The sequence below is a fragment of the Capnocytophaga leadbetteri genome, assembly GCF_003054025.1.
Lineage (GTDB): Bacteria > Bacteroidota > Bacteroidia > Flavobacteriales > Flavobacteriaceae > Capnocytophaga > Capnocytophaga leadbetteri.
In genome coordinates, this window is record NZ_QBKG01000001.1 from 173,015 (window position 1) to 228,950 (window position 55,936).

Below are 55,936 nucleotides of genomic sequence, written 5' to 3' on the forward strand. Positions count from 1 at the left end.
GATGAACCGCATTAATGCTGCTGAACGCGAAAAAGTAGCGGCTCAGTACGAAGGTGATGCGCAACGCATCTTGATAGTAGAAAAAGCAAAAGCAGAAGCTGAAAGCAAACGCCTACAAGGACAAGGTATTGCTGACCAGCGCCGTGAGATAGCCCGAGGACTGGTAGAGAGTGTAGATGTACTACAGAAAGTAGGGGTGAGCTCGCAAGAAGCCTCTGCGCTGATAGTCATCACTCAGCACTACGACACGCTACAAGCAGTAGGACAACAAACCAACAGCAACCTTATTTTGTTGCCTAATTCGCCTGAAGCAGGTAGCGAGATGCTCAACAATATGATTACCTCATTTACGGCATCGGCACAAGTAGCTAAGCTTACTAACAACGAAGCAAATTAAGTGGTAAATAAGCAGATTAGTAAATTAGCAAATTTGTCAGTTTGCTAATTTACTAATTTTTTGTACTTTTGCACGCTGAAAAATAATAAAGATATGGCAAGAGAGATACAACCTACCCCAGTGCTTGAAGGGCAAGAAGCCCTTGATTTTTTGAATAAATTAGATAATTATAAAGATTATCTAAAAGAGAAAGGTATTGTGCTTGACCGTGAGAAGATACAAGAAAGTGCAAGATTTTTAAAATCAATATTTAAAGAAAGTAGTAAATAGATAATTAAGAAAGAAAATGTTTAAAGATTTATCTTTTTTATTGCTTACAGAAGACCACACCATAAAACCTTTTGATTGTGAAGATGAAGATTTGAATGACTTCTTATTTAAAGAAGCTATTCTTTATCAAAAACAAATGTTGGCTACTACATTTATTATAGAAAATGAAGAGCGTACTTTAGGTTTTTATAGTGTGCTAAGCGATAGTTTGCAGATAAGGGAGGAACTTTTCCCTTCTAAAAGTCAGTATAAGAAGTTTGTGCAAAACTTAATACCTCATAGAAAAAGACATTTGAAGAATATACCCTCGCTAAAAATAGGTCGTTTGGGAATTGATAAGACCTATAAAGGGAAAGGATTAGGGAGTATCCTGCTTGAGGGTATCATAAATGAGGCTATAGAACTAAATAAGAGACAGGCTTGCAGACTGATAACAGTAGATGCTTATAAGCAAGCATTGCCTTTTTATGAAAGATTTGGTTTTCAGTATATAACCAATAAAGATGAACAAGAAGAGGTAAGGCAAATGTTTCTTGATTTGATGTTGATATGACAATAAAATTTGCTGATATACAAATTTATTAATTGAAAAAAGAACTATATGAAAATATCGTATAACTGGTTAAAACAGTATTTGAAATTAGACCTTGCTGCAGAAGAAACCGGCGTAATCCTTACTGATTTGGGTTTGGAGGTAGAAGGTATCGAACCTTTTGAAAGTGTAAAAGGCGGACTGAAAGGTGTGGTAGTGGGATTGGTATTAGAGTGCGAAAAACACCCTAATGCTGACAAACTGAAAATTACCAAAGTAGATGTAGGTCAAGAGGCTCCACTACAGATAGTATGTGGCGCTCCTAATGTGGCTAAAGGACAAAAAGTGCCTGTAGCTACTATAGGAACAGTACTGTACGACCACGAAGGGAAGCCTTTTGAAATAAAAAAAGGAAAAATACGCGGAGAGGAAAGTTACGGTATGATTTGCGCTGAAGACGAGTTGGGCTTAGGCGAAAGTCACGAAGGAATAATGGTACTCGATGATAAATATGCCGTTGGTACCCCTTGTGCTGAGGTTTTTCAGGTAGAAACTGATGAAGTGTTTGAAATAGGACTGACCCCTAACCGCGCCGATGCGATGAGTCACTATGGTGTAGCTCGCGACCTGCGTGCGGGACTTATACAAAAAGGTGTGTCACTTGAGCTTATTACCCCTTCGGTTACCAAATTTCACGTAGATAACCGTTCGGTAAAAGTAGACGTAGAGATAACAAACAAAAAACTTGTGCCACGCTATACGGGGGTTGCCATCTCGAACGTACGAGTAGGCGAGTCGCCCGCTTGGTTGCAAAACAGGCTAAAAGCTATTGGCATCACTCCTAAGAATAATGTAGTAGATGCTACTAACTATGTGCTACACGGATTAGGACAGCCCTTGCACGCTTTTGATGCTGACCATATAGTAGGGCGAAAACTCATCGTGAAAACAGCAGAGGCGGGTACCGTCTTTACTACCCTTGATGGTGTAAAACGCACTCTTGACGCTGAAGATTTAATGATTTACGATGCTGAAAAACCACTTTGCATAGCAGGGGTATTAGGCGGGCAAGATTCAGGTGTAACTCACTCTACTCGGAATGTATTTTTAGAGAGTGCTTATTTTGACCCTGTGTCAGTGCGCAAGACTGCTAAAAGGCATAGCATTAGTACCGACGCTTCTTATCGTTTTGAGCGTGGTATCAATATAGAAGATTGTAAATACGCGCTGATGTATGCTGCTGTATTGATAGAAAATATAGCGGGTGGGGTTATCTCATCGGATGTGATAGATTTCTATCCTAAGAAGAAAGACGATTTTCAGGTATTTCTTGCCTTTGAGAATGTAGATAAGCTCATCGGGCAGAAGATACCACGCGATACTATCAAATCGATTTTGCACTCGCTTGATATAAAGGTAAGTTCGCTAACCGAACGTGGGTTAGGTCTGCTAATACCTTCTTATAGGGTAGATGTACAGCGCGAGGCTGATGTGATAGAAGAGATATTGCGTATTTACGGTTATAACAACATCAGTTTTTCTGAGAAAATAAACGCCTCGATGTCGCATTCGTCTAAGTATGACGATTTGAATATGCAGAATGTAGTAGCGGCACAGCTCATCGGGCAGGGGTATTATGAGATAATGACTAATAGTTTGGTGTCAGAAAAAGAAATTACCAGCTATGAGGCTGCTCCTGAAGAGGCTGTGAAACTACTCAATCCGCTCAGTAGCGATTTGGGCTATATGCGCACCAATTTGCTATTTTCGGGTTTAGAGGTGGTGAGTTATAATATCAACCGCAAGCGCTCAGACCTCAGATTGTTTGAGTTTGGCAAAAACTACCGTGTGAGGGATGGTAAGTACGACGAACAGAAACACCTATTATTATATCTGACAGGTAACCAATTGCCTCAGAGCTGGACTACTACGTCACGCCCTGTGAGTTTCTTTGAGCTAAAAGGTAGTGTAGAAGCCCTTTTTGAGCGTTTAGGACTTAAGGAGATTACCACCCTTCCGTTAGAGCCTACTGACAATGTAGCCGCTGAAGGATTCCGTTGGATGTATGGCGAAACACTATTGGGAACAATGGGGGTAGTGAAGCACAAAATACTTAAGGATTTTGATATTAAGCAAGAGGTGCTTTATGCTGACCTGCATTGGGATACCCTACTTGAGCAAGTGAGAGGTCATAAGGTAGTTTATAAAGAGATATCAAAATATCCTGAAGTGCGCCGCGATTTAGCACTACTACTTGACGATAAGGTAAGTTTTGCTGACCTATATCGTGTGGCGTTTGCGACCGAGAAAAGCATCTTGAAACAAATCAATTTATTTGATGTGTATCAGGGTGATAAATTGGCGGCGGGCAAGAAGAGTTATGCGGTAAGTTTTATCTTGCAAGAAGAAAACAAAACGCTGACCGATAAGCAAATCGATAAAACGATGCAGAAACTGCAAGCCGCTTTTGAGCAAAGTTTAGGAGCAACCCTAAGAGAGTAAAAAAGTTAAACTTTGTCAATTATTTGTTTTTTTGATTTTTGTTGTATAAGTTTGCATTGTAATTCTAAAATAAACGCCTTATGAAACAAGTTCTTAGAAACAATTTGATAGTCGTAGCGCTTTATATTTTAGCAGGGATAATCTTTGATGGTTATCACCCCTATATGCTATGTACGTTCTTGATACTGTCGGCAACAGTCTCTTTCTTTTTGTTCAGAACCAAAAGTAAAGAAGAAACACGCAAGGGGTTATTACTTATGTTTGCTCCTTTCTTATTAGTTTTAGCAGTAGCTCCTTTGTTGCTTAGCGATAGCAGTGTAAGGACAACATTGCCTTATTTGCTTTTTGTGCCTGCTGTTGTATACTTAGTGTATTGCGCGCTGTTTTCAACGAGAAAAGCTTTATTTTTTGTAGGGATTATTGCCCTATCAGTTATTGGTACCCTTACCTACAACGAAATTTCAGGAACGAATGTGATATTCGAAAGCCATTCTTTGAGATTATTAATTACACAGGAATAAAATGAAGACCCCCCGATTTTAGAAATTACTGTTGGGGGTTCTCATTCTTTCAATAAAAAATATAAATTATTTTGTTATATTTGTAACAAAATAGGAAAATGTAAGAACTTGTAATACAGCAATTTCTGACAGAGGATAAATTGTATATATCTGATAATCAATATTTTTCTGAATTTGAGACGTTGAATGACGGCTTATTTTCAGGAGAGGGCTTGGTATTTTTGATAAAAGGAAATATTGTGTATTACAAATAAATGTAGTACTTTTGCAGCCAACTCTTAGAAAAATAGTGGCTGATTGCTGCTGATTACTAATAAGATAGCTAAACAAGCAAACAATTAAATAATTATATATAGTATTGTAAATTATGCCAACAATTTCACAATTAGTACGAAAAGGAAGGACCAGAATTACCAAGAAGAGTAAATCGGTGGCTTTGGATTCGTGCCCACAACGCAGAGGTGTATGTACACGTGTGTACACCACAACGCCTAAGAAACCGAACTCAGCAATGCGTAAAGTAGCGCGTGTTCGTTTAACTAATGGCAACGAGGTGAACGCTTACATCCCAGGTGAAGGACACAACCTCCAAGAGCACTCGATAGTATTGGTACGAGGCGGACGGGTAAAAGATTTACCAGGTGTTAGATACCACATAGTGCGCGGGGCGCTTGATACGGCTGGAGTAGCCGGCAGAACCCAACGCCGCTCTAAATACGGTGCTAAACGCCCTAAACCAGGACAAGCCGCTGCAGCACCAGCTAAAGGTAAGAAAAAGTAATTTAACACACAAAATCTTTTAACTGAAAAGAAATGAGAAAAAGACAGGCTAAAAAGCGCCCACTTTTACCAGACCCTAAGTTTAACGACCAATTGGTGACACGCTTTGTGAACAACCTAATGTGGGACGGTAAAAAATCAGTGGCTTTTAAGGTGTTCTACGACGCTATTGACATAGTAGAACAAAAGAAAAATAATGACGAAAAAACGGCATTAGAAGTTTGGAAAGACGCACTTACTAATGTGATGCCTCACGTAGAAGTACGCTCACGCCGTGTAGGGGGAGCTACCTTCCAAATTCCGATGCAAATTCGCCCAGACCGCAAAGTGTCTATGGCTATGAAATGGCTTATCGGGTATGCTCGTAAACGCAACGAGAAATCTATGGCACAAAAATTAGCAGCTGAAATTATCGCCGCTTCAAAAGAAGAAGGTGCAGCTGTGAAGAAAAAAATGGATACGCACCGTATGGCTGAAGCTAACAAAGCGTTCTCACACTTTAGATTTTAATTAAACCGATGAGTAGAGATTTAAAATATACAAGAAACATAGGTATTGCCGCTCACATTGATGCGGGCAAAACCACCACTACTGAACGTATTCTATTCTATACAGGTAAAACCCACAAAATTGGTGAAGTACACGATGGAGCTTCAACAATGGACTGGATGGAGCAAGAAGCTGAACGCGGTATCACTATCCAATCAGCTGCTACTACTTGTAAATGGAATTTCCCTACCGAAAATGGTAAACCTACTGCCGATGCTAAAGAGTATCACTTCAACATTATTGATACTCCCGGTCACGTGGACTTTACAGTGGAAGTAAACCGCTCACTACGTGTGTTAGACGGATTAGTATTCCTTTTCTCGGCTGTAGACGGAGTAGAGCCTCAGTCAGAAACTAACTGGCGTTTGGCTGATAACTACAAAGTGCCACGTATTGGTTTCGTAAACAAAATGGACCGCCAAGGAGCTAACTTCCTAAATGTTTGCAACCAAGTGAAAGATATGCTTAAATCAAACGCAGTGCCTATCGTATTGCCTATTGGTGATGAAGCAGACTTTAAAGGGGTAGTAGATTTGATTAAAAACCGTGCTATCGTATGGCACGAAGAAAACTCAGGTTCTACTTTTGACATAGTAGAGATACCTGCAGAAATGAAAGAAGACGTAACTAAATACCGCGCACAACTTATTGAAGAAGTAGCAGGTTATGACGAAGGTCTTCTTGAGAAATTTATGGAAGATGAAAGCTCTATCACCGAAGAGGAAATACACAAAGCACTACGTGCTGCCGTAATGGATATGGCTATTATCCCAATGGTGTGCGGTTCATCATTCAAAAACAAAGGGGTGCAATTTATGCTTGATGCGGTATGCCGCTACTTGCCTTCACCTCTTGACAAAGAAGCTATCGAGGGTACTAACCCTGAAACTGGCGAACCAGCTCTACGCAAACCAGCCGTTGATGCTCCTTTCTCAGCTTTAGCGTTTAAAATTGCTACTGACCCTTATGTAGGACGTTTAGCATTCTTCCGCGCTTACTCAGGTCACCTAGATGCAGGTTCTTACGTATTGAACACCCGTTCAGGTAACAAAGAGCGTATCTCTCGTATCTACCAAATGCACGCTAACAAGCAAAACCCTATCGAATACATCGAAGCAGGTGATATAGGGGCAGCAGTAGGATTTAAAGATATCAAAACAGGTGATACCCTTTGCGATGAGAAATATCCTATCGTACTTGAAAGTATGGTATTCCCTGACCCTGTGATTGGTATTGCAGTAGAACCTAAAACAAAAGCTGACGTTGATAAATTAGGTATGGCATTGGCTAAATTAGCTGAAGAAGACCCAACCTTCCAAGTGAAGACAGACCAAGCTTCTGGACAAACTATCATCTCAGGAATGGGTGAGTTACACTTAGATATCATCGTAGACCGCTTGAAACGCGAGTTTAAAGTAGAAGTAAACCAAGGTCAGCCACAAGTAGAGTACAAAGAGGCTATCACAGGCGTTGCTAACCACCGCGAAGTGTACAAGAAACAAACAGGTGGACGTGGTAAATTTGCTGATATCGTGTTCCGTATGGAGCCAGCTGAAGAAGGCAAAATGGGTCTTGAATTTGTGAACGAAATCAAAGGTGGTAACATTCCTAAAGAATATATACCATCAGTAGAAAAAGGTTTCAAAGAAGCAATGAAGAGCGGACCTTTAGCAGGCTTTGAAATGGATGCGATGAAGATAGTTCTTATCGATGGTTCATTCCACCCTGTAGACTCTGATTCACTTTCATTTGAGTTAGCTGCTAAGTTAGGATACAAAGAAGCAGCACGTGCAGCGAAAGCCGTACTTATGGAGCCTATTATGAAATTGGAGGTTATTACTCCAGAAGAAAATATGGGTGATATAGTAGGTGACCTAAACCGCCGCCGTGGACAAGTGAACAATATGGACGACCGTAACGGTGCTAAGGTAATCAAAGCATTTGTGCCACTATCAGAAATGTTTGGCTACGTAACGTCATTGCGTACACTATCATCAGGACGTGCTACCTCTACTATGGAGTTCTCTCACTACGCAGAAACCCCATCAAACATAGCAGATGAAGTAATTAAAAACGCCAGAGGCAACTAAATTATTGATAAAATGAGTAATCAACAGAAAATAAGAATAAAGTTAAAATCATACGATCATAACTTGGTAGATAAATCGGCTGAGAAAATCGTAAAGACAGTAAAAGCTGCTGGAGCTGTGGTAGTAGGTCCTATTCCACTACCAACTCATAAAAAGATATTTACTGTATTGCGTTCGCCACACGTAAATAAGAAAGCGCGTGAGCAGTTTCAATTGAGCTCTCACAAACGTCTTCTCGAAATTTACAGCGCTTCATCAAAAACAGTAGATGCTTTGATGAAATTAGAATTGCCAAGTGGTGTAGATATCGTGATAAAAGTGTGATAGACGCTTTAGCAAGATTAAAATGTCCCGAAACTGTGGGTTAGGGAAAAACGGATAAAAATGATTCAGGGTTAAAAAGCCTAGGGCATTTTTTGACCCTGAACTATTTTGGTGATTAGCAAGCCTTGGGAGGGCTAATAATCAAATTAAAATGTAATAACTTAATAACAAATATTTAATTTTATGTCTGGGTTAATTGGAAAAAAAATTGGCATGACCAGCATATTTGATGAGAACGGTAAGAATATACCTTGTACCATCATAGAAGCAGGTCCTTGCGTAGTTACCCAAGTCAGAACCAAAGAGGTGGATGGCTATGATGCGCTTCAATTAGGTTTCGATGACAAAGCAGAAAAACGTGCTACCAAAGCAGAGCTTGGTCACTTTAAGAAAGCAGGTTCTTCAGTAAAGAAGAAGGTCATTGAATTCCAAGGATTTGAAGACAATTACAAATTGGGTGATACAATCACCGTTGATTTCTTTGCCGAAGGAGAGTTTGTGGACGTCTCTGGTATTTCAAAAGGTAAAGGGTTTCAAGGGGTAGTGCGCCGACATGGTTTCGGTGGGGTAGGACAAACTACTCACGGTCAGCACAACCGACTAAGAGCTCCGGGTTCTGTGGGTGCTTCATCATACCCTTCACGCGTATTCAAAGGTATGCGTATGGCGGGCAGAATGGGTGCCGAGAAAGTAACAGTACAAAACTTGAAAGTATTAAAAGTGGTAGCTGAGAAGAATCTTTTAGTAGTAAAAGGATGTATTCCAGGACACAAAAATGCTTACGTAACTATTCACAAATAATGGAAGTAGCAGTATTAAACATACAAGGAAAAGAAACAGGCAGAAAAGTAACCCTTTCTGATGCTGTGTTCGGGATAGAGCCTAACAATCACGTGGTGTATTTAGACGTAAAGCGTTATTTAGCTAACAAGCGCCAAGGTACTCACAAGGCTAAAGAGAGAAACGAAGTGGCTGGAAGTACAAGAAAGATTAAAAAACAAAAAGGTACTGGTACAGCACGTGCAGGTAGTGTAAAATCGCCTGTGTTTGTAGGTGGAGGTCGTATATTTGGTCCTCGTCCAAAAGATTACACACAAAAACTTACTAAGAACGTAAAACGTTTGGCACGCCGCTCAGCTCTTAGTGCTAAAGCTCAAAGTCAATCATTGGTAGTTCTTGAAGATTTCAATTTTGAAGCTCCTAAAACTAAAGACTTTACTGCAGTAGTAAAATCATTGGGCTTAGAAAATAAAAAATCGCTTTTTGTGTTGCCAAATGTAAATAATAACGTATATTTGTCCTCTCGCAACGTAGCTAACTCAAGTGTAGTAACTGCTTCAGAGCTAAATACTTACCAAGTAGTATATGCTAACAACATCGTACTAACCGAGAGTGCAGTAGAAGTTATAGAGTCAATTTTAACAAAATAAGAAGAAAAAATGAGCGTATTAATAAGACCTGTAAATACAGAAAAAGCAAACGAAGGCAGCGAACTAAAGAACTGCTATACGTTTGAAGTAGCTAAGGACGCTAACAAAATTCAAATCAAAAATGAGGTTGAAGCTACTTATGGCGTTAAAGTGAAAGAAGTACGTACCCTTAATTACGGCCCTAAGCGCGCCACTCGCTACACTAAAACAGGTGTACAAGTAGGCAAGACTAACGCAGTGAAAAAGGCATTAGTACAGTTAGAAGAAGGAACTATAGATTTTTATAGTAATATATAAGTGTTTAACAAATAGACAAAAATGTCAGTTAGAAAATTAAAACCGATCACCCCTGGTCAGCGTTTTAGAGTAGTAAACGAATTTGACACCATTACTACTGATAAGCCGGAAAAGAGCTTGCTCATTCCGTTGAAAAAGACCGGAGGTAGAAACAATCAAGGAAAGATGACCATGCGTTACATTGGTGGTGGTCACAAAAAGAAGTATCGTATTGTGGACTTCAAGAGAAACAAATTTGGTGTAGAAGCTAAAGTAGTTTCGATTGAGTATGACCCAAACAGAACAGCCTTTATCGCTTTGGTGCAATACACCGACGGAGAAAAACGATATATTATCGCTCCTGCTGGATTGAAAGTTGACCAAACAATCGTTTCAGGGCAAGAAAATGTAGCTCCTGAAATTGGTAATGCGATGCCGCTTTCTCAAATTCCACTAGGTACCGTAATTTCTTGTATTGAATTGCGACCCGGACAAGGAGCTAACATAGCTCGTTCAGCGGGAACTTTTGCTCAGTTAATGGCAAAAGATGGAAGGTATGCGACTGTGAAATTACCATCAGGCGAAACCAGAATGATTTTGCTTACTTGTTTAGCAACAATAGGTGCAGTATCGAACTCAGACCATCAGTTGGTATTATCAGGTAAGGCAGGACGCTCACGCTGGTTAGGACGCAGACCAAGAACACGTGCAGTAGTTATGAACCCTGTTGATCACCCAATGGGTGGTGGTGAAGGACGTGCTACTGGTGGACACCCACGCTCACGTAAAGGTATCCCAGCTAAGGGTTATAGAACACGTTCTAAGACCAAGGCATCTAATAAGTATATTGTAGAACGCAGAAAAAAATAAGAATCTAAGAAATGGCACGTTCATTAAAAAAAGGACCCTACGTTCACTATAGCTTGGAGAAAAAAATCCAACAGAATATAGAATCAGGTAAGAAAAATGTAATTAAAACTTGGTCTCGCGCCTCAATGATTACTCCTGATTTTGTTGGCCAGACTATTGCAGTGCACAACGGTCGTCAGTTTGTACCCGTATATATCACAGAGAATATGGTGGGACATAAATTAGGAGAATTTTCGCCAACGCGTTCGTTTAGAGGACACGCAGGTGCAAAAAATAAAGGTAAAAAATAATAAAAGGCTATGGGAGTTAGAAAAAAATTAAGAGCAGACGAAATAAAAGAAGCTAAAAAGAGCTTGGCTTTTGCAAAGTTGAATAACTGCCCTACTTCGCCACGCAAAATGCGCTTAGTAGCAGATTTGGTACGTGGACAACAAGTAGACAAAGCCTTGGCTATTTTGAAATTCAACCAAAAAGAGGCAGCAGCACGTTTGGAAAAATTGCTTTTATCAGCTATACATAACTGGAGAGCTAAAAACGAAAATGCTAACGAGGAAGAAGCAGGACTTTATGTACAAGAAATCCGTGTAGACGGAGGAGCCATATTGAAACGCCTACGCCCAGCGCCTCAAGGTAGAGCACACAGAATTAGAAAACGCTCAAACCACGTAACCGTAGTGGTAGGGGCTAAAAATTTTAACACAGAAAGCTAAGATAAACTATGGGACAAAAAACAAATCCAATCGGGAATCGCTTAGGAATTATCAGAGGATGGGAGTCTAACTGGTATGGAGGCAATGATTACGGAGATAAACTTGCTGAAGATGACAAGATTAGAAAGTATGTTCAGACGCGTTTATCAAAAGCTAGTGTGGCTCACGTGATTATCGAGCGTACTTTTAACCTTGTAACCGTTACTATTACCACTGCAAGACCTGGTATCATCATCGGGAAAGGTGGTCAGGAAGTAGACAAGCTAAAAGAAGAGCTAAAGAAAATCACTGGTAAGGATATTCAGATTAACATATTTGAAATCAAACGCCCAGAGCTTGACGCTGCTCTTGTAGCTGCAAGTATCGCTAACCAAATAGAAGGGCGTGTGTCTTATAAACGCGCTATTAAGATGGCTATGGCCTCAGCAATGAGAATGAGCGCAGAAGGAATCAAGATAATGATTTCTGGTCGTCTTAACGGAGCAGAAATGGCACGTTCAGAAAGTTTCAAAGAAGGACGAATTCCTCTTTCAACTTTTAGAGCAGATATTGATTACGCTATTGACGAAGCTCACACCACCTACGGACGTATGGGTATAAAAGTGTGGATTATGAAAGGCGAAATCTATGGTAAAAGAGAGTTATCACCTTTAGTAGGAATGACAAAGAAAACTTCAGGAGGTAATTTTTCGTCAAAATCAAACGACAAGCCTGCGGGAGCCCCTAAAAAAGCGCGTAGGAAAAAGTAATTTAAAAAAGAACAAGAAAGATGTTACAGCCAAAAAGAACGAAATATCGTAAGCAACAGAAAGGCAGAATGAAAGGAGTTGCCCACAGAGGAGCTCTTCTTTCAAATGGTATGTTCGGTATAAAATCTTTAGACTCAGCTTTTATTACATCGCGCCAGATAGAGTCAGCCCGTGTGGCAGCGACCCGTTATATGAAACGTGAGGGACAGCTTTGGATAAAGATATTCCCAGATAAGCCAATCACTAAGAAGCCTTTGGAAGTACGTATGGGTAAAGGTAAAGGTGCGGTAGAGTACTGGGCAGCAGTAGTAAAACCAGGACGTATAATGTTTGAGGTGGGCGGCGTGCCATTAGACGTAGCAAAAGAAGCGCTACGATTGGCGGCACAAAAGCTACCTGTAAAAACAAAATTCGTGGTAGCAAGAGATTATCAAAATTAATTAAAGAACAATGAAACAGTCTGAAATTAAAGAATTGACAATAACTGAGCTACAGGATAAGCTTGGTGAGTATAAGAAATCGTATGCAGATTTGAAAATGGCACACGCAATTTCGTCATTAGAAAAACCCATTCAATTACGTAACGTAAGAAGAACGATTGCGAGATTGGCGAGTGAGCTAACAAAACGTGAATTACAATAATTCGAACCTGCCTTATGGAAAAAAGAAATTTAAGAAAAGAAAGAATAGGGGTTGTTACAAGCAACAAGATGGATAAATCAATAGTAGTTTCAGAAGTGAAACGCGTAAAACACCCTATGTATGGTAAGTTCGTGTTGCGCACAAAGAAATATGTAGCGCATGACGAGAAAAACGATTGCAATATTGGCGATACAGTGCGCATAATGGAAACACGCCCACTTAGTAAAACCAAATGTTGGAGATTAGTTGAAATCATTGAAAGAGCTAAGTAATTATGGTACAACAGGAATCAAGATTAAAAGTAGCCGACAATACTGGGGCGAAAGAAGTACTAACTATACGTGTGTTAGGAGGTACTAAACGCCGTTACGCATCAGTAGGCGATAAGATTGTAGTTACCGTGAAAGATGCTACCCCTAACGGAAACGTGAAAAAAGGACAAGTATCGACTGCGGTGGTAGTAAGAACTAAAAAAGAAGTACGCCGTGCCGATGGTTCTTATATCCGATTTGACGAGAATGCTTGCGTTCTTCTGAACGCGGCTGGTGAGATGAGAGGTACCCGTGTATTCGGGCCTGTAGCAAGAGAGCTTCGTGATAAACAATTTATGAAGATTGTCTCATTAGCACCAGAAGTGCTTTAATTTCTAAAAAGTAATTTGATGAAAGTAAAAATTAAAACAGGAGATACTGTAAAAGTAATAGCAGGTAACCACAAAGGCGATCAGGGGAAGGTGTTACGCATCGACCGTGAGAAAAACAGAGCTATAGTGGAGGGCGTAAATGAGGTGTCTAAACACACTAAACCAAGCGCTAAAAATCCTCAAGGCGGTATCGTAAAAAAAGAAGATTATATCCACATTTCTAACCTTTCACTTATAGATCCTAAGACGAAAGAAACTACACGTGTAGGTTACGAAGTGAGAGATGGTAAAAAAGTGCGAGTTTCTAAAAAATCTAATGTAGTAATATAATATGGCTTACGTACCTAGATTAAAACAAGAATACAGAGAGCGTGTAATAGCGGCTCTAAAAGAAGAATTTGGCTATAAGAACGTGATGCAGGTTCCTAAACTTGAAAAAATAGTCGTGAGCCGTGGCGTAGGTTCAGCAGTAGCTGATAAAAAGCAAATAGATTATGCTATCGATGAGCTTACTAAAATCACAGGACAGAAAGCAATTGCCACTTACTCTAAAAAAGACGTAGCGTCATTTAAACTACGTAAGGGTATGGCGATAGGCGCTAAAGTGACTTTGCGTGGCGAAAGAATGTATGAGTTCTTAGACCGTCTTATCACTACTGCCCTTCCACGAGTAAGAGATTTTCAAGGAATTAAAGCTACTGGTTTTGACGGTAGAGGTAACTATAATTTGGGAATTACTGAACAAATTATTTTCCCTGAAATTGATATTGACAAAATCAATAAAATAGCAGGGATGGATATTACCTTTGTTACATCGGCACATACCGATAAAGAAGCTAAATCATTATTAAGCGAATTAGGATTACCTTTTAAAAAGAACTAAGAATATGGCTAAAGAATCAATGAAAGCCCGCGAGGTGAAAAGACAAAAGTTAGTAGCAAAATATGCTGCTAAACGTAAAGCACTAAAAGAAGCTGGTGACTATGACGCCCTTCAGCTTCTTCCTAAGAATGCATCGCCTGTACGTTTGCACAATCGTTGCAAACTAACAGGACGCCCTAAAGGATATATGCGCACTTTTGGAATTTCACGTGTCTTATTCCGCGAAATGGCTAATAAAGGATTAATTCCTGGCGTTAAAAAAGCAAGTTGGTAATAATTAAAAGGACAAAATTATGTACACAGATCCTATCGCAGATTATTTAACAAGAATTAGAAATGCTAATAATGCAAGGCATAGAATAGTAGAAATACCTGCTTCAAAACTTAAAAAAGAAATTACTAAAATTCTTTTTGATCAGGGTTTTATTTTGAGCTATAAATTTGAAGAAGGTACTGTACAAGGTACTATCAAAATAGCTTTGAAATATGACAAAGTTACTAAAGAGCCAATTATTAGGCATATAGAAAGAGCTAGCCGCCCAGGACTTAGAAAGTACGCAGGCGCTGATAACCTACCCCGTGTGTTGAACGGCTTAGGCATAGCTATCATCTCTACTTCGCAAGGAGTGATGACTGGCAAAAAAGCGAGAGAGCTAAACATAGGTGGTGAGGTGATTTGTTACGTTTACTAATCAATTAAAAAAAAGACAATAAACAATGTCAAGAATAGGTAAAGCACCCATCAATATTCCTGCAGGAGTTACCGTTACTATAAAAGATAGCGTAGTGACTGTAAAAGGGAAATTAGGCGAATTAACCCAAGAGGTTAAAGACATTGCTGTAAAGCAAGAGGATGGACATTTAGTGTTTGAACCCACTGATAACACCAAAGAACAAAATGCTAAGCACGGTTTATACCGTGCCTTAGTACACAATATGGTGGTAGGTGTATCAGAGGGTTTCACTAAAGAATTAGAGTTAGTCGGGGTAGGGTATCGTGCTACCAACCAAGGTCAGAAATTAGATTTGGCTTTAGGTTTTTCGCACAACATACTTCTTGAATTGCCTCAAGAAATTAAACTTGAGACAGTGAACGAGAAAGGTAAGAACCCTATCATTAAATTAACTTCTCACGACAAGCAACTCTTAGGACAGGTAGCTGCTAAAATACGTAGCTTCCGTAAACCAGAGCCTTACAAAGGTAAAGGTGTGAAGTTCGTAGGAGAAGTATTGAGAAGAAAAGCAGGTAAATCAGCTTAATAGTTAGAACTATGGCATTATCAAAAATACAAAGAAGACAACGTATCAAGAGCAGAATCAGGAAAGTAGTCAGAGGAACTGCAGAGCAACCTCGATTGGCTGTTTTCAGGAGCAATAATGAGATCTATGTACAAATCATAGATGATACCAAAGGGACTACCCTATTAGCGGCATCGTCACGCGATAAAGAATTAAGTGCTGTAAGCGGTACGAAAATTGAAAAAGCAGCTATGGTGGGTAAGGCTATTGCTGAGAAAGCCCTCAAGCAAGGTATTGAGAAAGTATCATTTGATAGAGGGGGCTACCTCTACCATGGACGTGTAAAATCATTAGCAGACGGTGCTAGAGAAGGCGGACTAAAATTCTAATAAACTATGTATCAGAAATATAAAAATGTAGAATATGTGAAACCAAGCGGTTTGGAACTAAAAGACCGCTTGGTAGGGGTACAACGCGTTACCAAAGTAACGAAGGGTGGCCGCGCTTTTGGATTCTCTGCTATCGTAGTAGTAGGTGATGAAAACGGTGTAGTAGGACACGGATTAGGAAAATCAAAAGAAGTATCGGAAGCTATTGCAAAAGCTGTAGAAGATGCAAAGAAAAACCTTGTACGCATTCCGCTAAACGGCACTACTTTGCCTCACGAGCAAAAAGGTAAGTTTGGTGGTGCTCGAGTTTTCTTGCAACCTGCTACAGAAGGTACTGGAGTAATAGCTGGTGGTACAGTACGTGCAGTATTGGAATCAGTAGGTATCCATAACGTACTATCAAAATCGCAAGGTTCTTCAAACCCTCACAACGTGGTAAAGGCTACTTTTGATGCTTTGTTGCAATTGCGTAGTGCAAAAACAGTTGCAGAACAACGAGGAATTTCTTTAGAAAAATTGTTTAAAGGTTAATATTTGTAGCAATGGCAAAAATCAGAGTAACACAAATTAAGAGTAGCATCAAACGTCCTAAAAACCAAAAACTTACTTTGGAAGCATTAGGGCTAAAACGCATCGGCTTTACGGCTGAGCATGAGGCTACCCCGTCCATTCTTGGAATGATAAATAAAGTAAAACACTTAATTTCTGTAGAAGAAGTTAAATAATATTTTTGTACAAAGTTATGAACTTGAGTAATTTACAACCCGCTGAGGGTTCAGTACACAGAGAAGGGAAGCGCGTAGGTCGCGGACAAGGTTCAGGAAAAGGAGGAACCTCTACCCGTGGTCATAAAGGTGCTAAATCACGCTCAGGCTTTTCGCATAAGATTGGTTTTGAGGGTGGACAAATGCCTTTGCAAAGACGCGTACCAAAATTCGGTTTCAAGAACTTTAACCGCAAAGAATACGTAGGTATCAATCTTTCAAAACTACAAGAATTAGTAGATGCTGGAAGAATTGCGGATAAAGTAGATGTAGAAACCTTAGTTCAACTACACATCGTAAAGAAAAACGACTTAGTAAAAATCTTGGGTGGTGGTGAGCTAAAAGCCAAACTAAAAATATCTGTTCATAAGTTTACAGCTGGCGCCAAAGCAGCCATTGAAGCCGTAGGCGGGGAAGCCGTAACCTTGTAAAATCTAATTTATGAAGAAGTTTATCGAGAATCTGACCAACATTTGGAAAATAGAGGAGTTAAAAAATAGAATTATTTTGACCCTCGGAATCCTGTTAGTTTATCGTTTTGGGGCTCATATAGTACTCCCAGGAATTGACTCGGCTCAGTTACACGAGCTAGCAAACAGAACCTCAGGGGGTGGGCTACTTGACATCTTGAATGCCTTTACTGGTGGGGCGTTTTCTAACGCTTCGGTATTTGCACTTGGGATTATGCCTTACATCTCGGCTTCTATCGTAGTGCAATTGATGGGTATTGCGATTCCTTACCTTCAAAAGCTACAGAAAGAGGGCGAGAGTGGGCGAAGAAAGATAAACCAAATCACTCGATGGCTTACGATTGCAATATGTATTGTGCAAGCACCTGTTTATTTATACGGTATCAACCGCTTAGGGGTGCCAGATTCGGCATTCTTGCTTGGCAAAGGTCTCAACTTTATCATACCAGCGGTAACTATATTAGTAACAGGTACTATTTTTGCAATGTGGTTAGGTGAGAAAATCACTGACAAAGGAATTGGCAATGGTATATCACTACTCATTATGGTAGGTATCATAGCACGTTTGCCACAAGCATTTGCTTCAGAAGTTGCTTCGCGATTGACAGCTTCAAACGGAGGACTAATGCTTATCCTAATAGAAGTAATTCTTTGGTTTGTAATTATATTGCTTTGTATATTTCTTATCAAAGCAGTACGACAAATACCAGTGCAATACGCACGAAGAACTGCTGATGGAGGTAGTGCTGCTGTAGAGAAGAATATCTTTGGAGCACGCCAATATATACCTTTGAAACTGAATGCGGCAGGGGTTATGCCTATTATCTTTGCGCAAGCGTTGATGTTTATCCCTGCAACAGTAGCCGGACTATCGCAGTCGGAATTTGCAAAAAGTGTTCAAGCAGCCTTTTCTGATATATTCGGATTTTGGTATAACCTGCTATTTGCAGCTATGATTATACTTTTTACGTATTTTTATACTGCGATAACAGTACCTACTAATAAGATGGCTGATGATCTGAAGAGAAGCGGAGGCTTTATACCAGGGATACGCCCAGGAAAAGAAACAGGAGATTATCTCGACAAAATAATGTCGCTTATCACCTTGCCTGGTTCAATTTGTATCGCTTTGGTGGCTATTTTCCCTTCACTGCTTAAGATTATTGGTATGCAAGATAAATGGGCGTTATTCTACGGAGGTACCTCATTGCTTATCTTGGTAGGGGTTGCGATTGATACAATGCAACAAGTAAACTCATATCTGCTAAATCGCCATTATGACGGTTTGATGAAAACAGGTAAAAACAGAAAAGTAGTATCTTAATTAATTATATGGCTAAACAAGCAGCAATAGAACAAGACGGAACCATTGTAGAAGCCCTTTCGAATGCGATGTTCAGAGTAGAACTAGATAATGGGCACGTAGTGATAGCACACATCTCAGGAAAAATGCGTATGCACTACATCAAACTACTACCGGGAGATAAAGTGAAGCTGGAGATGAGTCCGTACGACTTAAGTAAAGCACGTATCACTTACCGTTACTAAGGTATTAATTAAGAGAATTCTTCAATGATTTTGATGATTAATTTCTCACAGATTTTAAGTGAAAGCTAAAATCTGTGAGGAATTATAATCATAAAATAGAATTTTTATTTGCGACCTTTTTTAAGGGTGAATTATCTGATAATCAGAATATTAATTAGGATAAAACACCTTTAGGGAAGAATGTGCCTAACTAATTGATTGTATTTTTTATAGTGAAAAATATCGCTATTACAAAAAAAAATCGTAGTTTTGCACACTCATATTGATATAAACAAAACGAAATGAAAGTTAGAGCATCAATTAAAAAAAGAAGTTCTGAGTGCATTATAGTACGCAGAAAAGGACGATTGTACGTAATTAATAAAAAAAATCCTAAATTTAAACAACGACAAGGATAATTATGGCACGAATTGCAGGTATTGACTTACCAAAAAACAAGAGAGGGGTTATTGGTTTAACCTACATTTTTGGTATCGGAAAGAGTAGAGCTAAAGAAATTTTAGGCAGAGCTCAAGTAAACGAAGACACTAAAGTAAGCGAGTGGAATGATGACGAAATCAGTCGTATTCGCGAGGTAGTTGCGTCTTATAAAATTGAGGGAGAGTTGCGCTCGGAAGTACAACTAAACATCAAACGTTTGATGGATATTGGTTGCTACCGTGGTATTCGCCACCGTAATGGTTTGCCACTACGTGGACAGAAAACAAAGAATAACTCTCGCACAAGGAAAGGTAAAAGGAAAACTGTGGCTAATAAGAAAAAAGCAACTAAATAATAAGTAGTTAAGTATGGCAAAACAAAATGCAAAACAAAATGCAAAGGTCTCTAAGAAGAGAAAAGTAATCGTAGAGACAGTAGGCGAGGCACACGTTTCAGCTACTTTTAACAATGTGATTGTTTCTCTTACAAATAAGAAAGGAGACGTTATCGCTTGGTCATCAGCTGGTAAGATGGGCTTTAGAGGCTCAAAGAAGAACACGCCTTATGCAGCCCAAGTAGCAGCAGAAGATGCTGCAAAAGTAGCTTTCGATGCGGGTCTTAAGAAAGTAAAAGTATATGTGAAAGGACCTGGTAATGGTAGAGAATCTGCTATCAGAACTATTCATAATGCAGGTATAGAAGTAACAGAAATTATAGATGTTACTCCACTTCCACACAACGGATGCCGCCCACCAAAGAAACGTAGAGTATAATTTCGTTTTTAACACTAATAACAAACAAAGAAAGGTTATTAATTATCGAAGGAATGCCTTAATTCATAATCACCTTTCAGTTAAATAATAAAAAATGGCAAGATATACAGGACCAAAGACAAAAATAGCTCGTAAATTTGGCGAAGCTATCTTTAAAGAAGATAAATCTTTTGAAAGGAAAAATTATCCTCCTGGACAGCACGGTGTAGCACGCCGCAGAGCAAAACGCTCAGAATATGCTATCCAGCTTCAAGAAAAGCAAAAAGCAAAATATACTTATGGAATTCTTGAAAAACAATTCCATAACTTATATGAAAAAGCGAAGAGGAGTAGACACGTAACAGGTGAAGTGCTTTTGCAACTATGTGAATCACGCCTTGATAACGTAGTATATCGTATGGGTATCGCTCCTACTCGTAGCGCGGCACGCCAGTTGGTATCGCACAGACACATAACCCTAAACGGAGAGATTGTAAATATTCCGTCATATTCACTTAAACCAGGGGATGTAGTAGGCGTACGCGAAAAATCAAAATCTTTAACAGTAATTGAGAATTCATTGGCTGCATCAAGTAAAGTATATGAATGGCTTACTTGGAACCCAGAGAAATTAGAAGGTACTTTTGTAGCCGTACCACAAAGAATTCAGATTCCTGAAAATATTAAAGAACAGTTAATCGTAGAGTTGTACTCTAAATAATAAATAAAAGACAGCAGTCAAATTATGGCATTATTTAACTTTCAAAAACCAGATAAAGTTATAATGATTGAATCATCGGATTTCGAGGGGCGATTTGAGTTTCGCCCTTTGGAACCCGGATATGGTTTAACTATTGGTAACGCATTACGCAGGGTGATGCTTTCTTCATTAGAAGGTTTCGCTATTACTTCTGTGAAATTTGATAAAGTAGAACACGAATTTTCTACTATATCAGGTGTCAGGGAAGATGTTACTGAAATCATTCTGAACTTGAAACAAGTGCGTTTCAAACGTCAAGTGGAAGATGTAGAAGAAGAAACCGCTACTATTAGCGTTTCTGGTAAAAAACAATTGACTGCCGGTGATTTTCAAAAGACCCTTTCAGGTTTTCAAATTCTGAATCCAGACCTTGTGATTTGCAATATGGAAACGACTGCTTCTTTCTCAATGACAATTACCATAGAAAAAGGTCGTGGTTATGTGTCAGCAGAGGAGAATGCGAAACCTAACGCAGCTATAGGAGTTATCGCTACAGATTCGATATTTACTCCTGTAAAGAACGTTAAATATTCTATTGAAAATTATCGTGTTGAACAAAAAACAGACTACGAGAAATTAGTCTTTGAAATAAAAACAGATGGTTCAATCCATCCAAAATTTGCTCTTACTGAAGCAGCTAAGACTCTGATACATCACTTTATGTTGTTCTCTGATGAGAGAATAACCTTAGAAGCCGATGAGGTAGCTCAAACAGATGCATACGATGAAGAGTCGCTACATATGAGACAGCTATTGAAAACGAAGCTAATAGATATGGATTTATCTGTTAGGGCACTTAACTGCTTGAAGGCAGCTGAAGTAGAAACTCTTGGAGACTTAGTTTCGTTTAACAAAGCAGACCTTATGAAGTTTAGAAACTTCGGTAAAAAATCTTTGATAGAATTAGATGAATTAGTAGCTAACAAAGGTTTAGTATTTGGTATGGATATATCAAAATATAAATTAGATAAAGATTAACTCGCTCTTGAATTATTTTAATTAAGGAAAAATGAGACACGGAAATAAAATTAATCATTTAGGAAGAAAAACTGCTCATAGAACATCAATGCTTGCTAATATGGCTTGCTCATTGATTGAGCATAAACGCATCAACACTACGTTGGCTAAGGCAAAAGCTCTTAAGATATTTGTAGAGCCTCTTGTGACAAAATCAAAAAATGATACCACTCACAACCGCCGTGTAGCTTTTAGTAAGCTACATAACAAATACGCTGTAACAGAGCTTTTTAAAGAAGTAGCTACTAAAGTAGGCAATCGTCCAGGAGGGTATACCCGTATTATCAAATTGGGTAACCGTTTGGGGGATAATGCTGAAATGGCATTGATTGAGTTTGTAGATTATAACACTACTTATAATACAGCAAAAGTAGCTAAGAAGAAAACTACTCGTCGTGGTAGAAAGAAAGCTGCCACTGAAGAAGTTGCTCAGCCTGCACAGGCTACAGAAGCTGCTGCTGAATAATATAAAGTTGCTAATAAAAGAAAAGGCTGCCTTGATAAAAGGTAGCTTTTTTATTACTAATTGTTTTGTTTTTTCAGATTATGGACAAAGTTGTAGCAGTATGAAACAACTATTTGTGGGATATTAATTTTCGCAATATCTTTGCATCACAAATTTATGAAGGATCTCTTAGATTATCCGATAATAGTACCTGCAATAGTTGCTGATAGCAATGATGCTAAGGTGCCGCCTAAAACTGCTTTTAGGCCGAATTCTGAAAGGGTTTTGCGTTGGTTAGGGGCGAGGGCTCCAATGCCTCCTATTTGAATGCCTATAGAGGCAAAGTTAGCAAATCCGCAGAGCATATAGGTAGCAATCATCACTGATTTATTGTATAACAAATGAGGTTCACTAGTTAGGTCTTTTAGAACCCCTAATTGTGTATAAGCTACAAACTCAGAAGAAGCGAGTTTAATACCAAGTAGTTGCCCCATTAGCATTACGTCTTCTTTACCAATACCTATCAGCCACATTACGGGAGAGAAGATAGTGCCGAGTATCATTTCGAGAGATAATCCACTTTGATAAGGAGTATTGGCTGCAATTATATCATTAAGAGTGGTTAAATTGCCAATCCAGTTGAAAATGCAGTTTATCATCGCGATAAGTGCTACGAATACAAGTAACATAGCCCCTACGTTGGCAGCTAATTTTAGTCCGTCAGTGGTGCCATTAGCTATAGCATCGAGTATGTTAGAACCTACATTCTCCATTGATACGTGAGAGTCATTAGAGAACTGCTCTGTTTGTGGGCATAATATTTTAGAAATAACAATAGCACCAGGCGCGGCCATTACTGAAGCTGCTAATAGATGTCGAGCAAAAAGCAATCGCATCTGTGGGTCATCACCTCCTAGATATTGTATGTATGAAGCCATTACACCTCCTGCTACAGTAGCCATTCCACCAATCATCACAAGGAGGATTTCAGAGCGGGTCATTTTGGGTAGGTAGGCTTTAATCATCAGAGGGGCTTCGGTTTGTCCTAAAAATATATTGCCAGTTACAGATAGACTTTCTGCTCCGGAGATGTTTAGTAGCTTAGAAAGTGCCCATGCCATTGCTTTTACAACTATTTGTATTACCCCTAAGTAGAAAAGTAGAGAGGTAAGGGCGGAGAAAAAGATGATAGTAGGCAATACTTGAAAGACAAATATGTAGCCGAAAGATTGAGTGTCGAGTAGATTGCCTAATAAGAATTGGCTACCAGCACGGGTGAAATCGAGGATTAGTACGAATATACTCCCCACAGCATCAAAACCTTTCTGTATAAAATTGACTTTTAAGATACCTACAGCGATACATAACTGTAATAATAAGCCAATACCTACAGTGCGCCAATTCACAGCACGGCGGTTATTGCTAAAGAGATAAGCTATGAGGAGAATGGCTACCATTCCTAATGCACCACGCCATAAGCCTTCTATTGTGAATCCTTGGCTTTCAATAAAATTGGCGGGTTGAGCGTTACTTATCGCTGGAGAGAGGAAGAAGAGACTTCCTAAAGTAATTGTTAGTTCTTTCATCTATAATATAATTGTTTAAAAAGTACTGTTTCGTTTAGAAATTTCGTCACGGATGTGAGCGGCAATCTCATAATCTTCGTTCTCAATACAATCATTAAGCATCTTTTTAAGCTCTGTTAGTGAGTATTTAGAATAACGATTTCTGGTGCCATCGTTTTCCTCTTCTATATCATCTAAAGAGGGGCTCACAGGGTTTTGATTTTCCTCATTGAGGAGGGGAATGTAGATGCCGGCTTTTTGCACAATATCTTTATAGGTATAGATAGGGGCATTAAATCGGAGTGCGAGAGCAATAGCATCGCTGGTGCGGGCATCAATAGTACGCTCTTCACCATTCTGAATACATAGCATATTAGAATAGAAAATTCCTTCCTCTAACTTGTAAATTACGACTCTTTTCACTTTGATATGAAAAGCATCGGCGAATATTTTGAAGAGGTCGTGAGTAAGAGGTCGAGGAGGAATAATATTCTTTTCAAGCTCTAACGCAATTGACTGGGCTTCAAAGGCACCTATTACAATAGGAAGTTTTAAATCAGACTCTAATTCGTGCATTATCAGTACAAAGGCATCGTTTTGAGATTGATTGTATGAAATTCTTTTAATAAAAAGCCGTACTAAATCCATTGGTATATTGCCAGTCTAAAGTTGGAATTGGGCTGTAAAGATACTACAAAAAAAGATAACTACCAAAGATTTTGAATGTTATTTTCATAAGAAAGTACGAAGAGGTTGTTAAAAAAGTTAATTCTAAAAGTTTGGAGATAGTATATTCTTAGGCAAAAAGTGAGATTTTTATAATATGTATGTATTAGAAAATGAGGTAGTTATGATAATGAAAGTAGAATATAAAAAAGCTGCTCCCTCAAAGAAGGAGCAGCCTTGTGCTAACGAAGCTCTATTGCTGTTGTATTTGCTTAGTAAGGGTGTATTGAGCAGCCATTTCAGGCTCTTTGCCGTCTTCGCCCACTAATATAATGCTACTGTCAGACTTCAGAAGGAAATAAGATTTTTCACCGCTTTCAGAAGTAAGGGTAAGGATATTTTCATTCTTAGTTACTTTACCTTCTTCTTTAGCACGAAAGTCCTTAGAGGCACACTCTTCTTGTTTCACATAAGTGTCATCAGCGTAGAGATGAATAACAGTAGCCATTCCACCACAATCAGCAGCTGGAAGTGTTCCTACATAAGTAGTTATTACTTCAGGGATTTGTTTCTCATCAGCAGGGGTGGTCATCATAGCGCTTTCAGTGGTGTTGGTCATCGTATTGTTTTGAGACCCATTGTTTTGGCAAGCAGCAAATAATAAAGCGATTGCTCCTAATGTTAAAATGTTTTTCTTCATAAATATAATGTTTTTATGTTTGATTCGTTCTCAAAAAATGTGCCAATACAGCTGTAAATTCGCTTCCTTTTCCCACTTCAGAAGTAAAAGAGATAGTACCTCCATACGAAAGAATGATATTTTTTACCATTGCTAAGCCTAAACCACTGCCGCTAGTTTTGGTGGTAAAACGAGGTTCAAAAATTTTATCTCGGTCAGTTTCGCTTATACCTATGCCATTGTCTTTTACTTTTAAGGTAATGCAGTCATTGTCTTTGTACAGCGACACTTCTATACGCGGCATTGGGGTATTTTCAGTAGCTTGCATAGCATTTTTCACTAAGTTGGTAACCACACGCCCTAGTTGGTCACGGTCAAAAACAGCTGTGATATCGCTGTCAGAATACGTAAAATGGATATAATCAGTATTAAAAATATCTAAAGTGCGCTTGATAACGGGTACAAAGTTGAAGTTTTCGTCATTTTTAGCAGGCATATTAGTAAGGGCTGAAAAAGCGGTTGAAATATTGCTAAGAATGTCGATTTGCTGAATAAGTGATTCACAAAATTCGTTAGTGAGCTCACTTGATTGGGTTTCTCTGTTGGCTTTTCGCTGGAAACTTTGCACCGATAGACGCATAGGTGTTAGCGGATTTTTGATTTCGTGGGCTACTTGTTTTGCCATCTCTCGCCACGCCTGTTCACGCTCCGACTGCGCTAAGAGAGCCTTGCTATTCTCAATCTCATCAATCATAGCATTATAGGCACTTACTAATTCAGAAATTTCGGCAGGAGCAGACTTAAGGGTTATTTTCTCATTACGTGATAGTAGGCGAGTTTTATCTAACCGTTGTTCAATGGTTTTTAATGACTTAGTGATATATTTAGAGATGAAATAAGCCACTATAAGGGCTACAATAAGCAGTGAAAAATAGACAATAGCAAGGTTGTATAACGAACCTTCTAAAGCGCGCTCATTGAAAGTATCATTCTCAAAATAAGGAATGCTAAGGATAGCAATGGGCTTAAATTGTAGATCAGTAATATAGCTATAAGAAGTTTGGTAGCCTCTGCCTGCCACCTCGTGATGCTCTGCAATACGTTTATTTAGGGTAGAAGAGAGCTGCTGAAGCACTGAGGGAGGAATGAAAAAAGCATCTTGGTCAGGTGAAAGGGATGCTTTAGAACTTTTTAGCAAGATACCGTCGAGGTCGTAGAGAGCAAAGTTTAGGTTTTGGATATTGGCAATAGTGTATATGTCCTCTCTGAAAATGAGAGGAATATAAGGGGTCTCGACAGGGAAAGTTGTTTGAGAGAATACGTATTGTATCTGCATCTTTATTTGGTTCTCCTTGTCAATCAGACGCTCATCGTGGTACTCAAGTGCTTGCTGACGGTATTGCCCTACTAACACGAATGCTAAAAGAGCAAATGACACCAACACTAAGAGTGTCATACTCAAGAAAATCTGGAAGCGCAGTGAATTCTTCTTAAACATAATATTCCCCTCTTATAAAGAAGCTTATTTTAACCCTACTACAAAAGCTGCTGGGTAAGTCTTTTTGATTTCAAAAAGGTTTTTTTCTGCTTCCAAACGGGTGCGGAAGCTCCCTACACGTACTTTGTAATTAGGTGATTCAAATGATAGAAGCACAGGGTACTGCTTAAAGGTATTTTTAGCTTCTAAAAGGGTTTTGTTGGCTTCAGTGATATTGCCGTTGTAAATCTGCACTTGAAAAGCACTTTCATTTCGGGCTACTTCTTTTTTTAGTTCCATTGCTTCAGCAATGTTTGCTTCTTGATTGATAGTTACTTGTGCATAGCCGCCAGCAACGCATAGTGTAAATAAGGTAGTAGCAATCAAAAGATTTAGTTTCATAGATAATTGAATTTTTTAAAGGTTATTTCGTTTTTTTTATTTTCCAATATAGTTTGTTAAACACAAAGCCTGCCATAAATAACAGAAAGAAAAAGAGAAAAGTATTTCCTAATATCTTAAAGTTGATAGGCTCTGATTGTGGCACATAGATAATTTGCCCGTTAGCAGTACTCACTAATCCTAAAAGGGTAATGAGTAGGCTGACTAAGAAATGGAGCTCCAAACGCAGGTCTTTTTCAGGTAATAGCTTACGGATACCAAAGGCTCCTAAGATGATAAACACAAGTGAAATCACGCCTACTCCTATAGCTATTTGTTCAAAGGATACTCCTGTATAGTAAAAAATGCATTGGGTGAGTATGTAGAACAAAGCAGGGAAAATAAGCAAGTTAGGGTACCATTGCAGTATTTTATTCCATCGACTTTCTTTTCCTTTAAAAATACTGCGCAATGAGGTAAAGCAAAACGCCATACATACTGCAGTCTCTATGGTGAGTAGTACCGTTATATTGCTCAATACACGAGGGTTGTTGAGCATAGCCTCTAAGGTTACTTGCGATTGTTCAGAAGCAAAATCTGTAGAGAGCCATACAAATAGGAAGATAATACTACCAAACAAGGCTGTTTGCCACACTTTCCAGAAGCTGAGCTTTAGCACCAGATTGATAACTATAAAGGCGGTGAGTATTGCTATTACCATAATAATCTGCTATTTATCAATTACATATACAGCGTCTTCTCCTTCTTTTTCTTTCCAATGTACCACTACCCGTTCTTGGTTGATAGCATCTACTTGCTTACCGCTGTAGTCAGGCTGTATGGGCAGGTGCCTACTGAAGCGTCTGTCAATAAGCACTAATAGTTCTATTTCGGCAGGTCTACCAAACGATTGAATAGCTGATAGGGCAGCCCTAATACTTCTTCCGGTGTATAACACATCGTCTATAAACACTACTTTCTTATCTTCTACAATAAAATCAATAGCGGTAGAGTTTGCTTCTAAGGGGCGTGCATTACGCCTAAAATCATCGCGGAAAAAGGTAATGTCGAGTATCCCAAAAGGAATATTCGTTATTCCGTATTCTGTGGTGAGTAGTTGCAGCAAACGCTTAGCTAATGAGGTACCACGTGGCTGGATACCGATAAAAACAGTATTAGCAAAATCGCTATGGTTTTCTATCAGTTCACACGCTAAGCGGTGCAGCATTATCTTTATCTCATTCTCTGTGAGTATTTGTTTCTTATAGGTGTTCATTTTCTAAAAAGTAAGCGAATTTAGGTTCTTTTGGGCGTCAGCATTCCCTTCGCTAGCAGCTTTCTGAAAGAAAACTTTAGCGTTGTTTTTATCGCCTATCATATAGTAGCACGAAGCGCGATAGTTATTGAGAACAGGGTCTATAGGGTTACCTAAGCTCTCCATCTGGTTGATGTCAGCAATTACTTTTTGGTACTGCTGTAGGTTGTAATAGCTATAAGCACGTAGGCGATACGCATCAGCATGGGCAGGTACTTTTTCTAAAAACTTAGTAAAGGCTTCTACCGCTTCAGGATAACGCTTGTTGTTGTATAAATTTACAGCTTCTACGTATAGAGGAGTAAACTGCTCTACTTGCAAGCGCGAAGTTAGTTTGATGCGATTATTTACAATATCTTGGTTGTTAGGTAGATATACGTAAGCGCTATCTAAGGTAGCCTTAGCATCAGCTATTAGGTTGTTCTTCTCTTGTAGGTAAGCCAAAGCATTCCACGCCTGTGCCTCCGTGCGCTTGTTAGCTAACGCCTCACGATCTACATCTATATGAAATTTCTTCAGTGTATTTTTCCATTTAGGAGTTACAACAGTAGTATCTTTCTCTAATCCTAAAAACTGCTTCAATAGTTTTATTGATTCTTGCTCTTTGCCCATATTGTTGAGGGCAAAAGTTTCCAAGTTAAGACTTCCAAAGAAGTTCGGCTTAATCATACGGGCTTTATGAGCGTATTTGTAGATACTATCATTGTTCTTCTCAGGCTCCATAAAGTAAGACACCGCCATAAAATACTCAGGACGTGCATCGTATGGGTGGTAGTGTATCGAGCGCAATATCTTGCGAGCCTCTTCAAACTTCTGCTCGTCTATCAAGTAGCGTGCTTTTTCTACATCTACAGGTTCAGCTACTGCTGTCAGGTTAGGAATGCGCGGATACTCGCGTATCAGATATTCAGCAGGTGATTTGGTCGGACGTACGTTTTGCTGTTCTTCTTTTACCATACGTTGCATCTTCGATGAGTCAAAGTACATACGCTCTACTACTACGTTCATTACGGCTACTACTGCCGCTACCATACCTATAAAGCCAATGGCTGTCAAAGGCAATTTCTTCTCTTCTTTGTTATTTTTCTTGTAATACAATACAGCTAAGCCCACAGCAGTTCCCACGTAAATACTAAAGAGCGCTTGTATTTCAGGGCGGTCTTGAGGGAAGTTAAAAAAAGCATCAAACGAGTAGGCAAAAAGCCCAAACAGAGGCAAGAAGAACCATTGTTCTTTCTTACTGTCTTTCTCTTTATAAGTACCCCACAAGAAGTAGTAAGCGGCTAAAAAGAATATAGTGATGAAAGCTAAGCCCGCAAAAATACCTGCTTCAGCAGTAAGCTCCAAAAAGTCATTGTGGTTTTTGTACATATAGATATAGTGCGGACTATATGAATTCTCATATTGCAAGAAGCGTACCTTCCAGTTGCCTATCCCTACCCCTAATATTGGGTTATTAGGTATCATATCAGTAGCGGTGATAACCCAAGCAGTTTTACGCAGGTTGTTACTTGAGTTTTCTTGGTTAGCCACCTCTGCCAAACGAGCCCCAAAGCTAGTACTTTGGCGTATCTGTTGTGGATACATAAAGTTTTGTACAAAAGTAAATATTCCAAAAGCTAGCACCACTAAACCTACGTGTATGAGTACTTTACCTCCTGTTTCTCGTTTTTTTCTAATGAAGTAATCAATAATGCCATAAATAGCAAATATCACCACGGTGAGTATCGTAGCCAAGTAGAAAGCACGTGTACTCATAAAGAAGATGGCCAACGTACCTACAAGTATTCCTATTCCCCCTAATAATCTGTAGAGTGTCTTTTTGTTGAAGTAAAACAACCAAATAGCAAAAGGTATTTTGATAAACATAGCCGATGCCAAGATGTTTTTGTTAGAGTAACCACCTTTGATGTTGTAGTCGCTACTGATACCTCTAATAATGTCTTTTACCCCTCCCATCGTGACTAAGAAATCGTAAAAAAGCAGCAAAGTCATCGCTACAGCCAAGGGGGCTAAGCTCTTTTTGTTGTAAATCACTAAGGCTGATACCATCCAAGCAGCGGTAAAGGTAACGAATATCTTAGAGTAATGCAGTATCGCCTCTTCTATATCGATAGCTTTAGTGAAAGATAACAGCGCAAATACCATTATAATACTATAGGCTATTCCTATTTTATTGTTGAAAAAGCCAAATAACACTTGGGTACGCTCTCTAAAGTCTTTTATCAGAAAAACCATTGCCACTACTACTAAGTTTAGAATAGCAAAGGTGTAGAATTTAGAAGCGTTAGAGTCAAAAGCCATCCAGTTAGGCGTGATAACAGTCACATAGCCGTAAGCTATTAGCAGCAAACTAGTCAATAGGTTCAGTGCCGAATTATCACTATTAGTAGCTACGGTAGTTTTAGCTGTGGTGGTGTGTGGTGCTTGTTTCTGAGTTGTTGCTTTTTTGTTGCTCATTTCTTATTATGATTTGTTAGTAGGGTTCAAAGGTTAAAATAGTATCATTTGGTAAGGCAGCCCCGTCATTTTTACAACCTCTTCTGTCCGTTGCGAATGCGTATCAGTAATGAATAACTGCCCAAAATGGTTCTGCGTCACTAATTGTACTAATTGTGCTACTCGTGTGTCGTCCAATTTGTCAAAAATATCGTCCAATAGTACTATAGGAGTAATGCCTAAAGTGCGCTTCAGTAGTTCAAACTGCGATAGCTTCAGCGCTATGAGCAGCGACTTTTGCTGTCCTTGGCTGCCGTATTTCTTTATTGGGTAGCCCTGTATCTCTAACCGTAGGTCATCTTTGTGAATGCCCGCAGTGGTATATTGCGCCTGTAGGTCTCGTTGTTGGTGCTGAGCGAGTAGCGCCTCTTGGGTCTGCTCGTGTAGCATACTTTCGTACACTACTTTCACCTCCTCCTGCCCTCCAGCAATGTAAGCGTACTGATAGCTAAAAATAGGAGCGAATCCCTCCATAAACTGCCGCCGTTTTTCGTAGATGAACTGCCCTAAAGGTGCTAATTGAGCGTCATATACCTGTAGAGTGTCAAAAGCACTAATGCCGCTTTCAGCCATCTGTTTTAGCAGCGTATTGCGTTGTAGCAGCACACGATTATAGCGTATCAGCAACTCCAAATATTCACGATCAGTCTGCGCGATAACACTATCCAAAAACTTACGACGCGTCTCACTACCTTCTACTATCAGGTCGCGGTCAGCAGGCGAGATGATGACCATCGGATATTTCCCTATATGGTCTGACAAACGCTCATAAGCCTTGCCATTGTGCTTCATCATCTTCTTTTGTCCTTTCTTCAGACTGCAAACTATCTGTTCTTCTCGGCTGCCCGACTCAAAAAAGCCATCTATCAAGTAAAATTCCTCATCGTGACGTATGTTTTGCACTGCTGACGGACTAAAATAGCTCTTTCCCATCCCCAAATGATAGATAGCATCTAACAAATTGGTCTTTCCAGCCCCGTTATTACCTACAAAACAGTTGATAGTAGCGCTAAACTCAAGTGTTTTAGAGCTGATATTTTTATAATTAACTACGGTTACTTTCTTTAAAAACATAATTAGCGATGCAAAAATACGAAAAAAAGAAATACCAACAAGCAAAAAAGAAGAATTTTTTTATTTAGTATGTTTTTGAACAAGGCTATAAAAAACATATCATTATTTAGCTTGTTTATAAATAATTTGCTATATTTGCCCCCGAATTTAGTAATAAAGATGAAAAAACTCCTATATATCAGCCTTTTAGCTCCTTTGGCAGCTATAGCACAACAGCCTAAAGACTCTATAACTCAATTAGAAGAAGTAGTAGTTAAAGCCGAAGCACCTATCAAAAGAATACAAAAAGCAGCCTATAACGTAGTGGCTATCGAAGCTAAACAACTGCGTACGCTCAATAGCAATGCTGCCGATATACTCGCACGTGTATCGGGCGTAAAAATGCGCGAAACAGGAGGGGTAGGGGCAGAGGCTCATATCAATCTCAATGGCTTTACAGGCCGACACGTGTGTGTCTTTATTGATGGCGTACCGATGAACGAAGCTAATGCTTCTTTCCGCATTAATAATATCCCTGCCGAAATGATTGAGCGCATCGAAATTTACAAAGGCGTGGTGCCTATCACCTTTGGTGCCGATGCCCTCGGGGGTGCTATTAATGTGATAACGCGAAAAAGCAGATACAACTACGGCAATCTGTCGTATGCTTTTGGCTCATTTAATACTCATAAGAGTACCTTAAACATCGGGCAATACCTTACCGATAATATCAATATAGAGCTAAATGCTTACCAAAATTACTCTGATAATAGTTATAAAGTATTTACCGAATACCTCGACCTACAAACGGCTACTTACTCTAAAGAAAAACGCTGGTTTAAGCGTTTCCACGACCGTTATCACAACGAGGCTATTATAGGGCACGTAAATATATTCAATGAACAATGGGCTGATAAACTCTCTTTCGGTCTTAATTACAGTCAAGAAGATAAACAACTCCAGAACGCCAACCTGATGCAAAAAGTGTTCGGAGGCAAGTATCGCAAATCTCATAACTATACTTCTTCAGTAGAATATGAGAAAAGAAACATTCTCAAAAACCTTTCTTTTTTTCTCGCTGCACGTTATGATTTTACCACTACACATAATGTAGATGAAGAAGCGCGCCGCTATAGCTGGACGGGTGAGTACGAACCAATGGTAGCTCGTGGTGAATCGCAACTTCAAAACACTATTTTTGAAGGTAAAACGGGCTACATCACTTCTCACTTAAACTATCAGCTTTCTGACAAACATCTATTGCAACTCACGCATACTTTTAGCAATTATAACAGGCGCAATAAAAATATGCTCATTACCAACTACACCCTCGATTCTGACTTTATGAGGCGTGTTAATGAAAAAAACATCACAGGTTTATCCTATAAGTTCACGCCTTCAGAGTACTGGAATATATTAGTTTTTGGTAAGTATTACAACACTGCTGTAACAGGACCTGTAACAATAAGTGGATTTGGAAGTCGTGCTGTATATAAAGAAGAAACTCACTACACCGATGTTTGGGGCTATGGTGCTGCCACAACCTATCAGTTACTAAAAACTCTACAAGCTAAACTTTCTTGTGAAAAGAGCTTCCGCCTACCTACCGATACCGAACTCTTTGGCGATGGTGATTTAGAGATTGGTAATTATAACCTCAAACCTGAAAATAGCGACAACCTAAATGTAAACTTATCTTATCAACCTACATTCAAAGCGCATTCTCTTTTAGTAGAAACAGGGTTTGCCTATCGTTATATCAAAGATTATATTATCAGGAGTATTATCAGTGCAGGAACTAATGAAGGCTCGGCAGGAAGTAAAAATCACGGCAAAGTACTCAATATGGGAGTTGATGCGACCTTGCGCTATTTTTATAAAGATATATTTTCAGTAGGTGGCAACTTGTCCTATATGAATTTGCGCAATAAAGAAGAATTCACTGAAACGGGGCGACCTTCTGCTATTTATAACGACCGTGTACCTAATATGCCTTATTTGTTTGGTAATGCTGATGCTAATTGTAATATTAGTAATCTTATTGCTAAACGCGATAGACTATCATTGGGCTATAATCTCTTTTTCACCGAAGAGTTCTTTACCTCGTGGCAAAGCGAAGGAACTAAAATAAAAGTTCCTCGCCAACTCTCACACGATGTAAGCCTTACGTACTACACTCCTAATAAGCGCCTGAGTTTTTCCGTAGAAGCCAAAAACTTTACTAACGAACTGCTGTACGATAACTACAGCCTCCAAAAAGCCGGTCGCGCTTTCTATGCAAAACTCTCCTACCGATTCTACTAACCCCTAATTTCTAACAATTAATTTCTAAATATATGTATATCAATTTTCAAACATTCAAAAAAACGCTACTTGTAGGCTCATTAGTTAGCTTCGTAGCCCTTACGTCTTGCAAAAAAGACGATGATACTCCAGCTCCTTCTCCCTCTGCAGGAGAAGAAAATTTCTTCATCGATGCTGGAGGAGATCAAAATAAAACTCGTTATCTATTGGTCGCTAAAAACGTAGAAAATGGTGAACTCCCTCTTTCTGCTAACCAAGGACAATTCAAAGAAGCTAATGGCTATTTCTGGCAGTTCAACAAGAACACAGCAGTAGGTCTATCCTATGGCTTTAAAGGAGCTGGTATCGGTATTTCTTACGAAAAAACAGCTCAAGGAGTAAAACATCTTACGGATTTTGACGTAGCCGAACGTGCAACCACTTTCGGTTTCTTCGGCGATTATTGGGTAACTGTAGTGGGCGGACAAGAATATGAAGGTAAAAAAGACGGCGCTACCTTCAATTTCCGCAACGCTAGCAATTATACAAAAGCTTTTACAAAAACTATTCACACAGCAAATCTCCTTCCCGAGATGAACACTTCCTCTTCTACAGAAGAAATTGTGTCGTTTGCTGGTATCTTAGACAATGGTAATGGTGAGTTCTTCAGCGGTATGATAGTTTCTGATTACAAAGATGTACAAGTAGCTCAAGGTTCAAGTACCGGTAAAATCCACAATCCCGATGTAGTATATGTAGGGGTACTCGATAAAGACTTGAACCTCAAACGTAGCTATAAAAGCGATAAGATCAGCTATAGCGCAGGTCGTTTCAAATCTCAATATTTGTTAGAAATGGGTAAAGCCGACAATGGCGATGTATATGTGTTCTCAGGAGCAATTGCTAAGAATCCTCCTAAAGTAAAAGCTCCTCAAACCCCCGATGTTGCTTCAACAAAACCTGCAGGTGCTTTGCGTATCAAACAAGGTGCTACCGACTTTGATAGCTCTTACTTCTTTGATATTTCAGCAGTATCCGGTAACGGAATCTTCCGTCGTGTATGGCATATCACCGGTAATAAGTTCTTGCTTGAGTTCTTTAATGATGCTTCAAAAGCCGCTCTTAATGTAGTAGAGGTAAACCGCTTTGCTATTGTAGATATGGAAGCTAAATCTTTCAACTGGGTAACCGGACTGCCAGCTCTCTCTGATTTTGCCAATATGACGTCAAACCCCGTAGAGCTTGCTGTCTACAATGGTAAAGTCTATCTACCAGTAAATGTGAAAAATGCTGATCCTGCCATCTACGTAATCGACCCTGCTACTAATAAAGCTACTAAAGGTCTCACCGTAAAAAATGCTTCTTTTATCAACGCTATTGGTCGCTTCAAATAATAAAATCGGTTACTTTAAATAAAAAAAACGCTTGAAGAACTTTATTTCTTCAAGCATTTTTTATTTGCTAACTATTAATTGTTATTTGTTAATTGATAATACTGCTTTTGCTTCAGCTTCTTTCCCATTTTTCTGTAACCACTTAGCAGTATTCTTCAGATATTTTTCTGTCGGTTTGAACTCATAGCCTAATTTTTCCGACAGAGCTTTGTATCGCTCCTTAATCACCATTGGGTTAGCTTCAATCTCGTTGCGGTCTATAAACATTTCAACAAAAAGCATCCTAAAAAAGTCGATGTTAGCCATTATCTGCACCGTACCGTGGTTTTCATTAGGATATTCTTTAAAGTAAGTTTGTAAGTCTTTGCATCCGCCTTCCTTTAGTAGTGATTGCAACCCTTCAATAGCCTCGTGGTGTCTGCTTCTGCCATTATGGCGCACCTTTTCTCCCGAATACGATAGGTATAGGTGCCGCCCTTTAAAGTTTTTTTGTTTATTGTCTTCAAACAGTTTTAGTCCGCTATTATCTTCCCACCATAAGCTGGGGTCGTGAGCCATATATACGTTGAAGTAGTTAGTATAGTTATTTAGGGCATAAGCTACCGCCAATCCTCCCAATGAGTGTCCCACTACTATACTAAAATTGTTACACCGGTACTCGTTTTTAATCGAGGGGATAACAGATGTAGTAATCAGTTTCCAAAAAGCATCGTTGTTTGTGGTAAAATCAGTTTCTCGCTTAGAGGTCTGAATACCTACTATAATCATTTCAGGCACATTGGGTATACCCTGCGATAGTTTTTCCATTAAGGTCGCAAAATAGTTAAAATTAGCTTCAGCATCTAACAGATACACTACGGGGTATTTCGTAGGTTTTAATGAAGAATCGTGGTACGAAGGGGGTAAGTATACTAATACCGAACGAGTTATATCATCATCTGAAGCAATTTCAATACGCTTACCTATACAGATAGAGTTTTGTCCTTGTCCTACAAAACTACATAAAAGCAAAAAGAAAAGTATTTTTTTCATCATTATTTTTTTAGCAATTGCAAAGATATAGTCAAAAAGAAATGGTTTGCGAATTTATCAAACGGAAATTGAGAGTTAGAAGTGACTCTAACTCCTTTTTATAAGTATGTATATTATCAAAGAAATTCCTTATAGCATCTCGGAATTCTGTCTTGTTCCGATAGAAACCCGTATTGATTACTTTTTTTCGTAAGAATTTCCACAAGTGCTCTATTAAATTGAGGTTCGGAGAGTATGGAGGCAAGAAAATTTGCTTGATTCTATTATCTTCTACCCAGTTTTGAAGCTCTTTATTGTGATAATAGCGAGCATTATCGGATATAATATAAATATTTTTAGCGTTTGGATGCTTTTTAAGAGCTAATTCGTAAAGTTCTTTTGTTGATTCTGCATTAACGCATTCACAATCAAGAGCTATTACATCTGTAACATCATAAGCATTAAGCAAACCATTGATATTCACTCTATCACGTCCACTAACTGTTGGTTGTTGAAACTCTTTACCTTTCTCTATCCAAGCATAAGTGGAACGGCTGTTGTGCGTAGGATGAACACCATCGGCAAAATACACCACATCCCCTTCTTCCTTTTCTTGAAGAATTTTAGAGAGCGCTTCAGCAAATAGTTTTTGTTTTAAAGGATCCGCCTCACAAGGCACTTCGGTTGTTTTCTTGTAGGAAAAACCAATTCTGTTAAGTAAATCAGCCATTCCTTGTGGAGTATAGGTAACTTCAAAAGTGTCTTTAACCCATTGAGATACTTGTTTTGCATCTGTATAAAGATGTGTGCGTAACTCTTGTTTTAAGGATTCTATTTGAAAAATATTAAGCAGACCTTGATAACCTTTATAACGATTCTCAAGAAGTTTATCTAGTCCTCCTTCAAGATATAAGGAACGATAACGATAAGTAGTAGAAATATCTATACCCAAGCAATCAGCAACAAAAATAGGAGTATTGCCCATAGAAAGCATCAAAATGCAGGTAACTCGGGCATAATCCAGCGACCTTGCAAGTTGCGTTGGAGCTTTCTAAGTTCCTCTATTTCTGTTGGTGATAATGTTAGTTCCATAGATGGTGCAAAAACAACAAATTTTTTATTTATTCGCAATCTAAATATATTCCAATGTAGGGATTAGTGATCGTTTTTGCTTTTGCCGAAAAGCAGAAACATACAGTAGCTTTAAAGTGAAGTAATAAAAGTTAAGAATCCTAAAACTACCCCTACCAAATTGGGGATAATGAGAATATAATCTGGCTTAGGCTCTTTTGTCCAGCCATACACCACCCAGATAAGACAAGACCCAGCTGCAAACAAAGGTTGCCAAGGTTGTGCTTTGTGCCCCTCTAAGTTGGCCATAATTTGAGGAATATAGGCTACAAATACCGCCACTCCTATAAAGGCTCCTATGGAACCTATAAGCAAATTAATTTTTTGCTTGATATTTCTTTTTTCGTTCATAATAATATGGTTTTCTGCAAAGATAGTAATAATTTGCGATTTTACAAAGAAACTTCAAAAATAATTAGAAACATTTTTATTTTACACTCTGCGTAACGAAGCCTGTAATCTCCGAATATAAGGGTCTTCCACTACATCAATAATAGCTAAAATATCAGCTGGAATACGCATTGATGAGTGAGTAATATTAAGCTTTTTTGTCAATTTCTATAGTCAAAAAGAAATGGTTTGCGAATTTATCAAAATGCAGGTAACTCGGGCATAATCCGAGCGACCTTGCAAGTTGCGTTGGAGCTTTCTAAGTTCCTCTATTTCTGTTGGTGATAATGTTAGTTCCATAGATGGTGCAAAAATAACAAATTTTTTATTTATTCGCAATCTAAATTTGTTTGACTATAAAAAACAATCATCAAACAACAATGAATTAACACTATAAGATATGATATAGGAAGGATATAGGAAGGATATAGGAACACTATAGGAACGATACACCAACTATATGCAATTCTTACTAAAAAATTAACACTATTATTTAGGTTGTTTATAAATAAAGTACTATCTTTGCCCCCAAAATTCTAAATTAAATCATTTTATGAAACGTTTTAACCCTTTTTGTGTGATGGTGGCACTCTTCGCCCTCATCATTGCGGCTTGCAGCAAAGACGACAACAAAGTTGATAACAAGCCAGAAAACCCTAAAGAACTCATTTTAGAGAAAACCTCTCTAACCCTCAAGGTTGCCGAAACAGCCACTCTTACCGTCACTTCGGGCAATGGCTCTTATACTGTTAAGGTAGCCGACCAAGCGGTAGCCTCAGCTACTGTAACCCAAAACACCCTCAAAATCACCGCTATAGCACAAGGCGAAACAGTAGTAACGGTAGCCGATGCCAAAGGCAAAACCGCTTCTCTAAGTGTAACCGTTACGGGTATTTTTGCCGTGGTCGATAAGAGCGTCACGGTAGAAAACGGTGCTAAAACCGATGTAAAACTACAGAACGGACACGCTAATTACAATTGTGTGTGCGTACCCGAAGGGATAGTGTTAGTAAGTGCCAAAACCGATAATGTACTCAGTGTCGAAGGACTAAAGGTGGGCAGTGCTACTGTTACCGTTACCGATGTACAGAGTGGCAAGCAGGATATTTTTGAGGTGACGGTTACAGGTATGCCTTTCACTATAAGCAAAAACAGCTTTGTGTTAGAGGTAGGTAATACCGAGCAAGTTGCTATCACAAGTGGCAATCCTGACTATAAGGTACAATATTCTATTGAAAATGTAGTGAAAGCCCAAATAAACGGCAATGTTATACACCTAACAGCCGTAGGGGCAGGAAAGGCCAACGTTATCATCACCGATGCCGCTCAGCAAAAAGCGACTATAGCGGTAACAGTAAACGGAGCTGTAGCAGGCGATATTTTTGATGTAGATGAAGGAGAAGACGAAAACGAAGGCGAGAAAGTAGTGTCGCTCAAAATGAATGCAGTGGCTACAGGGGCTATCACAATCCCCGACGAAGGTACAGTACTCGATGCCTCAATATTCGATGGTAATAAAGACATCACTTCAGCTGATTTGAAGAACATCACAAAGATAGGCGACGGAGCTTTCAAAGCTACTACTAACCTTAAAAAAGTAGTGATGACAAAAGTTAAGAGCATAGGCGTACAAGCCTTTATTAGCTCGGGGCTTACCGAACTTACCCTCCCTGCTTCTATAGAAACCATCAAGTCAATGGCTTTTATGAATAACTATAGCCTTACAAAGGTAACGGTGCTCAATCCTACCCCGATAACCATAAGCCTCAACACCTTTGCTACTTCAGCACAGAATCGCGAAAAACGAATTTTATATGTGCCTAAAGGAAGTAAAACAGCTTATGAAAACAATGAAAATTGGGCTAAAAACTTCAAAGAAATAAGAGAACTTAATTAATTTACTTGTAGGGGCAAATGGCAGAAAAAATGCTATTTGCCCCTTACTTTTTATTAACAATATATCGCTTACATTAACAATTGTGTGTTGATAATTAACAATTACATATTGTTTATATGTAATTTAGAATGTATAATTTATATTTGATAATCAGTGTTTTATGTTGTGTTAAATAGTTAATCTTTCTTTTTTCTAAATAAAATCTGCAATATATTTGGATTGAATATAAAATAGTTGTTACCTTTGCACCAAAATAATTTTAAATTAAATAATCTTCTTCGTAATGAAAAAACTATTGATAGGGGCGATGGTTTGCCTGTCGCTCGCAGCGTTACAAAGCTGCAAAAAACAAGTAATTGAAGAGCGCGAAGACATAGTCGCAGGCTCTGAAATTATTAGCCAAGGTCGTACGCCCGACGAGTCTGACGGCAAGAAAGGCGACTACTTCATCAATACACTTACCAGCGAACTTTATGGACCTAAAACCGATGCTGGGTGGGGAGCGCCCATACGTTTCGGTAGTAGTAACACCGCAGAGGCCAAAATACTTTCTGGGGCAGGGGCACCTTCACCTCGTACCGGTAGCGAAGGCGATTGGTATATCGACCTTAGTACGCGTACCCTCTACGGCCCTAAAGCCAATAACCAATGGGGTAGCGGCATAGTGCTGGGCGGCAATCCTAACAATGGTTCTAACCAAGACCCCGATGAGTCCCTACCCGATTTCCATATCAGCAAAATTGGGCAACCTACCCTCTTAGTATGGTCAAACCCTAAAACTGTCGAGGTGAATATGAACGCCAATAACCAACTCAAATTGGTTGAGGTAATCGGTAGAGAGGCTTTTGCTCAAAAACGTTCCTTAGAAAAAATTACCATTGGCGATAAAGTACAACTAATCGAAAACCAAGCTTTTGAAAACAACTTCGCTCTCAAAGACATTATCTTCACTGCCGATAGCGAACTCGAACATATAGGCGTAGAAGCCTTTACAAAGTGCAATGCACTCAAAACTATAGGTCTACCTTCACGCCTTACCCTTATTGATAAATACGCTTTTCTTAGCTGTAAGTCGCTCGAAACGGTAGTCGTACCTGGCTCTTGCGAGCGTATTCTTTCTGAAGCTTTCAAAGAGTGCGAAAACCTCAAAAACGTTACCCTTAATGAGGGCGTTAAATTGGTGGATAACTTAGTGTTCGAAAAATGTTTCTCACTTACTAAGATTACTTTCCCTGCTTCTTTAACCGGTTTAGGCGAATTGCTTTTCAATGAGACTACCCAAAAGATAAGCGTTACTTTCCTTGGGGCGGTTCCTCAAACTAATGACGATGCCAATCCTTTCGCAGGGGCTACTATCGAGCATATCTATGTGCCTTCACAGCACCTACAAGCCTACCGCGATAAGTTCACCGACTACGCCGATATTATACAAGCTATCCAATAAAAAGTAAAAAAATAATTCTAAATGAAAAATATAATTATCAGCTTGTGCGCGCTTTTGGCGTTCAGCACGGTGGGCTGTGTCAAACAGACCATTGAGCGCGTCAAAGTAAAAAGAGCCAGTGTCATACACCTCAAAGATTATCCTCCTTCTATTGATGAGGGCAACATAGGCGACTATTATATAGATAGAAAAACAGGCTTGCTCTATGGCCCTAAAACCGATGAGCGCGGCTGGGGCAATACGCCTATTCGTTTAGTATCCGAAAAAGGCATCAACCCCAATACCATTCGCTCTGGCAAGGGTGCTCCCGATTTAACTATTGGCAATGAAGGCGACCTGTATTTAGATACCCAAAACCAAAAACTCTACGGGCCTAAGAAGAACAACAGCTGGGGCGTGGCCTACACTTTGGGCGATAACAACCCTTGGCATAACAATCAGCTTTCTAACTACAAGCTCTCCGACGACCGCAAAACGCTATTAGCGTGGCTCAATCCTCAAACGGTGCATATTGATATGCGCGCCGATGTAGGGCTCAGCCGTATTACCGCCATTCAAGAGAAAGCCTTTAGTTATCAATTTGGTGCAGGCGGGCACGAGGGCGTTTTTACTTCCGACCCTTATGCCGTTAAGACTATCATTCTACCTGCTACCGTTACCGAGATAGGCAAAAGTGCTTTCGAGGGGCTTTATCACCTCGAGATGCTCACCCTACCACGCGGACTTACCAAAATCCCTCGCAGTATGTGCAATGGCTGCGAACGCCTTAGTATTGTCAATTTTGAAGAGGGTATTACCGAGATAGAAGACTTTGCTTTTGCGCGTACTAAGATAGAAAAACTCACCATTCCGCGCTCTGTCAAAGAGATTAAGGGCTATGCATTTGCTTTTTGCGATAATCTCGATGAGCTCAAACTCCAAGAGGGATTAAAGAAGATAGCGGCACAAGCCTTTTTAGGTTGCGAAAAGCTAAAGGTTATTGATATACCTGAGAGTGTTACCAGCATAGGTAGTATAGGCGATTTCTCTTTCAGCTATTGTCCGGTAGAAACGGTAGTGCTACACTCGCGTACTATCCCTAAGTTCAGCAGTGTTGAGATATCCTTTAGGCGTACCCTCAAGAATGTGTACGTGCCCGATGAAAGTTTAGAGTTGTACAAAAAATCTGACTGGGCAGACGATGCTTTCAAAGCCAAAATCAAACCAATGTCTCAAAGACACTAATCAATCTAACAAAATGAACAAAATATATTATTTTCTTATAATGTTTTCGCTTGCCTTAGTAGCTTGCGATAAGCAAAAAGAAGACCCTAATCCCGAATTGCCTGCCCCTCCTAAGCCAGAAGCATCTGTTTCTCCCTTAGTAGGCGAATGGCGTTTGGTGAAGTTAGAAGAAGATGGTTACGAAACTAAGATGGAAAACTGCAATCGCAAGAGTAGCTTAGTCTTTGGGGCAGACCAAACCGCTACCCGCACTACCTATCAGTATACCCCCAATACCGACCCTAATGATGCTAAAGACGCTTGCAACTATGTAGTAGAAGCTAAAACCTACACTACTACCTTGCAGCAGTTAGTACTACAGTCGGTAGCCTCGTCTACTGCTACCGAGGCGTATACCTATAGCCTAACCACCGATACCTTGGTGATGGTGTACACCAATAGGGCAGGAGGGGTGCAGACAGCTACCTACCATAAGAACTACCAGTATGACCCTGTCAAAGAAATCATCGGCACTTGGTATATTCACAGCCTTTGGCGCAATGACATTTATAATTATGACAAAGATTTAACCGATTTTTCGGGTTGTCGTTCGCAACAAAAGGTAGTGATTACCAAAGACTCTATTACTATGTATCAGTATCGCTATACTAAGAACAAATGCCGCGAAACAGTCTACAAAGGAGCTTACGAAATATCTGCTGGCTTGGGTATCATAAAGGTACGCAACAAGATAAGAGGCAAGGTAAATGTAGGCTTGCGCGAGTTTAGGCTCGGCAATGGCACGCTCGAGTTTTGGGGCTTTGTAAATGGCTTAGCAGGCGACTACGAAAATGAGTTTTACCGCAAAGAAAAAACATTCAAATGAGGCGCTCCATCCTACATAATATCGCTATCGTCTCGGTGCTGCTCTTCTCGGTAGTAACCGCTGCACAGCCTACTAAAACCGACAAGGTTATCGACCTTGAGGAGGTGGTAGTCTCGGGGCAAATAGAACCCCAGTCGGTCAAAAAGTCGGTCAAGAACGTGCAAGTCATTACCAAAGAGCAGATAAAAGGCGTTGGGGCTACCCATTTAGGCGAGGTGCTAAATCAGTATGTAAACCTCAATATCCTTCCCGATGAGGGCAGTGGCAAGCAGAAGATTTCGCTCTATGGCTTAGGGGCTAACTACTTCAAGGTATTTGTAGACAATGTGCCGCTGGTAAGCGAAGACGGCTTAGGGGTCAATACCGACCTTTCGCAGATAAATGTAGATGATATTGAGCGCATAGAGATAGTCGAAGGGGCGATGGGCGTAACCCACGGTGCCAATGCGGTAACCGGTATTATGAACATCATCACCAAGAAAAAAGCAACCAATAAGTGGGATATTACCTACTCGCTTCAGGAGGAAACCCTCTCGCGCGAGTACAATTTTCTAAATAAAGGCAAACATTATCTCAACTTCCGAGCTGCTACCAATCTCTCTAAGCGTTGGTTTGCTTCTGTGGGTATGAATCGCAATAACTTCAATGGCTTTTGGGGTAAGTACAAAGGCAAAAACTACTTGGGTACAGATGGGCTTAGGGGCTTTGAGCGCCAACCTTATTTTCTCTATCAAACCAATGTAATGACTACCTATCAGGGCGATAGCTATAAGCTCATTTATCGCTTTGAGTATATGCGCGACCAGTACAACACTTACGACCGCACTGCCGAGCGCACCTATAGTCCTCGTTATGGCGATTACACTTTTGGTAATGACCAGCGCGATTACTATTCGCGCCAGAACCACCAGCTTAACCTCAGTGGGTCACTTAGTCAGCTAAAGTACAACCTTACCGCTTCTTATCAGTATCAAGAGCGTGCTACCGAAACCTTCCGCTACCTTATTGATTATCATCACGAAATCAATAATGAAAAAAGGCGCAACCAGTCTATGGATGTGTTTTACTCATCGGGCTACCTCAGTGGGGCTTTGGCTAAGAAGAGATACCAATGGCAAGTAGGCTATGAGGCTGTGCGCAATCAGGGCTATGCTATCATCCGCGACGAAGGTTCTACCGAAAAGTTCGTAGATAAAGCCATTGATAATTACGACCTTTATGCTTCTGTAGAAGCCAATATCACCAAAAAAATTTCTATCCGTCCAGGAGCTCGCTACTCGCTACAGCGTTTGTTCAATAACCAATACGCCTATTCGTTGGGTGCGCGCTATCTCTTGCCTGCCAATGTCGAGCTACGCGCTTCAGTAGGACAAGCCTATCGCACACCTAACTTTCAAGAGTTGTATGTGCGCAATGTCTTTATAGGGCATATCTTTTTGGGCAATGAAAACTTAGTGCCTGAGCGCAGCTTCTCTACGGAGCTCAATGCCAAAAAGGTCTTTACTTTTGGCACTGATGCCGCTACTCAGCTTACTAGCAACTTAGCCTTTAGCCACAATCGTATATACGATAAGATAGATAACATATTGTTAGAATTGCAAGGCGGTATGCCACACACTCAGTACCTCAATGTCAGCCGTTTTCTCAATAACAATATTATCACCACACATAGGTTTGTGTGGAACAATCTGGGGCTTACCTTAGGCGGGGCTTTTGTCTGGGTATCGCAGACAGATGATGTGTCAAAGATAAAGAAAGACGACCGTTTTCTCTTGAATATCAATGCCAATGCAGGGCTTGCCTATCAGTTGTCCAAAACGAACACCGTGCTTACGGCCAATTATAAGTTCGTGGGCAAGTCGCAAATGTGGATGGCTACTACCGATGGGGCAGCGCTGGGTACCTTGTCGCCTTATGGTTGGGTCGATGCTTCCCTGCAACAATCGTTTTGGCAGAAGCGCATCGACTTTGTTTTAGGTTGCCGCAATGTGCTAAACGTAATCAATACTACCCTTACCCAAACATCGCTATTGGGTATAACCACCGAGCGCAATTACCCTATTGCCAACGGACGTATGTTTTATTTGAAACTCTCTTATAATCTGAATATTAAATATTAAAAATCTTACTATTTATATGAAAAAAATAATTCTATCACTCAGTATTGCAGCCTTTATGTTTGGGGCTTGCCAAAAAGAATCAGAACCTGAAAAGAAACTGCCAGAGGGCAATGGCACTCAAACCAGCACTACCGAGCAAGGTACAGCCTCAGGTACTCTTAGCGTAAAACCGCTAACCCCTATCACAGTACAACCTGAGGTAGGAGGCGCTAATGAGCCTAACCAAGTATACATCGACCTTTCTACCGGAAAGACTACTCTAATTAAGCGCGACACTTGGCACTTAGCTTTCTATTGTGGTGATGACGATTTTAGAGTGCTCATCAACCCTGCTATTGCAATGTCAGCATTAGAGCAAGAAACTACCGATATAAATAAAAGGGTAGAAGAGGATAAAACCATACTGCTCAATACCGACCCTACCAACCCATCGCCTAACCACCTTGTTAGCCGTAGATTGATAGACGACCCTCGCGGTTATTTAGCTCCGCGCAATAACGAACCTGGTTCTGGTACAGCTATCGCTGGTGTTTCAGCTAAAGACGAAGAAAACAAAGTATACCTACTTAGTATGGGCTTTGCTATCAGCGATAAAACTCCTGTAAAAGGAAGCGTAAATATATTAGGAGCGCACAAAGGTTGGGGCAAAATACGGGTACTACGCGAAAACGGAAAGTATAAAGTGATGTTTGTGCCACGTACCGCTGCTACTGCTCCTGCTGCTGTTAAGACCTTTACAGTAGCCAAAAACGCAGCTTATAACTTTGTGTACTTAAACCTTGTCTCTGAGCAAATGGTGCAAGTAGAGCCTAAGAAAAACGATTGGGATTTGTGCTATACCGCTGGGGTAGCTTGGCTTACTAACAAAGATTACGATGCGCGAAGCAATGTAACCCTTTACCCCGACCTGATAATCAATAACATACACGCAGGTACTAAAGTAGCGCATACCAAACAGTTTGAAACTACTGAAAAAGCCTACGAAGCCTATAAAAATATCCCTTCCCAAATATTTTGGGAAACCACTGTCAAAGGAGCTAATTTCGATGGTGATAAATACAATCGTTTAGGCTTAGGCAAATCGTGGAGAGACCTGCCCAACGGAGGTACTATCCGTCCCTATTGGTATGTGGTTAGAGACGGCGAAGGCAATCACTTCAAACTCATAGTCAGAACAATGAAAAACGATGCGGGCGAGAGAGGCTATCCTACCATCGAGTATCAATATGTACCCAAACAGTAATTGACAAAAGAGCCGATTTGGATATAGCTTGAGCGAACGATGAGCGAAGGATAAGCGAACAATAACCGAATGAATCGCCCTCTAACGACTAGCGACTAGCGACTAACAACTAACGACTAACGACTAACAAACTAACGACTAAAAAAAGTGTTTAAAAAGAATATTTTACTAATTTTGTGCTTTGCTTGGGCTATAGGGCTACAGGCACAAGAGTATTGGAAGCAAGCGGGCTTAAGCAGTCGCAGTGCCGAAGCCGCTACAGCGCACCACCAAGAGTACACCCTCAATAAGAAAGCCTTTGCCAATGCGCTACATAGTGCTACGGCACGAGGCAATACCGCTGAGGTAGTAATCAAACTCCCTAATGCTAAGGGCGAACTCGAGTCTTTCCGCGTGCGAAAAACCAGTGTCCTATCTGACGAGTTGGCAGAGCGCTACCCACAGATAGAGACTTATGCGGGCTACTCGCTTTCCCAACCCGATAAAGAGGTAGCCTTTACGTGGTCGCCTGAGGTAGGGCTTTCAGCTATGTTCGATGACAATAACGAATACGCTTTCGTACAGCCTACTAACCGCAGTGGGGTGAAGCATATGGCCTACCAGCGCAGTGCTTCCGTAGAGCAAATGACTTTTGATTGTGGTACAATGGCAAAAGTCAAAGCAGCCGCAGTTACTCCTGCTTCACTTACCCAGCGTACTACCGGCAACCTTTTTGCTACAGAGCCTACCCTGCGCACCATACGTATAGCTATTGCTGCTACCAGCGATTACACCTTGCGTTTTGGTAGCCCAGAGCGCGCCCTTGCCGCTATTGTTTCTACCATACAGCGCACCAATCAGGTGTATCGTACCCAGATGTCTATCCAATTCCAATTGGTAACAGGGGTAGAAACTATTATCAATAACAGAAAAGACGACCCTTTCCGCAATAATATGCGTGCCGAAACGTGGAATGGCGACCCTCTACAGAAGTTTTTAGACGAGAAAGTAGGCGATGCTAATTATGATGTGGGACACGTATTTCACCATACTAAGCAGCCTAATGGTAATGCTGGTTGTATAGGTTGTATATGCGAAAAAGGCGAAAAAGGACGTGCTTTCTCAGCAGGCGACCTCTCTAACAGTGTAGAAAAAGATGTGTTCGACATCGATTTCTTCTGCCACGAGCTGGGTCACCAAATGGGGGCTAACCACGTGCATAACCTCAATAACGAAAACACAGGCGCACAAGTAGAACCCGGTAGTGGCTCTACCATTATGGGCTATGCGGGTATATCGGGGGCTAATAACGTGCAAAGGCGTTCAGACCCTTATTTCAATCACGTAAGCGTAGAGCAGATGATGAAGCACATCACTGCGGCTACTTGTCCGGTCAAAGCGCCTATTGCCAATTCAGTGCCCGTAATAGGCGAGCTCAACGATTATACTATTCCGCGCAGTACTGCCTATCATTTAGTAGGTACTGCTACCGACCCCGATGGCGATACGCTCTATTATATGTGGGAGCAGCATAATAGTCCCCAACCTGGCCGCATCACAGTTACTTCCGATAACTTTGCTGATAATCTAACGGAAGGACCTATGGCTCGTTCACTAAGACCCAGTCGTTCTAATGAGCGCTACATTCCCCGTCTTTCTCAGATATTAGAAGGGAAGTTAAGCGAGCGCAACCCTGGCCCTACTTCCACTTGGGAAACGGTTAGCAGCGTGAAGCGCACCCTCAAATGGGCATTTGTAGTAATGGATAAGAGCCTCGGTAGGCGAGACGATCGCGAGACTGATGTAAGCACCGGTAATACCGTGTATGCAGGGGTGAAGATAAATGTAACGAATAATGCAGGTCCTTTCGAGGTTACTTCACAAGCCAGAAAGACATATTGGTTTGTAGGCAAAACCTGTACTATCACTTGGAATGTAGCCGATACCGATAAACAGGAAGTGAATACCCAGCGAGTAAACATTCTTTTTGCTCTCGACGGACAGACTTTCACGCATACTCTTGCGGCTAATATTCCTAATAATGGTAGCTATACCTTTACCGCTACTGCCGACCTTACTACTACCAATGGCCGCTTTATGATTCGCCCTGTCGATAATATCTACTTGGCGGTCAATCTCGGCAAGATAATAGTAAAGACTGATGGCGATATTGATGGCGATGGCATAGTCGATAGTCTTGATAACTGTATAGAAACCCCTAACCCAGACCAAGCTGACCTTGACGGAGATGGTATAGGCGATGTGTGCGATGAGGATATAGACGGCGACGGCGTAAATAATGCTACCGATAATTGCGCACGCATACCAAATACGAATCAGAAAGATACCGATAAAGATGGTATGGGCGATGCCTGCGATGACGATGCTGATGGCGATGGTATACCAAATGCCTCAGACAACTGTCCGTACCACGCTAACCCCGACCAAAAAGACTCTGATGGCGATGGCATAGGCGACATCTGTAGTGGCGACCGCGACCTCGATAAGATACCCGATGAAAAGGATAACTGCCCCGATATGGCTAACCCCGACCAGAAAGACCTCGACAAGGACGGTATAGGCGATATATGCGATGAAGACCGCGATGGCGACGGTATCCCTAACGACCGCGATAACTGTCCCGATTACTCTAATCCCGACCAAGCAGATACTGACCACGATGGTATAGGCGATGCTTGCGACCCCGATATAGACAATGACGGTATTCCTAATGAGAAAGATAATTGTCCGTTTGTGAAGAATCCATCGCAGAAAGACCTCGATAAGGATGGTATAGGCGATGCCTGCGATGACGATGTAGATGGTGACGGGGTGCCTAATGATAAAGATAATTGCCCTGAAACCTACAACCCCGACCAAGCCGATACCGACCGCGATGGCATAGGCGATGTCTGCGATAACGATGCTGATGGCGATGGGGTGCCTAACGATAAAGATGACGAACATCAAACGGTCTTAATCCCTAATGCATTCACTCCTAATGGCGATGGTGTAAACGATACTTTTGTGATACATCGTATATCGTTCTACCCTAATAATGTGTTGCAGGTATTCACCCGCGAAGGACAATTAGTATACGAAGCGCGTGGCTATCATAATCAATGGAAAGGCTTAGGCTTAGACGGTCAGAAGTTGCCTCAAGGCTACTACTTCTATAAGTTTACGATTAAGAACAAACGCACCCAAGAGGGGTGGTTATTCATTAACTATTAATATACTTTTTTGATGAAAAAACTAATACTATCAGCTTTGCTCTTGAGTGCTGCTATCGGCAGTGCTCAAGAGGCAAACTATATATTCTATAATCAGTTTCAGAATGTAGTGAACCCTGCGGCTATAGGGGCTGAAGGCAACCATACTATAGGCGCACACCTGCGCTACCAGTGGGCGAAAAGCGCTTCTTCCGATAGTCCTCAGCAGCAAACGCTCAACACTACCCACCGCCTGAGCAATCACGTAGCCATAGGGGCATCGGTAGTGAGGGAAAAGGTGTTTGTGCAGCACCAGACCGCTTTATTTGCCGACTTCGCTTATGCGCTCCCTCTTACTGAAACTGACAACCTCTATTTGGGTATCAAAGCAGGAGGTAATCTCTTCAATATAGATAGTAGTCGCTTTAAAACCTATAACGACCAGTACGACCCTTATTTGCAAGGCGTATCGGGTAGATTTCAACCTAATGTAGGGGTAGGGGCTTATTATCAGCAACCGCGCTTCTACGTGGGGCTATCGGCTCCTAACCTATTGGCGTCAGATAAGACTAAAGTAGAGAATGAAGTAGTAACTTCAGTAGCCGAGCGTATCAGCTTTTATGCGCAGGCAGGCTATTTCTATCCCCTCACTGCCGACTTTACGCTAAGTCCACGAGCGCAAGCGTATATCAATCAAAAGGGTGACTATCAGCTTAACGCTTCAGCAGCTGTTCTCTACAGCGATTATGTAGAGGCTGCTTTAGGCTACCGCTCCGATAGTGCGGTGAATATCTGTGCGCTTTTCAAAGTGCCTAAGTACCACCTATCTGTAGGCTATGGCTTCGAAACCAATGTCGATAATAATGTAGGGGCAAGTGTGCGCAACTTTCACGAGTTTATGCTAAAAGTATATTGGTAATTCCTTAAAAGAAGAAGTGATGAAACGTTTATTATTCGTAGCAGTGTTAGCGTTCTTGGGGTGGCATTGCACCAAGCAGAGCGACCCAGAAGAGCCTAAGAAAAAGGAAGAGAAACCTACTGTAGCAACTGCCTATAAGCTCAGCGATGATAAAGAAACCCTACTAAAGTGGCTCGATACAACTACCACCACCCTTGACCTCGGTACGCACCCTGCCCTCAAACGAATTACGATTGTAGGTAAAGAGGCATTTAAAGGTACGCCTATAGTGAGTATCACCCTACCCAATACAGTAGAGAAGATAGAAGAAAAAGCTTTTGAGGGGTGTACATCGCTTACTACAGTAGCCTTGCCTAAGAATGCTAATTTTAGAACGATTGCTCTAAGCACTTTTGAGGGTTGTAAGCGCCTTACCCGTATAGATATCCCCGATTCGGTCAAAGAGATAGAGAAGTTTGCTTTTGCCGATGCAGGACTTACTGAAGTAAAGTTGCCTAAGGAACTTTTTGAAATCAAAGAGCAGGCTTTTGCAGGCAATGCCCAACTGAAGAGTATCACCCTGCCTAAAACCATTTCGCATATTAGCACAGGGGCTTTTATGCAGACAGGGCTTCAGACGGTTACTCTTAATGGTACCGAGCCGCCCCGCCTTTCTTTCCCTAAAGGAGAGGCTGCACTGCAACGCAAGGGCGCACCTTTCCCTTTTGAAACTCTTATTGATATTATAGTGCCTCGCGAGGCCACCAATACCTATCGGGTAGAGAAAGCTGATTGGGCTCCTTATAGGCGTTATATTAATAGGAAAATAGCTTTTACCCCTCTTCGATTAGAGAAGACAGAGGTAACCGTAAAGGTAGATGAAATACAAGTCTTTTCGATATACGGTAGCAAGCGCTACCAAATACGGCAGACTAAAGATAGCGAGGCGATAGCCATAGTAGGTACGCCCGACCAAGATGCTAATAACGTTACCCGCATAGCCGTAAAAGGACTCAAAGAAGGCACTTTCACTTGCACTATCACTGATGTTATAAGCGACCAAGATGCGCAGCTAAAAGTAACAGTTATTAAAAAGTAAGTTTTGCACCTACTAACTGATAGCCTTCTAAGGTATACGAACTGCTAAATTGCCATTGGTATTTTGGTTTTACTAAGGCATTGCCTTCAGTATAACGCTTAGTGATACGTCTGTTAGCTATCGTCTTACCGGTAATGTAGCCTACAAATAGCGCTACAGGGTAATCCGAAGCCCAATGCACTTTGCTTTGCATCATCTCAAAACACATAAGCCCTAAGGCACTATAGCCTACGGGCTTTATCCATTTATAGTCAGCATAGTTTTCGGCAATAACGGTAATAGCCGACATAGCAGTAGTAAGATGTCCGGAGAACATCGCATCGTAGTGAGGGGTGTCTTCCTGATAGGCTTTGAAACTTGGAGCAAACGTCCAATAGCTATGCCAACGCCCATCATTTACTGTTATAAACGGACTCTCACGCCCTGTAAGTCGTTTGAAAGGTTGTACAAACGTTCCTGATACTACAATACTCTCCAATACTTGCATAGCGGTACTTTTGGCGCGGTAATCGCCTGTGATGAGTCCGTAGGTAGCCATTCCCCCACTGATAATGATAAAAGTAGTACCATTGCCAATGAAATACAATGCCGAATTGACATCAGCAGGTACAATCTTTAAGAAACCCAACTTTTTATAAGTATGGGCTTCATTTAGTCCTAAACTTTCGCCAAAACTTCTACTTTCTCTTATAAGCCAAGGGTCAGCAGGAATGATAGCTGCTGTAGCCCCAATAGCTGCCAATCCGTAAGGATAATTAGGCTTAGAAACCATCTCCACTGCCGATTTACCTATATTGCGTGGTATCTTGTTGAAAAGGTCAGCAAAACGCGGTTTTTTATACTCATAGGTCAGGTTATCGTTGATTTTGTATTGCCTGCTCAATAAATCTACTTCAGAAGGGTGCGAGCCTTGCAGCGCATTTGCAAGGCTATCTGATAGCGATTGTGGAATAGAGTCTTTTTCTTGTGCTGTAACAGCAGAGAGGGTACAGAGGAACAGCGAGAGTAAAAGGTATTTCATTTATCTTTATCGAATTAAATCATTCAGAAAACTATCGGTGTCTTTGTTGTTGTAAAATGAACGTATTTCTTCGGCATTTTCTTTCATTAGCGTTCTGATGAAGGCATCGTAAGTGGTCTTTCGGTCTTCTAAAAAACCATTGAAGTACCGTTCGCTTACCTCCATACCATTAGCTTTCTCAATCTTTAGCAGTCGCTCGTATAGGGGGGCGATATGTACGTTAATCAAATGCTTGGGCAATGCCTTGCGATACGATACATAGTGCGTGATTTCGTCTTTCTCATTTCTGATAATCTCAAAATTGGTAATCACCCAATAATACCTACCGCTCTTCGATAGATTCTTGATAATAGCGTGAAAGTTGTTCTTCCCCTTTAGGTTCTCCCACAGTATTTTAAACACCACCTTAGGCATATCGGGGTGGCGTATAAGGCTATGAGGCTGATTGTATAGCTCAGCCTCATTGTAGCCCGATACTTCCTGAAAGGCAGCGTTGCTCGCTATGATGTGTCCGTGCTTGTTAGTACGGCTCATTAGGGTAGCACGCTTGTCCCATATCACCTCTTCATCTATAGGCTCAGGGCGCTTTATCGTTGGATTTTCTGTCATTATTTACTTAATTTGTGCAACCAGTTGCGCATATCAACTTCTTTAGCAATAGCAGCGCGGAGTTCAGGTATCGCTATGCGCACTTGCTCCATAGTGTCGCGGTGGCGCAAGGTAACGGTATTGTCTTCTAAGGTCTGATGATCGACCGTTACACAGAAAGGCGTACCTACTGCATCTTGACGACGATAACGTCTTCCTACCGCATCTTTTTCGTCGTAAGCTACATTGAAATCGTATTTTAGCTCGTTTACTATCTGTTCGGCTACCTCTGGTAGTCCGTCTTTTTTCAGCAGTGGCAATACGGCTACTTTAGTAGGCGCTAATACAAAAGGCAAACGCAATACGGTGCGGGTGTCGCCTCCTTCTAAGGTCTCTTCTTGTAGTGAATTAGAGAGTACCGCCAAGAACATACGGTCTAAGCCGATAGAGGTTTCGAGTACGTAAGGGGTAAAACTTTGATTGTCTTCAGGGTCGAAGTATTGCATTTTCTTGCCTGAGTATTTCTCGTGGTTGCCAAGGTCGAAGTTAGTACGAGAGTGGATACCCTCTAACTCTTTGAACCCGAATGGGAAACGGAACTCTATATCGCAAGCAGCATCGGCGTAGTGCGCTAACTTTTCGTGTGGGTGATAGCGGTAGTTTTCCTCGCCCATACCAAGTGATAAGTGCCATTTCAGGCGAGTTTCTTTCCAATACTCATACCACTGTTGTTGTGTACCTGGTTTGATGAAGAACTGCATTTCCATTTGCTCAAACTCGCGCATACGGAAAATGAACTGACGAGCCACTATCTCGTTGCGGAAAGCCTTTCCGGTTTGGGCGATACCAAAAGGAATCTTCATACGTCCGGACTTTTGTACGTTCAGGAAGTTTACAAAAATACCCTGAGCGGTTTCGGGGCGTAGGTATAAGTCCATTGAAGCATCGGCAGAGGCGCCTATTTTAGTGCCGAACATTAGGTTGAACTGCTTTACATCTGTCCAGTTGCGCGAACCTGTTTCGGGGTCGGCTATTTCGAGTTCTTCGATAAGGGCTTTTACATCGGCAAGGTCTTCTTTTTCTAGTGATTTGCCTAAGCGGTGTAGAATTTCTTCGCCGCGCTGTTTGTATTCAAGCACTTTGGGGTTAGTAGTGACGAACTGCTCGCGGTCGAAAGCATCGCCGAAGCGTTTTTGCGCTTTGGCAATTTCTTTTTCAATCTTATCGTCTAATTTAGCTACGTAATCTTCTACAAGCACATCGGCACGGTAGCGTTTTTTAGAGTCTTTATTGTCGATAAGTGGGTCGTTGAAAGCATCTACGTGACCAGAAGCCTTCCAAGTGGTAGGGTGCATAAAGATAGCGGCATCTATACCCACTATATTTTCATTCATTTGTACCATTGCTTTCCACCAGTATTCGCGGATATTTTTCTTCAGTTCAACTCCGTTTTGTCCGTAGTCGTACACGGCACTCAGACCGTCATAGATTTCGCTTGAAGGGAATATAAAGCCATATTCTTTGGCGTGTGCAATTACTTTTTTAAATAAATCTTCTGTTTTTGCCATATATTTTTGTGAATTTTTCAGGGTGAAATGAGTTCAGAGTACAAAGGTATAAATAATTTGGGAATTAGCAAAATTAGGTGTTAGATTTTAGGTGTTAGCGCGGGTAGGATGTTTTTCTGGTTTTTGAACCATAATTAGTTGTTTATACTTCGGTAATCTTTCGCCTATCCTTCGCTGTAAGTATATCCTTCCTATATCTGAGGTAAAGGGGAGATGGCTGTAGTAGATTTTTCTGGGGAATTAGCGTAAATTAGAGAATTAGCAAATTTGCTAATTGGTAAATTATTCTTATTTTTGCCACTTATGTTAAGATACTTGATTTTGTAAAAGAGGCTTTTAGATTGTTAGTTTCTCTCTAAAGCTGCCGATAAAAACTTAGAAGTATTTGGTGTCAATGCTCATCAGTATCATCTGAAAAACTAAACGACTATGGAAATCCAAGATTTATTAGGGCGACCTATCCATTCTCCGGAAATAAAAGATTTTTTTGCGCAATATCATTTGCCACAAAACCCTGAACCTGAATATGATGCTTATGGCAACTTATTTTGGGTACGAGTTAATAATGAAGAAAATACCATTCGCTGCCTATTTACGGGTTATGTGAGGTATGCTCCCGCTTATGGAGAGCCTATTGGCAATTATAACAAGGAAAAAGACCAACTTATTTTGCATCAAATCACCATTGATTCCGAGAATGCACCCGATGGAAAAATTTCTGATATAAACCTGCCTTTTGGATTGAACATTGGCGATGATAAAACAACCATTGAACAGAAAATAGGCAAGAAGCTTACGCGTAAAGAAGTGAGTGATTATGGTTCTACTTATGATGTTTTATTTGAGGAATTTAGCTTGTTAGTGGCTCTGAATCCTAAGGAACAACTGGACAGGCTAATGTTATTCAAATTAGAACTCTATGAAAAGGAACGTATTCGCCTAAAAGCCCTCCTCAAATCGCA

General features: G+C 40.5%; 64 protein-coding genes (2 of these 64 cut by a window edge). 49 read left to right on the forward strand and 15 right to left on the reverse strand.

The features are described 5' to 3' along the window. The 37 genes from C8P65_RS00925 to rplQ form a co-directional block, all read left to right on the forward strand. Positions 1 to 397, forward strand: the final stretch of a protein-coding gene (locus tag C8P65_RS00925; protein WP_009391631.1) for an SPFH domain-containing protein. 515 nt of this gene lie to the left of the window's left edge; the window shows 397 of its 912 coding nt (coding positions 516-912); the start codon falls outside the window, past its left edge; it ends in the stop codon at positions 395 to 397. A gap of 93 nt (positions 398 to 490) precedes the next feature. Continuing rightward, positions 491 to 667, forward strand: coding sequence for a hypothetical protein (locus C8P65_RS11995; RefSeq protein WP_009391633.1), 177 nt, complete (start codon positions 491 to 493; stop codon positions 665 to 667). 16 nt (positions 668 to 683) lie between these two features. Next, a complete protein-coding gene (locus C8P65_RS00930; protein WP_107780558.1) occupies positions 684 to 1,220 on the forward strand; it encodes a GNAT family N-acetyltransferase in 537 nt (178 codons plus the stop codon). A 48-nt stretch (positions 1,221 to 1,268) separates the two neighbouring features. After that, positions 1,269 to 3,701 (forward strand): phenylalanine--tRNA ligase subunit beta, encoded by a 2,433-nt coding sequence (gene pheT / locus C8P65_RS00935; RefSeq protein ID WP_107780560.1) that lies wholly within the window; start codon positions 1,269 to 1,271, stop codon positions 3,699 to 3,701. Between the two features lie 80 nt (positions 3,702 to 3,781). Next, entirely contained in the window at positions 3,782 to 4,222 is a 441-nt protein-coding gene (locus tag C8P65_RS00940; protein ID WP_107780562.1) for a hypothetical protein, read from the forward strand. A gap of 367 nt (positions 4,223 to 4,589) precedes the next feature. Then, positions 4,590 to 5,003 (forward strand): 30S ribosomal protein S12, encoded by a 414-nt coding sequence (gene rpsL / locus C8P65_RS00945; protein ID WP_002679283.1) that lies wholly within the window; start codon positions 4,590 to 4,592, stop codon positions 5,001 to 5,003. Between the two features lie 32 nt (positions 5,004 to 5,035). Continuing rightward, complete coding sequence (gene rpsG / locus C8P65_RS00950; RefSeq protein WP_009391640.1) at positions 5,036 to 5,512, forward strand: 30S ribosomal protein S7; 477 nt, start codon at positions 5,036 to 5,038, stop codon at positions 5,510 to 5,512. An 8-nt stretch (positions 5,513 to 5,520) separates the two neighbouring features. Continuing rightward, positions 5,521 to 7,641, forward strand: a complete 2,121-nt coding sequence (gene fusA, locus C8P65_RS00955) for an elongation factor G (RefSeq protein ID WP_107780564.1) — start codon at positions 5,521 to 5,523, stop codon at positions 7,639 to 7,641. A gap of 12 nt (positions 7,642 to 7,653) precedes the next feature. Continuing rightward, positions 7,654 to 7,965 (forward strand): 30S ribosomal protein S10, encoded by a 312-nt coding sequence (gene rpsJ / locus C8P65_RS00960; RefSeq protein ID WP_009391642.1) that lies wholly within the window; start codon positions 7,654 to 7,656, stop codon positions 7,963 to 7,965. A 183-nt stretch (positions 7,966 to 8,148) separates the two neighbouring features. After that, a complete protein-coding gene (gene rplC / locus C8P65_RS00965; RefSeq protein ID WP_009391643.1) occupies positions 8,149 to 8,766 on the forward strand; it encodes a 50S ribosomal protein L3 in 618 nt (205 codons plus the stop codon). After that, a complete protein-coding gene (gene rplD, locus C8P65_RS00970; RefSeq protein ID WP_009391644.1) occupies positions 8,766 to 9,395 on the forward strand; it encodes a 50S ribosomal protein L4 in 630 nt (209 codons plus the stop codon). Before rplC ends, rplD begins: the two co-directional genes overlap by 1 nt. Before the next feature lie 9 nt (positions 9,396 to 9,404). Next, complete coding sequence (gene rplW / locus C8P65_RS00975; protein WP_009391645.1) at positions 9,405 to 9,692, forward strand: 50S ribosomal protein L23; 288 nt, start codon at positions 9,405 to 9,407, stop codon at positions 9,690 to 9,692. A gap of 21 nt (positions 9,693 to 9,713) precedes the next feature. Then, complete coding sequence (rplB, locus tag C8P65_RS00980; protein WP_009391646.1) at positions 9,714 to 10,541, forward strand: 50S ribosomal protein L2; 828 nt, start codon at positions 9,714 to 9,716, stop codon at positions 10,539 to 10,541. A gap of 11 nt (positions 10,542 to 10,552) precedes the next feature. Next, positions 10,553 to 10,831: a 30S ribosomal protein S19 gene (gene rpsS / locus C8P65_RS00985; RefSeq protein WP_009391647.1), complete on the forward strand. Its 279-nt coding sequence runs from the start codon at positions 10,553 to 10,555 to the stop codon at positions 10,829 to 10,831. A 9-nt stretch (positions 10,832 to 10,840) separates the two neighbouring features. Continuing rightward, positions 10,841 to 11,251, forward strand: a complete 411-nt coding sequence (gene rplV / locus C8P65_RS00990) for a 50S ribosomal protein L22 (protein WP_009391648.1) — start codon at positions 10,841 to 10,843, stop codon at positions 11,249 to 11,251. A gap of 8 nt (positions 11,252 to 11,259) precedes the next feature. Further along, complete coding sequence (gene rpsC, locus C8P65_RS00995) at positions 11,260 to 12,000, forward strand: 30S ribosomal protein S3 (RefSeq protein ID WP_009391649.1); 741 nt, start codon at positions 11,260 to 11,262, stop codon at positions 11,998 to 12,000. Positions 12,001 to 12,020: 20 nt separating this feature from the next. After that, positions 12,021 to 12,440 carry a 50S ribosomal protein L16 gene (rplP, locus tag C8P65_RS01000; protein WP_009391651.1) on the forward strand — a complete coding sequence of 140 codons (420 nt, stop codon included), beginning with the start codon at positions 12,021 to 12,023 and terminating at the stop codon, positions 12,438 to 12,440. 10 nt (positions 12,441 to 12,450) lie between these two features. Then, on the forward strand, positions 12,451 to 12,642 hold the full coding sequence (gene rpmC, locus C8P65_RS01005; RefSeq protein WP_009391652.1) for a 50S ribosomal protein L29: 192 nt from the start codon (positions 12,451 to 12,453) through the stop codon (positions 12,640 to 12,642). Positions 12,643 to 12,656: 14 nt separating this feature from the next. Beyond that, a complete protein-coding gene (rpsQ, locus tag C8P65_RS01010; RefSeq protein ID WP_002675041.1) occupies positions 12,657 to 12,914 on the forward strand; it encodes a 30S ribosomal protein S17 in 258 nt (85 codons plus the stop codon). A 2-nt stretch (positions 12,915 to 12,916) separates the two neighbouring features. Then, positions 12,917 to 13,285 carry a 50S ribosomal protein L14 gene (rplN, locus tag C8P65_RS01015; RefSeq protein ID WP_009391654.1) on the forward strand — a complete coding sequence of 123 codons (369 nt, stop codon included), beginning with the start codon at positions 12,917 to 12,919 and terminating at the stop codon, positions 13,283 to 13,285. An 18-nt stretch (positions 13,286 to 13,303) separates the two neighbouring features. Then, positions 13,304 to 13,615, forward strand: a complete 312-nt coding sequence (gene rplX / locus C8P65_RS01020) for a 50S ribosomal protein L24 (RefSeq protein WP_009391655.1) — start codon at positions 13,304 to 13,306, stop codon at positions 13,613 to 13,615. A gap of 1 nt (position 13,616) precedes the next feature. After that, a complete protein-coding gene (rplE, locus tag C8P65_RS01025; protein WP_009391656.1) occupies positions 13,617 to 14,168 on the forward strand; it encodes a 50S ribosomal protein L5 in 552 nt (183 codons plus the stop codon). A gap of 4 nt (positions 14,169 to 14,172) precedes the next feature. Next, positions 14,173 to 14,442, forward strand: a complete 270-nt coding sequence (rpsN, locus tag C8P65_RS01030) for a 30S ribosomal protein S14 (protein ID WP_009391657.1) — start codon at positions 14,173 to 14,175, stop codon at positions 14,440 to 14,442. 19 nt (positions 14,443 to 14,461) lie between these two features. Then, positions 14,462 to 14,860 carry a 30S ribosomal protein S8 gene (rpsH, locus tag C8P65_RS01035; RefSeq protein ID WP_009391658.1) on the forward strand — a complete coding sequence of 133 codons (399 nt, stop codon included), beginning with the start codon at positions 14,462 to 14,464 and terminating at the stop codon, positions 14,858 to 14,860. A 25-nt stretch (positions 14,861 to 14,885) separates the two neighbouring features. Next, positions 14,886 to 15,428 carry a 50S ribosomal protein L6 gene (rplF, locus tag C8P65_RS01040; RefSeq protein ID WP_009391659.1) on the forward strand — a complete coding sequence of 181 codons (543 nt, stop codon included), beginning with the start codon at positions 14,886 to 14,888 and terminating at the stop codon, positions 15,426 to 15,428. Between the two features lie 11 nt (positions 15,429 to 15,439). Beyond that, the gene (rplR, locus tag C8P65_RS01045) at positions 15,440 to 15,796 is read left to right on the forward strand and encodes a 50S ribosomal protein L18 (protein ID WP_107780566.1); all 357 of its coding nucleotides are present in this window, start codon (positions 15,440 to 15,442) and stop codon (positions 15,794 to 15,796) included. Between the two features lie 6 nt (positions 15,797 to 15,802). Next, positions 15,803 to 16,327, forward strand: a complete 525-nt coding sequence (gene rpsE / locus C8P65_RS01050) for a 30S ribosomal protein S5 (protein ID WP_009391661.1) — start codon at positions 15,803 to 15,805, stop codon at positions 16,325 to 16,327. An 11-nt stretch (positions 16,328 to 16,338) separates the two neighbouring features. Then, positions 16,339 to 16,521 carry a 50S ribosomal protein L30 gene (gene rpmD, locus C8P65_RS01055; protein ID WP_107780568.1) on the forward strand — a complete coding sequence of 61 codons (183 nt, stop codon included), beginning with the start codon at positions 16,339 to 16,341 and terminating at the stop codon, positions 16,519 to 16,521. A 17-nt stretch (positions 16,522 to 16,538) separates the two neighbouring features. After that, a complete protein-coding gene (gene rplO, locus C8P65_RS01060) occupies positions 16,539 to 16,991 on the forward strand; it encodes a 50S ribosomal protein L15 (protein ID WP_107780570.1) in 453 nt (150 codons plus the stop codon). Between the two features lie 10 nt (positions 16,992 to 17,001). After that, positions 17,002 to 18,354, forward strand: coding sequence for a preprotein translocase subunit SecY (secY, locus tag C8P65_RS01065; RefSeq protein WP_009391664.1), 1,353 nt, complete (start codon positions 17,002 to 17,004; stop codon positions 18,352 to 18,354). 8 nt (positions 18,355 to 18,362) lie between these two features. Continuing rightward, on the forward strand, positions 18,363 to 18,578 hold the full coding sequence (gene infA / locus C8P65_RS01070) for a translation initiation factor IF-1 (protein ID WP_002675066.1): 216 nt from the start codon (positions 18,363 to 18,365) through the stop codon (positions 18,576 to 18,578). A gap of 281 nt (positions 18,579 to 18,859) precedes the next feature. Then, a complete protein-coding gene (gene ykgO, locus C8P65_RS01075) occupies positions 18,860 to 18,976 on the forward strand; it encodes a type B 50S ribosomal protein L36 (RefSeq protein WP_002676536.1) in 117 nt (38 codons plus the stop codon). Between the two features lie 2 nt (positions 18,977 to 18,978). Beyond that, a complete protein-coding gene (gene rpsM, locus C8P65_RS01080) occupies positions 18,979 to 19,353 on the forward strand; it encodes a 30S ribosomal protein S13 (RefSeq protein WP_009391666.1) in 375 nt (124 codons plus the stop codon). Between the two features lie 13 nt (positions 19,354 to 19,366). Continuing rightward, positions 19,367 to 19,771 (forward strand): 30S ribosomal protein S11, encoded by a 405-nt coding sequence (rpsK, locus tag C8P65_RS01085; protein ID WP_009391672.1) that lies wholly within the window; start codon positions 19,367 to 19,369, stop codon positions 19,769 to 19,771. Between the two features lie 94 nt (positions 19,772 to 19,865). Next, positions 19,866 to 20,471, forward strand: coding sequence for a 30S ribosomal protein S4 (gene rpsD, locus C8P65_RS01090; protein ID WP_095913585.1), 606 nt, complete (start codon positions 19,866 to 19,868; stop codon positions 20,469 to 20,471). A gap of 24 nt (positions 20,472 to 20,495) precedes the next feature. Beyond that, positions 20,496 to 21,488, forward strand: coding sequence for a DNA-directed RNA polymerase subunit alpha (locus C8P65_RS01095; protein WP_009391675.1), 993 nt, complete (start codon positions 20,496 to 20,498; stop codon positions 21,486 to 21,488). A 31-nt stretch (positions 21,489 to 21,519) separates the two neighbouring features. Next, positions 21,520 to 21,993, forward strand: coding sequence for a 50S ribosomal protein L17 (gene rplQ / locus C8P65_RS01100; RefSeq protein ID WP_095913583.1), 474 nt, complete (start codon positions 21,520 to 21,522; stop codon positions 21,991 to 21,993). A 173-nt stretch (positions 21,994 to 22,166) separates the two neighbouring features. Here the strand turns inward: rplQ and C8P65_RS01105 are convergent, their stop codons facing one another. The 9 genes from C8P65_RS01105 to recF all read right to left on the reverse strand — a co-directional run bounded on the left by C8P65_RS01105 (position 22,167) and on the right by recF (position 31,628). Continuing rightward, positions 22,167 to 23,558: a NupC/NupG family nucleoside CNT transporter gene (locus tag C8P65_RS01105; RefSeq protein WP_107780571.1), complete on the reverse strand. Its 1,392-nt coding sequence runs from the start codon at positions 23,556 to 23,558 to the stop codon at positions 22,167 to 22,169. Between the two features lie 15 nt (positions 23,559 to 23,573). Continuing rightward, positions 23,574 to 24,185 carry a bifunctional nuclease family protein gene (locus C8P65_RS01110; RefSeq protein ID WP_107780573.1) on the reverse strand — a complete coding sequence of 204 codons (612 nt, stop codon included), beginning with the start codon at positions 24,183 to 24,185 and terminating at the stop codon, positions 23,574 to 23,576. A gap of 271 nt (positions 24,186 to 24,456) precedes the next feature. After that, positions 24,457 to 24,903, reverse strand: coding sequence for a copper resistance protein NlpE (locus C8P65_RS01115; protein WP_107780574.1), 447 nt, complete (start codon positions 24,901 to 24,903; stop codon positions 24,457 to 24,459). A gap of 13 nt (positions 24,904 to 24,916) precedes the next feature. Then, complete coding sequence (locus tag C8P65_RS01120; RefSeq protein ID WP_107780576.1) at positions 24,917 to 26,380, reverse strand: sensor histidine kinase; 1,464 nt, start codon at positions 26,378 to 26,380, stop codon at positions 24,917 to 24,919. Positions 26,381 to 26,404: 24 nt separating this feature from the next. Then, positions 26,405 to 26,761: an SPOR domain-containing protein gene (locus tag C8P65_RS01125; RefSeq protein WP_107780577.1), complete on the reverse strand. Its 357-nt coding sequence runs from the start codon at positions 26,759 to 26,761 to the stop codon at positions 26,405 to 26,407. 22 nt (positions 26,762 to 26,783) lie between these two features. Beyond that, positions 26,784 to 27,461, reverse strand: coding sequence for a hypothetical protein (locus C8P65_RS01130; protein WP_107780579.1), 678 nt, complete (start codon positions 27,459 to 27,461; stop codon positions 26,784 to 26,786). Between the two features lie 9 nt (positions 27,462 to 27,470). Further along, the gene (gene pyrR / locus C8P65_RS01135; RefSeq protein ID WP_107780581.1) at positions 27,471 to 28,016 is read right to left on the reverse strand and encodes a bifunctional pyr operon transcriptional regulator/uracil phosphoribosyltransferase PyrR; all 546 of its coding nucleotides are present in this window, start codon (positions 28,014 to 28,016) and stop codon (positions 27,471 to 27,473) included. A 3-nt stretch (positions 28,017 to 28,019) separates the two neighbouring features. Beyond that, complete coding sequence (locus C8P65_RS01140; protein WP_107780583.1) at positions 28,020 to 30,515, reverse strand: O-antigen ligase family protein; 2,496 nt, start codon at positions 30,513 to 30,515, stop codon at positions 28,020 to 28,022. Between the two features lie 33 nt (positions 30,516 to 30,548). Then, positions 30,549 to 31,628 carry a DNA replication/repair protein RecF gene (gene recF / locus C8P65_RS01145; RefSeq protein ID WP_107780585.1) on the reverse strand — a complete coding sequence of 360 codons (1,080 nt, stop codon included), beginning with the start codon at positions 31,626 to 31,628 and terminating at the stop codon, positions 30,549 to 30,551. 159 nt (positions 31,629 to 31,787) lie between these two features. Here recF and C8P65_RS01150 point away from each other — a divergent pair, with 159 nt between their 5' ends. Then, positions 31,788 to 33,911, forward strand: coding sequence for a TonB-dependent receptor plug domain-containing protein (locus C8P65_RS01150; RefSeq protein WP_107780587.1), 2,124 nt, complete (start codon positions 31,788 to 31,790; stop codon positions 33,909 to 33,911). 32 nt (positions 33,912 to 33,943) lie between these two features. Next, positions 33,944 to 35,284 (forward strand): DUF4374 domain-containing protein, encoded by a 1,341-nt coding sequence (locus C8P65_RS01155; RefSeq protein WP_107780589.1) that lies wholly within the window; start codon positions 33,944 to 33,946, stop codon positions 35,282 to 35,284. 81 nt (positions 35,285 to 35,365) lie between these two features. Here the strand turns inward: C8P65_RS01155 and C8P65_RS01160 are convergent, their stop codons facing one another. From C8P65_RS01160 to C8P65_RS01170, 3 genes are all read right to left on the reverse strand, one after another. Beyond that, positions 35,366 to 36,319 (reverse strand): alpha/beta hydrolase, encoded by a 954-nt coding sequence (locus C8P65_RS01160; protein WP_107780591.1) that lies wholly within the window; start codon positions 36,317 to 36,319, stop codon positions 35,366 to 35,368. A gap of 28 nt (positions 36,320 to 36,347) precedes the next feature. Continuing rightward, the gene (locus tag C8P65_RS01165) at positions 36,348 to 37,280 is read right to left on the reverse strand and encodes an IS630 family transposase (RefSeq protein WP_236013596.1); all 933 of its coding nucleotides are present in this window, start codon (positions 37,278 to 37,280) and stop codon (positions 36,348 to 36,350) included. Between the two features lie 218 nt (positions 37,281 to 37,498). Beyond that, positions 37,499 to 37,777 carry a SemiSWEET family transporter gene (locus C8P65_RS01170; RefSeq protein WP_009414673.1) on the reverse strand — a complete coding sequence of 93 codons (279 nt, stop codon included), beginning with the start codon at positions 37,775 to 37,777 and terminating at the stop codon, positions 37,499 to 37,501. Positions 37,778 to 38,369: 592 nt separating this feature from the next. Between C8P65_RS01170 and C8P65_RS01180 the strand changes: the two genes are divergently transcribed. The 9 genes from C8P65_RS01180 (at position 38,370) to C8P65_RS01220 (ending at position 51,797) form a co-directional block, all read left to right on the forward strand. Continuing rightward, a complete protein-coding gene (locus C8P65_RS01180; protein WP_107780593.1) occupies positions 38,370 to 39,713 on the forward strand; it encodes a leucine-rich repeat domain-containing protein in 1,344 nt (447 codons plus the stop codon). Positions 39,714 to 39,996: 283 nt separating this feature from the next. Continuing rightward, on the forward strand, positions 39,997 to 41,157 hold the full coding sequence (locus C8P65_RS01185) for a leucine-rich repeat domain-containing protein (protein WP_095913558.1): 1,161 nt from the start codon (positions 39,997 to 39,999) through the stop codon (positions 41,155 to 41,157). 21 nt (positions 41,158 to 41,178) lie between these two features. Continuing rightward, positions 41,179 to 42,381: a leucine-rich repeat domain-containing protein gene (locus C8P65_RS01190; protein WP_107780595.1), complete on the forward strand. Its 1,203-nt coding sequence runs from the start codon at positions 41,179 to 41,181 to the stop codon at positions 42,379 to 42,381. A gap of 13 nt (positions 42,382 to 42,394) precedes the next feature. Beyond that, positions 42,395 to 43,246, forward strand: a complete 852-nt coding sequence (locus C8P65_RS01195) for a lipocalin-like domain-containing protein (protein WP_170069069.1) — start codon at positions 42,395 to 42,397, stop codon at positions 43,244 to 43,246. Next, on the forward strand, positions 43,243 to 45,366 hold the full coding sequence (locus tag C8P65_RS01200; RefSeq protein ID WP_107780598.1) for a TonB-dependent receptor plug domain-containing protein: 2,124 nt from the start codon (positions 43,243 to 43,245) through the stop codon (positions 45,364 to 45,366). Before C8P65_RS01195 ends, C8P65_RS01200 begins: the two co-directional genes overlap by 4 nt. A gap of 16 nt (positions 45,367 to 45,382) precedes the next feature. Beyond that, positions 45,383 to 46,609 (forward strand): HmuY family protein, encoded by a 1,227-nt coding sequence (locus C8P65_RS01205; RefSeq protein ID WP_107780600.1) that lies wholly within the window; start codon positions 45,383 to 45,385, stop codon positions 46,607 to 46,609. Between the two features lie 147 nt (positions 46,610 to 46,756). Beyond that, positions 46,757 to 49,822, forward strand: a complete 3,066-nt coding sequence (locus tag C8P65_RS01210; protein WP_107780602.1) for a thrombospondin type 3 repeat-containing protein — start codon at positions 46,757 to 46,759, stop codon at positions 49,820 to 49,822. Positions 49,823 to 49,834: 12 nt separating this feature from the next. After that, a complete protein-coding gene (locus tag C8P65_RS01215) occupies positions 49,835 to 50,719 on the forward strand; it encodes a PorP/SprF family type IX secretion system membrane protein (protein ID WP_107780604.1) in 885 nt (294 codons plus the stop codon). A gap of 19 nt (positions 50,720 to 50,738) precedes the next feature. Further along, the gene (locus C8P65_RS01220) at positions 50,739 to 51,797 is read left to right on the forward strand and encodes a leucine-rich repeat domain-containing protein (RefSeq protein WP_107780606.1); all 1,059 of its coding nucleotides are present in this window, start codon (positions 50,739 to 50,741) and stop codon (positions 51,795 to 51,797) included. Here C8P65_RS01220 and C8P65_RS01225 read toward each other — a convergent pair. The 3 genes from C8P65_RS01225 to C8P65_RS01235 are packed head-to-tail and all read right to left on the reverse strand — an operon-like array spanning position 51,787 to position 54,974. Continuing rightward, positions 51,787 to 52,818 carry a phosphatase PAP2 family protein gene (locus tag C8P65_RS01225; protein ID WP_107780608.1) on the reverse strand — a complete coding sequence of 344 codons (1,032 nt, stop codon included), beginning with the start codon at positions 52,816 to 52,818 and terminating at the stop codon, positions 51,787 to 51,789. The two genes, C8P65_RS01220 and C8P65_RS01225, sit on opposite strands and share 11 nt — an antisense overlap. A gap of 6 nt (positions 52,819 to 52,824) precedes the next feature. Next, positions 52,825 to 53,427 (reverse strand): PAS domain-containing protein, encoded by a 603-nt coding sequence (locus tag C8P65_RS01230; protein WP_107780609.1) that lies wholly within the window; start codon positions 53,425 to 53,427, stop codon positions 52,825 to 52,827. Further along, positions 53,427 to 54,974, reverse strand: coding sequence for a glycine--tRNA ligase (locus C8P65_RS01235; RefSeq protein ID WP_107780611.1), 1,548 nt, complete (start codon positions 54,972 to 54,974; stop codon positions 53,427 to 53,429). Before C8P65_RS01235 ends, C8P65_RS01230 begins: the two co-directional genes overlap by 1 nt. 429 nt (positions 54,975 to 55,403) lie before the next feature. Here C8P65_RS01235 and C8P65_RS01240 point away from each other — a divergent pair, with 429 nt between their 5' ends. Beyond that, positions 55,404 to 55,936, forward strand: partial view of a hypothetical protein gene (locus C8P65_RS01240; protein ID WP_107780613.1) — the 5' portion only. Its footprint extends 373 nt past the window's final position; 533 of the gene's 906 nt are visible here — the first part of the coding sequence; it begins with the start codon at positions 55,404 to 55,406; the stop codon falls past the right edge of the window.

What these genes read in the sequence shown, in the direction of transcription:
- C8P65_RS11995 (WP_009391633.1), top strand. Translation starts at nt 491, where the DNA reads ATGGCAAGAGAGATACAACCTACCCCAGTGCTTGAAGGGCAAGAAGCC.
- C8P65_RS00930 (WP_107780558.1), top strand. Translation starts at nt 684, where the DNA reads ATGTTTAAAGATTTATCTTTTTTATTGCTTACAGAAGACCACACCATA.
- pheT (WP_107780560.1), top strand. Translation starts at nt 1,269, where the DNA reads ATGAAAATATCGTATAACTGGTTAAAACAGTATTTGAAATTAGACCTT.
- C8P65_RS00940 (WP_107780562.1), top strand. Translation starts at nt 3,782, where the DNA reads ATGAAACAAGTTCTTAGAAACAATTTGATAGTCGTAGCGCTTTATATT.
- rpsL (WP_002679283.1), top strand. Translation starts at nt 4,590, where the DNA reads ATGCCAACAATTTCACAATTAGTACGAAAAGGAAGGACCAGAATTACC.
- rpsG (WP_009391640.1), top strand. Translation starts at nt 5,036, where the DNA reads ATGAGAAAAAGACAGGCTAAAAAGCGCCCACTTTTACCAGACCCTAAG.
- fusA (WP_107780564.1), top strand. Translation starts at nt 5,521, where the DNA reads ATGAGTAGAGATTTAAAATATACAAGAAACATAGGTATTGCCGCTCAC.
- rpsJ (WP_009391642.1), top strand. Translation starts at nt 7,654, where the DNA reads ATGAGTAATCAACAGAAAATAAGAATAAAGTTAAAATCATACGATCAT.
- rplC (WP_009391643.1), top strand. Translation starts at nt 8,149, where the DNA reads ATGTCTGGGTTAATTGGAAAAAAAATTGGCATGACCAGCATATTTGAT.
- rplD (WP_009391644.1), top strand. Translation starts at nt 8,766, where the DNA reads ATGGAAGTAGCAGTATTAAACATACAAGGAAAAGAAACAGGCAGAAAA.
- rplW (WP_009391645.1), top strand. Translation starts at nt 9,405, where the DNA reads ATGAGCGTATTAATAAGACCTGTAAATACAGAAAAAGCAAACGAAGGC.
- rplB (WP_009391646.1), top strand. Translation starts at nt 9,714, where the DNA reads ATGTCAGTTAGAAAATTAAAACCGATCACCCCTGGTCAGCGTTTTAGA.
- rpsS (WP_009391647.1), top strand. Translation starts at nt 10,553, where the DNA reads ATGGCACGTTCATTAAAAAAAGGACCCTACGTTCACTATAGCTTGGAG.
- rplV (WP_009391648.1), top strand. Translation starts at nt 10,841, where the DNA reads ATGGGAGTTAGAAAAAAATTAAGAGCAGACGAAATAAAAGAAGCTAAA.
- rpsC (WP_009391649.1), top strand. Translation starts at nt 11,260, where the DNA reads ATGGGACAAAAAACAAATCCAATCGGGAATCGCTTAGGAATTATCAGA.
- rplP (WP_009391651.1), top strand. Translation starts at nt 12,021, where the DNA reads ATGTTACAGCCAAAAAGAACGAAATATCGTAAGCAACAGAAAGGCAGA.
- rpmC (WP_009391652.1), top strand. Translation starts at nt 12,451, where the DNA reads ATGAAACAGTCTGAAATTAAAGAATTGACAATAACTGAGCTACAGGAT.
- rpsQ (WP_002675041.1), top strand. Translation starts at nt 12,657, where the DNA reads ATGGAAAAAAGAAATTTAAGAAAAGAAAGAATAGGGGTTGTTACAAGC.
- rplN (WP_009391654.1), top strand. Translation starts at nt 12,917, where the DNA reads ATGGTACAACAGGAATCAAGATTAAAAGTAGCCGACAATACTGGGGCG.
- rplX (WP_009391655.1), top strand. Translation starts at nt 13,304, where the DNA reads ATGAAAGTAAAAATTAAAACAGGAGATACTGTAAAAGTAATAGCAGGT.
- rplE (WP_009391656.1), top strand. Translation starts at nt 13,617, where the DNA reads ATGGCTTACGTACCTAGATTAAAACAAGAATACAGAGAGCGTGTAATA.
- rpsN (WP_009391657.1), top strand. Translation starts at nt 14,173, where the DNA reads ATGGCTAAAGAATCAATGAAAGCCCGCGAGGTGAAAAGACAAAAGTTA.
- rpsH (WP_009391658.1), top strand. Translation starts at nt 14,462, where the DNA reads ATGTACACAGATCCTATCGCAGATTATTTAACAAGAATTAGAAATGCT.
- rplF (WP_009391659.1), top strand. Translation starts at nt 14,886, where the DNA reads ATGTCAAGAATAGGTAAAGCACCCATCAATATTCCTGCAGGAGTTACC.
- rplR (WP_107780566.1), top strand. Translation starts at nt 15,440, where the DNA reads ATGGCATTATCAAAAATACAAAGAAGACAACGTATCAAGAGCAGAATC.
- rpsE (WP_009391661.1), top strand. Translation starts at nt 15,803, where the DNA reads ATGTATCAGAAATATAAAAATGTAGAATATGTGAAACCAAGCGGTTTG.
- rpmD (WP_107780568.1), top strand. Translation starts at nt 16,339, where the DNA reads ATGGCAAAAATCAGAGTAACACAAATTAAGAGTAGCATCAAACGTCCT.
- rplO (WP_107780570.1), top strand. Translation starts at nt 16,539, where the DNA reads ATGAACTTGAGTAATTTACAACCCGCTGAGGGTTCAGTACACAGAGAA.
- secY (WP_009391664.1), top strand. Translation starts at nt 17,002, where the DNA reads ATGAAGAAGTTTATCGAGAATCTGACCAACATTTGGAAAATAGAGGAG.
- infA (WP_002675066.1), top strand. Translation starts at nt 18,363, where the DNA reads ATGGCTAAACAAGCAGCAATAGAACAAGACGGAACCATTGTAGAAGCC.
- ykgO (WP_002676536.1), top strand. Translation starts at nt 18,860, where the DNA reads ATGAAAGTTAGAGCATCAATTAAAAAAAGAAGTTCTGAGTGCATTATA.
- rpsM (WP_009391666.1), top strand. Translation starts at nt 18,979, where the DNA reads ATGGCACGAATTGCAGGTATTGACTTACCAAAAAACAAGAGAGGGGTT.
- rpsK (WP_009391672.1), top strand. Translation starts at nt 19,367, where the DNA reads ATGGCAAAACAAAATGCAAAACAAAATGCAAAGGTCTCTAAGAAGAGA.
- rpsD (WP_095913585.1), top strand. Translation starts at nt 19,866, where the DNA reads ATGGCAAGATATACAGGACCAAAGACAAAAATAGCTCGTAAATTTGGC.
- C8P65_RS01095 (WP_009391675.1), top strand. Translation starts at nt 20,496, where the DNA reads ATGGCATTATTTAACTTTCAAAAACCAGATAAAGTTATAATGATTGAA.
- rplQ (WP_095913583.1), top strand. Translation starts at nt 21,520, where the DNA reads ATGAGACACGGAAATAAAATTAATCATTTAGGAAGAAAAACTGCTCAT.
- C8P65_RS01105 (WP_107780571.1), bottom strand. Translation starts at nt 23,558, where the DNA reads ATGAAAGAACTAACAATTACTTTAGGAAGTCTCTTCTTCCTCTCTCCA.
- C8P65_RS01110 (WP_107780573.1), bottom strand. Translation starts at nt 24,185, where the DNA reads ATGGATTTAGTACGGCTTTTTATTAAAAGAATTTCATACAATCAATCT.
- C8P65_RS01115 (WP_107780574.1), bottom strand. Translation starts at nt 24,903, where the DNA reads ATGAAGAAAAACATTTTAACATTAGGAGCAATCGCTTTATTATTTGCT.
- C8P65_RS01120 (WP_107780576.1), bottom strand. Translation starts at nt 26,380, where the DNA reads ATGTTTAAGAAGAATTCACTGCGCTTCCAGATTTTCTTGAGTATGACA.
- C8P65_RS01125 (WP_107780577.1), bottom strand. Translation starts at nt 26,761, where the DNA reads ATGAAACTAAATCTTTTGATTGCTACTACCTTATTTACACTATGCGTT.
- C8P65_RS01130 (WP_107780579.1), bottom strand. Translation starts at nt 27,461, where the DNA reads ATGGTAATAGCAATACTCACCGCCTTTATAGTTATCAATCTGGTGCTA.
- pyrR (WP_107780581.1), bottom strand. Translation starts at nt 28,016, where the DNA reads ATGAACACCTATAAGAAACAAATACTCACAGAGAATGAGATAAAGATA.
- C8P65_RS01140 (WP_107780583.1), bottom strand. Translation starts at nt 30,515, where the DNA reads ATGAGCAACAAAAAAGCAACAACTCAGAAACAAGCACCACACACCACC.
- recF (WP_107780585.1), bottom strand. Translation starts at nt 31,628, where the DNA reads ATGTTTTTAAAGAAAGTAACCGTAGTTAATTATAAAAATATCAGCTCT.
- C8P65_RS01150 (WP_107780587.1), top strand. Translation starts at nt 31,788, where the DNA reads ATGAAAAAACTCCTATATATCAGCCTTTTAGCTCCTTTGGCAGCTATA.
- C8P65_RS01155 (WP_107780589.1), top strand. Translation starts at nt 33,944, where the DNA reads ATGTATATCAATTTTCAAACATTCAAAAAAACGCTACTTGTAGGCTCA.
- C8P65_RS01160 (WP_107780591.1), bottom strand. Translation starts at nt 36,319, where the DNA reads ATGATGAAAAAAATACTTTTCTTTTTGCTTTTATGTAGTTTTGTAGGA.
- C8P65_RS01165 (WP_236013596.1), bottom strand. Translation starts at nt 37,280, where the DNA reads ATGGGCAATACTCCTATTTTTGTTGCTGATTGCTTGGGTATAGATATT.
- C8P65_RS01170 (WP_009414673.1), bottom strand. Translation starts at nt 37,777, where the DNA reads ATGAACGAAAAAAGAAATATCAAGCAAAAAATTAATTTGCTTATAGGT.
- C8P65_RS01180 (WP_107780593.1), top strand. Translation starts at nt 38,370, where the DNA reads ATGAAACGTTTTAACCCTTTTTGTGTGATGGTGGCACTCTTCGCCCTC.
- C8P65_RS01185 (WP_095913558.1), top strand. Translation starts at nt 39,997, where the DNA reads ATGAAAAAACTATTGATAGGGGCGATGGTTTGCCTGTCGCTCGCAGCG.
- C8P65_RS01190 (WP_107780595.1), top strand. Translation starts at nt 41,179, where the DNA reads ATGAAAAATATAATTATCAGCTTGTGCGCGCTTTTGGCGTTCAGCACG.
- C8P65_RS01195 (WP_170069069.1), top strand. Translation starts at nt 42,395, where the DNA reads ATGAACAAAATATATTATTTTCTTATAATGTTTTCGCTTGCCTTAGTA.
- C8P65_RS01200 (WP_107780598.1), top strand. Translation starts at nt 43,243, where the DNA reads ATGAGGCGCTCCATCCTACATAATATCGCTATCGTCTCGGTGCTGCTC.
- C8P65_RS01205 (WP_107780600.1), top strand. Translation starts at nt 45,383, where the DNA reads ATGAAAAAAATAATTCTATCACTCAGTATTGCAGCCTTTATGTTTGGG.
- C8P65_RS01215 (WP_107780604.1), top strand. Translation starts at nt 49,835, where the DNA reads ATGAAAAAACTAATACTATCAGCTTTGCTCTTGAGTGCTGCTATCGGC.
- C8P65_RS01220 (WP_107780606.1), top strand. Translation starts at nt 50,739, where the DNA reads ATGAAACGTTTATTATTCGTAGCAGTGTTAGCGTTCTTGGGGTGGCAT.
- C8P65_RS01225 (WP_107780608.1), bottom strand. Translation starts at nt 52,818, where the DNA reads ATGAAATACCTTTTACTCTCGCTGTTCCTCTGTACCCTCTCTGCTGTT.
- C8P65_RS01230 (WP_107780609.1), bottom strand. Translation starts at nt 53,427, where the DNA reads ATGACAGAAAATCCAACGATAAAGCGCCCTGAGCCTATAGATGAAGAG.
- C8P65_RS01235 (WP_107780611.1), bottom strand. Translation starts at nt 54,974, where the DNA reads ATGGCAAAAACAGAAGATTTATTTAAAAAAGTAATTGCACACGCCAAA.